This window comes from Klebsiella sp. K47, from assembly GCF_051858335.1.
GTDB lineage: Bacteria > Pseudomonadota > Gammaproteobacteria > Enterobacterales > Enterobacteriaceae > Klebsiella > Klebsiella pneumoniae.
In genome coordinates, this window is record NZ_JBPYUI010000029.1 from 1 (window position 1) to 56,946 (window position 56,946).

Below are 56,946 nucleotides of genomic sequence, written 5' to 3' on the forward strand. Positions count from 1 at the left end.
CATGAGAGAACGCATTCATCATTAAATGACATGACTCCGGCTGAATTCATCCGAAATCTCCGGAAAGACGAAGATCTCTGATTTAGCACTGCACTGATTTTGGGCCAGGGTCAGGTTCTATGTACCTAATTCATATTATTCTTATGCACAAAAAATAATAAATTCGGGCTCGAGAGAAGCAGCGATTTCTAATATTGCAGAGTTGCGTGAAAGCCTTGGAGCCAATCTACTCTCGAAAGAGGATGGAAGAACAAGGTGATAAAAAAATTTAATACTGGAGGTGATGTGAAGTATTATTATGTTTTAGCATTGTTACTTGGTTACAGCTCATGTGTACTGGCAGAAGAGTGTATGGATAACTCAAATATAGATTCTCTAAGAGAGGTTTTCAAAAAAAATAATAAGAAGTTGTTGATTGAAATGTCTTCAAAAGAAATGAGGCGTTATGTTGAAAGTGATTTACTTATCAAAAATAAATACAGTACACATTGTCAATGTATCTGAGGTTTACTATGGCTGGGGAGTGGACAAAAAATCAAAGTATCCTGTTAACACATCGGCAGTTTTCCCAAATGAAAAAGTGTGTGTATGGAATGTATCTTTTGCACTACCAGAGTCTATTAGAAAAAAATGTGATGATGATGGTGCTTATGGGTATTTTATTGAATTTAAGAAAGTTAATGGGAAAACAGTTCTATATAACTTTACCTCTTTGTTTGATTCTCTTCCCGACGGAACTTTAGCTTGCAAAGCTGCCAATAAATTTATGCTGCAAAAATAGCTTGTGAGTATTGATGTAAGCATCTCGCCCTAAATTAAGGGTGTTGTTGATTAATCATTATTCAGCGCTCTTGCTGCTTTTTAGGTTGTGTTGCATATTGTTTTGTAGCCAATAAACTCTATTTTTACTAAAAATCCAATCTTTTCTACAAAGTGGGAAGGTAATTCTGGTAAGCATTTACTGGTGATGAAAAAGGAAATCAACCAGAATAATACTGCAGAGTATTTATCTGTAAAACAGGTGACAAAGGGTAAGGATGATTGCATTTCAAATGATTATATTATTGACTGTGAAATGGATATTAATCTGAATGGGGGGGGTAAAAGAATCAGTTGAAATAAACAGTAGCTTTACCAATGACGAAGGCACTGTTTTATTTGCTTATAAATTGGATGTATTGGTGGGATAGACCCAGTTACTGTCAACTATTTCGCGTATAAAATGGATTGAAATATGCCCTACGAGGGGAAGAGAATATCATAGTTGAAAACGGTAGGTGGGGTGGGGAAAACCCTCCGATTCCTGATTGTAATTAAAAAAGACAAGTCTCTGTTAAATTACATGCTGAAAAAAATGGAAGGCCACTTCAACGACAAAAGTAAACTAGCACGTTGATTTCTGTTTTTTACCAAAAAGGATGGTCGTATGTTTAAGTGTGAGTTTGCTAATGAAAGAAATATAATGTGGTGAGTTTTTGTTTCGCCTGCATATCGAGCTAATTTAGCCATCCTGTAATATGAGGAAATTAATGCCATATACACTTAAACATTTGCCAGAACGCTACCCCAGACCTAAGCCTCTGAAATTTTCTCGTTGGCTTGTTGCTCTGGTTGTCATGCTTTCAGTCTGTATTATCATAATGCGTATATTTGGGCATTATGTTGAAAATCTGTACTTCTGGAGATTAGCTTTAGGTTTTCCTGTTGCTTTGTGGAGTGTCTTGCTTTCTTCTCGTCTGCTTGTTTGGTCTTTACAGGATAGCAAAGCAAACGCTTTTGACAAACAGCGAGAACAGTGGATTCTTCGAGAAACCCGTAAGGCACGGCGTGCATTACAAGTGCTGAGTGCAACATTTATTACCGGCCACTCATCAGTTGCTCAGAAAGATACCGCTATTGCTATGCAAAATAACGACAGCATTATTGTTTCACAGGTCGGCCGGGATGGTAATGAAAGCGCCAGAATGAGCCAAATTTCTTCCAGCCCGCAGGATTCTATGGAATTCGTGATAATGAATATTTTTTCGCAGATGATTGCAGACATTCCTTTTACACAAATCCCTGATAAATGCCCACTAGTAGTAGTTTTTGATGTAACAACATCGCTGCCTTTGGAGAACATTCGCCATTACTGGGATGAGGCATGGCAAAAGAACAATATCACTTTTCCTGTTGAACACGTTGAAGGGCGTGGTCTTAGTGTAATTGACCGCTGGTTAAATGAACGTATTAAAGATAAAGCAATGTTATTGATCGTTGGCCTCCAGATTGATCCGGTTGTTACAAACAATACTGCTGAAGCGGCTGTTGCTCTACTTCTTGGCAACCGCCTAACGCAAGTGGCGCTTGACCCCCTCGCATTACTACACCGGCCAGATGCTGCTCCCTCAGGTGAACTTAGCGAAGGGATGAGGATGGCCGCCTGGAACGTCCCGCTAAAAGAAAGTATGGTGAAAAATTTATGGCTCGCTGGAATGACAGGTGAGCAACGTGCAGAAGCGATTGGATGTCAGAATGCACATCCTGCGCAGTGCGTAAAAGATGAGGCTGTCATTTCACTCGATATATCCATGGGGAATGCTGGAGCCGCTGCACCCTGGCTGGCTATTGCTGCCGCCACTGAAATCGCCCGACAAACACAATCCCCGCAGATGATTATCTGCGGGGATACCACTCAGAAAGTGCTATGGAGCACGCTTATTACCCCGATAGCTTCAAGACAGGAGATGGATCTGTGAAGTTACTTTTAGCACCGAAAACTACGGAAGGTCGCTATCTTTCAGTCGTATTCATTCTCTTTTTACTCTTGGCTGCAATGACATTTATCGTCTGGAAACATCCTGACATGGCCGGACTTGAGGGCGATAGTCAGCAGCAGAATTACTGGCTTATTGGTGGGTGCTGCATTACCGGATGTATCTTTATCATGTTAGTTATGCTCCTGTGGACAGCTCGCAGTGCCGGTAAAAAGGAGTTTGAGGCGCTCCTGGATGTCACTCGTGGTGATGACAATAAGAGAAAAGATGAGAGTGAAAACATCTCTGTTTCTCCAGCAGTGGTGATGTGTGCCAGGATTCGTGACCATCTGCGAACCCGAATTGGAATTCACTGGCGGCGCAAAGTCCGCCTGCTTTTAGTCACCGGCGACGAGGCGGCAATCGAACAACTGGTGCCTGGCCTGCGTCAGCAGCACTGGCTTGAAGGCAACCGCACCGTGCTGATTTACGGCGGCAGCCTTGCATCGGAGCCTGACCGAGAAAAATACATCGCGCTGCGCAAGCTGCGCCGCGGTCGTCCTCTGGATGGGATTGTGCGGGTGATGCCGTCGTCTCTCACCCTGACGCCGCAGATAAGCGAGAGCGACCTGCGCGGGCTGGAAAAAATCAGCGAACTGCTGGGCTATGCCGCCCCGGTCTGGTTATGGAAACTGTGCGACAGTGAGTGGCCGCAGGCTGACCGCGCGGTGCAGGCGGTAGGGGTTAGCTTCCCGTTGCGCGCCACTGAGGAAGATGTCGCCCGTCAGCTTGCGCAGATGTTGCCGACGCTACGGGAGCAGGGGATGCACCAGATCGCAGCAGATACCCGCCACGACTTTCTGCTGCGTCTGGGGCAGCAGCTTATCGACGGGGGGATCGCGCAATGGCGCTGGCAGCTGGCGCCGTGGCTGACCGCCTCGCGGCAGCGGCTTGCGCTGCGAGGCCTGATGTTTAGCCTGCCAGAGCCTCGTACCGTAGATCCGTATCAGGAGGCGGATACCTCGCCTGCGGGCCAGCCTCATCTCCTGACGCTGCCCGCCACCTGGCTGGGGATCGTCGATGACTGCCGCCGTTTACGCGGGCATCACGTGGGAATGGCGTGGGAGCGGGGCCTGGCGTGCGGTCTGCTGGCCATCCTCGGCCTGTGGGCGGCGGGACTGCTGCTCTCCTTTGCCCTCAATTACAGTCAGATTGCTTCGGTAGCGGGAAAAGCCCGCGACCTGGTGGCCCACCCCTCCGTTTCTGACTATCAACTGACGGCCCTCCATGCCCTGCGCAATGAGGCCGGCCGTCTCGTGCACGATGGGCAGAAGGGAGCGCCCTGGTATCGGCGCTTTGGTCTGGACCATCATCAGCAACTATTAAACGCCGTCCTGCCCTGGTACGGTGTGGCAAATCATCGCCTGATACGTGACCCGGCCAATGCCGCGTTGCAGCAGGCGCTCAGCGCGCTGGTCAACTCCGCCCCCAATAGCGACCAACGAGCCAGGCTGGCGAAACCGGGCTATGACCAGCTGAAAGCCTGGCTGATGATGGCTCGTCCGGATAAAGCCGATGGCGCATTTTTCGCGCAGACCATGAAAACGGTCCAGCCGACGCGAATGGGGATCTCGACCGGTCTGTGGCAAAGTCTGGCGCCGGATTTGTGGGCCTTTTATCTCTCCCTGCTGCCCGAGCGGCCAGAGTGGAAGATCATCCCGGATGCGCAACGGGTGAGTCAGAGCCGTCAGGTTCTGTTGCAGCAGCTAGGTCGCCGCAATGCCGAAAGCACCTTATATGAGAACATGCTCAAATCCGTGCGTCGTAATTTTGCCGATGTATCGCTGGAAGACATGACCAGTGGCACCGACGCGCGCCGGCTGTTTACCACCAATGAAGTGGTCCCGGGGATGTTTACCCGCCAGGCATGGGAAGGCGGCATTCAGCAGGCCATTGATAAGGCAGCCAGCTCGCGCCGGGAGGAAATCGACTGGGTGCTGAGCGATTCGCGCAAAACGATGTCGACAGACCTGTCGCCGGAGGCGCTGAAAGCGCGTCTGACCCGACGCTACTTCACCGATTTCGCCGGCAGCTGGCTGAATTTTCTCAACAGTCTGCGACTCAACCCAGCGACCACCATTGCCGATGTTACCGACCAGCTCACGCTGATAAGCGATGTCCGCCAGTCGCCGCTGATTGCCCTGATGAATACCCTTGCCTGGCAGGGGCAGGCGGGGCAACAAAGGGAGGGGCTGTCGGACAGCCTTATTAAATCGGCCAAAGATCTGGTGGGTGGGAAAGACAAGCCGGTCATCGACCAGTCGGCAGCCGGCCCGCAGGGGCCTCTGGATGACACGTTCGGCCCACTGCTCCAGCTGATGGGGAAAAACACGGGCAGCAACGTCATGTCGGCCGATAGCACCCTGAGCCTGCAAACCTATCTGACCCGTATCACCCGCGTGCGCCTGCGCCTGCAGCAGGTTGCGAATGCCTCCGATCCGCAGGAAATGATGCAGGTCCTGGCGCAGACCGTCTTCCAGGGAAAAAGCGTCGACCTGACCGACACGCAACAGTACGGTAGCCTGATTTCGGCAAGCCTTGGCGAAGAGTGGAGTGGCTTCGGTAATACTCTGTTTGTGCAGCCGCTGACTCAGGCCTGGGAAACCGTGCTTCTGCCGTCGGCGGCCAGTCTGAATGATAAATGGCGCCGCTCGGTGGTCACCAACTGGCACACCGCCTTTGACGGACGCTTTCCGTTTGCCGCCAGCAAAAGCGATGCCTCCCTGCCGATGCTGGCTGAGTTTGTGCGCAAAGACAGCGGGCGAATCGAACGTTTTCTCACGACGGAGCTGAACGGTGTCCTGCATAAAGAAGGCAGCCAATGGGTGCCGGATAAGGTCAACAGTCACGGCCTGGTCTTTAATCCGGCCTTTCTGCGCGCGATCAACCAGCTAAGCCAGCTGTCCGACATTCTTTTCACCGACGGCAGCCAGGGGATCAGCTTTGAGTTACAGGCCAGGCCTGCCCCGGAGGTTGTCGAGACACAGCTGACGATAGACGGCCAAAAGCTGCGCTATTTCAATCAGATGGCCGACTGGCAGACTTTCCGCTGGCCGGGGGAGACGTATAAACCCGGCACTCTGCTGACCTGGACCACCGTCAATGCGGGCACGCGCCTGTTCGGTGACTACAGCGGTACCTGGGGTTTTATTCGCTGGCTGGAGCAGGGTAAACGCCATCCGCTGGATCGCAGCCAGTGGATGATGAGCTTCTCCGCTCCGGATGGCCGCACCCTGCAGTGGGTATTGCGCTCCCAGCTTGGGAGTGGCCCGCTGGCGCTTCTGGCGCTGCGCGGATTGACCCTGCCGGATCAGATTTTCACTGTCGATGCGGCTGAGAGCGCACAGGCCCTGACGACGGGGGTAGGGAATAGTGACATGGATGAGATGGAATTATGAGTATTTTACAAAATTTGGTTGCCGCCAGTCAGTTGGATGAAAGCGTACTGCGCCAGCAGGCCCGGTCACGTCAGGCGCAGTGGCAATCCTGGCTTGCGCCAGTCAGTGACGCCCAACCAACCGGGGACGATCCGGGCTATGACGATGATTTTCAGCGTATCCGCGAGGAGGTCAATAAGATCTCCGGTGTCGATACCGTACTGATTTGCCAGTTGGCTGGACAGTTACTGGCAACAACAAAAGATATCCGGATTGTTACCTATTACTGCTGGGCCCGTTTGCACCAGGACGGGGAAGCTGGCTTGGCCGATGGGCTGGAGCTGCTGGCAGGCTTGCTGCAACGATATGGTATGCAGCTTTATCCGCAGCGCGACCGTAGCCGCAAAGCAGCCCTCGAGTGGCTGGCGGGTACTCGTATCTTAGACAGTCTTTCACTTTTTCCAGAAGTTGTGCGGGAGGACGCAAGGCGTACCGTCGGCGCGCTGCTTCTCATTGATGATTGTCTGACGACAGAACCAGAAACATCACGGCCAGATCTGCAAGCACTCTGGGGTGCTCTGGAGTCTCGTTTGATAAAGGGCGGGGGAGTCGATGCGGTGGTGCCGCAGAACGTCGGAAACCGGGGGCTGGCTCAAACCGCTTCACGCATGGCTGAATACGAAGCGCCGGTTCTCAGTAACATCACCTCCGGTCAGGATCTGCTGGCCCAGGCGCGAACCCTGACAGCATATCTACGTGTTCAACCCGATGGCTGGCTTGCCGCACATCGGCTAATGAAAAGCCTTCGTCATGACACCTTGACAATCATCCCTGCGCCTGATGCTGAAGGAAAAACACGTATCGAGCCTCCCAGAGCAGATCAGCGTGCCATGCTCAAGCGGCTGTACCTGCAACAGAGCTGGTCGGAGATACTGGAACAGGCGGACAGTACCTTCTCACGTGGCGCTAACCACCTCTGGCTTGACCTGCAATGGTATATCCATCAGGCGCTGGTGAGGTCGGGTCAGGATGTGCTGGCCGATATTATAATTGCCGATCTGAAAGGATTGCTGCGCCGTCTCACCGGGCTTGAAACATTAGCTTTTAACGACGGCACACCCTTTGCCGATGAGGTCACGCTGAACTGGATAAATCAGAGTGTACTCGACGATATGTCCGTCTGGCAGGATGAGCCAGTATCGGCTGCCAGCGGCGCTGATAACGACATTCTGGCCCTTGAACCTGAAGCGCTCGAGAAGGCTGACACTGACGGTCTCGATGCTGCACTCCACTGGATTCAGACGCGCCCGGGCACTGAATCCACTAAAGAAAAATGGCTGTTGCGCCTGCTGATGGCCCGCGTGGCCGAACAAAAGGGGAAGAATGACCTCGCGCTCTATCTTCTGCGAGAACTCGACGATGCGGCGGGATCAATCACCCTCACGCAGTGGATCCCAGCCCTGTTGTTCGAGATTAAATCGCGACGGCTCAGGCTACTGCGCATGAAAGCCACGCGCAGCGAGAGTGAAAAGTTACGATTGCAACCGGAGATGGATCAATTGCTGGCAGGTCTGATTGCGCTCGATCCAGCCAGTAGCGCGGTGCTTTGCGGCTAACAGAACGGAAACTGACACTAAGGAGAACATATGGCAGCAAAAGGTTTTTATCTGGTACAGGGAGACAGAACGACCTGCGGCGGAAGAATCACTACAGGCGCAGAAGATCACACTCTGTTTGATAAACCTGTTGCCCGGGAGCAGGACAGCGTCACTTGCGGAAAGCACGCAGGGCTATACAAGATTGCCGGTGGCATCGACAACGATACCATTCATGGCCGGCGAATGGCCGGAACCCTCGACAGCTGTAGTACTTGCCCCTGTAAGGCGAAGTTTATTCCATCAATGATGAATGATACTTATGAGAAAGGAGGTGAATGCATAACTACTTTATTTTCACTCGATGGGCTTATGGCATCTTTACAGGAACCCTATAAGAATCTTCATCCAGAAAATAAGACTGAACGACAGTGTACTCACACAGATGGGGCGATTAAAGTTGCAGAATATATACTAAGTGAAATAAAGGCGAATGTCAGAAGCGATACGGCAGAAACAATACGATATTTAATCGACGAAGATTTTATAATAAAAAGACTTACTGAATGGAATAAACTTCCCTTTTATGCAAGGCTGGGGCCGCCCCCTAAAGCAGATTTACTTGCTGCAATGGCTATTTGGTATCAGACCGTGAAAACAGGTTCAATCTGGGATCATAAACCGAAGATCCGCGATTTTTTTTCATCCGTTGCAGTAGCACGACCACTTCCCAGGAAAGGAAAAACATCAAAGTCTTATTATCATAAGTTTAAACAGCATGATTATTTTTATGATGTTTGGTCAAACATACATTATGGTTATGTTGGACGTAGTGTCGGTTTTTCTGAAGCAATTCTCTTGAAAGGGTCCACTTGGGAACAAAACATGACGCCAGGTGCCATGGGGGATGATACCATGGATGACATTACTAGCATGAAAATAGGGTTTAATCTATTTTATGAACATGGGAAATTTGCTGAGACGTTGACGGCAGATAATATTCTTTGCGTTTTAGAAACAACACCTGGCGCGCACCTTCCTCACTCAAGAGAAAATCATTGGTGCTGGAATACAGATAACCCAGAAAAAAGTGACGAATCATTTTGAAAAAAACAAAAACGTTAACGGGTATTGCATTATTTATAGCGGTGTTAGTCCTTGTCGCTCATTTTATTCCGATAAGGACAGTCGTTGTTATTATAAATAACACTAACGAAACTATATTCGTATATGCAGGTGAGAGTATATATAATGTCGAACCTGAGCCTGACGAAGTCGCGCGTATAGTACGATCAAAGCCTGAAATTATAGCACCTGGAAAAAGAGTTAAGATTAAAGCTTCGTTTACATCTCTGATTAGGAAAGATGCAGCGCTCGACATTGGTTGGAGGGTAGGTGGTCAATACGAATATAACGCTGCAGGTAGCGGTGGTCAAAATTTTATTCTTTCTTCAAAAGAGGGCGTGTGCTACGCATCGATTTATATAAAAGATGATTTTTTTAAGGGCGCGATTAAAAATGGTTCAAGCAATAAATGTTTAAAAAAAATAAAGGCATTTAATTATAAGTATTAATTCAGGTGTTATAAAGGTTATTTTTTTAGTTGCCAGTTTCAAAATCTGATGATTGAAAGGAAATCAATATTAATTTATGGACGATTTAACCCTGCGTTATTACGACGCTGAAATGCGCTACCTGCTGGAAGCGGGTGAAGAGTTTGCCCGCGCTCATCCTGAGCAGGCGGCAATGCTCAATCTCGACAAAGCGGGCGCTCGCGACCCCTTTGTCGAGCGCCTGTTTGAAGGTTTTGCCTTCCTGATGGGCCGCATGCGCGAGAAACTCGATGACGATCTGCCTGAGCTGACCGAAGGCGTGGTCAGTCTGCTGTGGCCACATTATTTACGTACCATTCCCTCGATGTCGGTCGTGGAGTTCACCCCCGACTGGCCGGAAATGAAAGAGCCGATGACGATGGCCAAAGGCTTTGAAGTGCTTTCCCGGCCGATCGGTGAAAAGGGCACGCGCTGCCGGTACACCACCACCAAAGCGATCGCTCTGCAGCCGTTATCCCTGGAGCGCGTCCAGCTGGCCACCGATACGGATGGCCGGTCGGTGATCACGCTGCGCTTTACCTGCAGCCAGCTGACGGACTGGCGCCGGGTCGATCTCAGTCATATCCCGCTCTACTGCAACGCCGATGCGCCGCTGGCCTGCGCCATGCACGAGGCCTTTACCCTCAATGTGGCCCGGATGTGGCTGCACATGCCCGATGAGGTGGACAGAAGGCCGCTGGACGGGTATTTCAGCGCGCTGGGATTTGGCGAGGATGACGGCCTCTGGCCTGAAGATGGCCGCAGTTTTCGCGGTTACCAGCTGCTGCTGGAGTATTTTACCTTCCGCGAAAAGTTCATGTTCATCGATCTGCGCGGGCTGGAGACGGTGGCTTTTCCGGCCGGACTGGCGTGGTTTGAAATCGACGTCGTGCTGGCGGAACGCTGGGAACATGACTTCCGCTTCAGCGAAAAGCACCTGCGCCTGCACTGCGTGCCAGTGATCAACCTGTTTCCGCTGGAGTCCGATCCGCTGACCATCAATTCCCTGCAGACCGAATACCCGCTGCGCCCGATGCGCGTGCAGGACGGCCACACCGAAATTTACACCGTCGATTCCGTGATCTCCTCACACCAGCAGGTTTACGCGCCGTTCTCAAGTTTTCGCCACAAAGGCGGCATGATGCGTCATGACGCGGCGGACTATTACTATCATACCCGGGTGCGCTGTGGCCCCTCCGGGCTGTACAACACCTGGCTTATCGTCGGCGGAGAAGCCTTTGATAATCATACCGTACCGGAAGATGAAAGCCTGTCGCTGACCCTCACCGGAACCAACGGCCAGCTGCCGCGTCGCGCGCTGCAGAGCACCGTGCTCGATACGGTGATGAAAACCACTTCCGCCAGTATTGCAGTGCGTAACCTCTGCGCGCCGACGCTGCCGTGCTATCCCCCCGCCCAGGACCGTTTTCACTGGCGGGTGCTGAGCCATCTGGGCAGCAGTTTTCTTTCCCTGATGGATAACGCGGAGGTCCTGCGCGGCACCCTGGCGCTGTATGAATGGACCGACAGCGAGATGAATCGTCGGCGTCTGGAAGCCATCCTCGACGTGAAGCACCGCGCAACAGAGCGCTTTGCACAGGGCCATCTGGTGCGCGGCGTACAGATTGAAGTCACCCTCGACAGTCACGGCTTTGCCGGACGAGGCGATATATGCCTGTTTGGCGAGATGCTTAGCCGCTTCTTCGCGCTCTACACCGACATCTACTTGTTCAACCGCCTGATTATCATTCTGCAACCAACCGGAGAACGACTGGAATGGGAAGAGAAGCACAGCCGCCGCATTCCCGGCTGACCCCGCGGCTGGAGGCCGACCTGCCGCGGATCAATTTTTACCGCTTCTGCCAGCTTCTGGAAAAACGGCGTCCCGGCCAACCGCTGATGGGGGGAACCAGCCATCCGGCTGACGATCCGGTGCGTTTTTACCCGCATCCGGGAATGGGATTTCCCGCCAGCGAACTGAAAGCCGTGGAATACGATGAGGCCGATGACAGCAGGCCGCCGGTCATTCGCACCACCTTTATGGGGTTGTACGGTGTCGATTCGCCGCTCCCGACGGCATATCTCGATGATATCGCCCAGCACAGGGAAGGGCATGAAGCGCTGCAGGGCTTACTGGATATCTTCAGCCACCGGATCATGACGCAGTTTTACCGCATCTGGCGGAAATACTCCTGGCCCGCCACCTTTGAGCCCGGCGGCACCGATCGTCTCTCGCAGTCGCTACTGGGCCTGGCGGGGCTGGGCATCCCCGGCACGACGCAGCATATCGCCTCGCCGGCGTCGCGCTTTCTGGCGCTAACCGGCGTGCTGCGTCAGCCGGGCAAAACCCAGCAGGGGATCCAGGCGCTGGTCACCCTGCTGGCCCCGGAGACCACCGTCAGGGTGAGCCCGTACAGCCTGCGTCCGGTGGCGATCAGCCAGCCGCTGGGGTTTTACGGCGATGACGACTTCTTCCTGGACGGCAATACGCCGCTGGGTGACGAAGCGATGGATGCCAGCAGCCAGCTCCTCGTCGCCCTTACCACCGACAATCCCGCGGAGGCGCAGGGCTGGAAGCCTGACGGCCCGCTGTTTCGGGACTTTCTCATCCTGCTGCGGGTATACCTCGGCTGGCGATTCCGGGCCAACATCACCCTGACCGCGCCGACCCGACTGCTGGCTGTCCCGCCGCTGGGGGACGAGCCGTTCTGGCTCGGTATGAACGGCGTGCTGGGCGTGGGTGAGGGCGAGAGTGAGGACGATATTCCTCAGACCTTTACCACCGAGCTGGGTACCTATACGGGCCTGCAGCCTGCCACCTTTCTACAAGGAAACCGACGTGTTACGTATAAGTTTGACTAAAACCGCCTGTCTGCTGCCCCTGCTTGCGCTTTGCCTGAGCGGATGCGGACTCACCCAGCGCGTCTCGGAGGGAACAAAGTCTGCCTTCAACGCCGTTTTTTATAAGAAAATTAATACGCTGCATCTGGACTTTACCGCGCGCGAAGCGCTCAACACCGATGCCAGAGAGAATCACTCGCTCTCTGAACCGGTGGTGGTGCGCATCTATCAGCTTAAAGATCGCCAGACCTTTGACCGGCTGGTTTACCAGCAGCTGCTGGAGGAGGGGGATATTCTGCTCGCCGCCGATCTCCTCGCCAGTCGCGATGTGGTGATCGGTCCCGGAGGGGACGCCAGTCTGAATATGCCGCTGGAAGCGGAGGCGACGTTCGTGGCGGTTGTCGGCCTGTTCCGCCATCCGGACACACAAAGAAATACCTGGAAGCAGGTGCTGGCGCGTGAGGAATTGGATCCGGACAAGCCGCGCATTTTCACCGCCGAACACAACCAGCTACGGCTCAGGCCTGAAGCGGCGAAGTAACGTAAAAAAAACAAACACTTGCGGCGGGGCCATCGCGCCAGTTCGCCCTCAATCTTCGTAACCAGCGAACGGGCTATAACCATCTTCATCCAGCCCAACCGGTTTCATCACAGCACAGGGAGATAACGTGACAGCGAGGGAACGTTTTTTTAAGAAACTGCAGCAACAGCAAAATCCGCGGCGGACAGCGGCCCTCGACGGGTCGGCCGCCGCGGATATCGCCAGGTTTCGTCAGCAGATGGCGGAGCTGGCTCAGCAGATAAGTCAGTGGTTTGATGGAACCGGTATTGAGGTGGTGATTTCGACCCGCCATCTCCACGACCTGAGTACCCTTGGCTACAGCCTCAACAGCGGCATCTGCCGCTACGATATCCCGGCCATTCGTCTGCAAAACGGCGAGCGCAGCGTCAATATCGTGCCGCAGCAGCTGTTGGATGGCGTGGAAAAGGGGATCGTGACCCTGAGTCTTGAGGCGCCCGACGGCGCGGGATCCCGGGAGGTGTTTTATCTGAGCCTGGCCCCGGAGGAGGGCTGGATGATCCGCAAGGCGCACCAGTCCCCGGAAGCGCGGCTTATGCTTACCGAAGATCGCTTTTTTATGGCGGTCGATAGCCTGGCCTGATGATCCCTGACAGGCGATGACGTCCCCGCGGCGGCGGTGCAAAGCGCGCATCGCCGCCCTGAGGTATCAGGCGCCAAACGCTCCGTCGATGGTGTGCATGGCGCCAGTGACAAACGATGCCTCCGGACCGGCCAGCCACGCCACCATTCCCGCCACCTCTTCCGGACGGCCATGGCGCTTAATGGCCATAAAGTTGTGCATCAGCTCTTTCATCGGGCCGTTCTCCGGGTTGGCGTCGGTATCAATTGGGCCGGGCTGGACGACGTTGACCGTGATGCCGCGCGGGCCAAAATCCCGCGCCAGGCCGCGCGCCAGCCCCTGCAGGGCCGATTTACTGAGCGCATAGGCCGCCATTCCCGGCACTGGCATGCGATCGCCATTGACCGAGCCGATGACAATAATGCGCCCGCCTTCCGGCATGCGGCGCGCCGCTTCGACGGAGGCATGGTAGGGGGCGTGAATATTGATGCGGAACAGGCGATCGATGGCATCGCTGTCCTGCTCGAGAGCGTCACCGAAAAGCGCGATCCCGGCATTGACCACTAACACGTCCAGCGGGCCGCTGTCGCGGACCAGGCTTATCACCGCATCGCGATCGGCGCTGTCCGCCTGCACCGCCGTGCTGCCGGTCTCTGCCGCCAGCCGCTCGGCCGCTTCCGGCGAACCGGAATAGCTAAACACCACCGACGCGCCATCGGCGACAAAACGCCTGACGATCGCCGCGCCAATTCCCCGACTCCCGCCTAAAACCAGCACTGATTTGTTGTGAAACGCTGTCATATCCCACACCTCATGATATTGTAGTGATGATTACAATATGCTGCGGCTAAACAGGCTGTCAAGGATTAATATAGTGACCACTACAAAACCAGGGCGTACTCCGGGACGTCCCCGCCAGTTTGATGCGGAACAGGCCATTGAAACGGCGCAACGCCTCTTCCACGCGCGAGGCTACGACGCGGTGAGCGTGGCCGATCTGACCCAGGCTTTCGGCATCAACCCCCCGAGCTTTTATGCCGCTTTTGGCAGCAAGCTCGGGCTGTATACCCGCGTCCTGCAGCGCTACAGCCAGACCGGGGCCATTCCCATTGATGCCCTGCTGCGAGACGACCAGCCGGTGGCGGCGTCGCTCATCGCCGTACTGCAGGAGGCGGCTCGCCGCTATGTGGCCGATCCGGCCGCCGCCGGCTGCCTGGTGCTGGAGGGGGTACATTGTCAGGATGCTGATGCCCGGGTGGCGGCAGGCGAATGGCATGCTGCGGCAAGAGCCAAAATCCAGCAGTATATCGCCCGCCATCGCCCGCAGGACGCGCTGCGGGTGACTGACTATATGGATACGTTGATGCTTGGCCTGTCGGCGAAAGCGCGGGAAGGGGATAGTCTGCCGCGTCTTCTGGAGACCGTGCGGCTGGCAGGCCTGGCGCTGGAGCGCATCCTGCCAGCCTGAGTCGTCAGATGGTTTGTCCGCCCGACACCTCGATCCGCTGGGCGGTCACCCAGCGGTTATCGTCGCGTAGCAGGCTGGCGATCATCGGCCCAATATCCTCGGGAACGCCCACCCGTCCCAGCGCCGTCATGGCGGCAAACTGCGCGTTTACCTCTGCGTCGTCCCGCACCAGCCCACCGCCAAAATCGGTGGCGATAGCGCCGGGGGCGATGGTATTGACGGTTATGCCGCGCCCGCCCAGCTCGCGGGCCATGTACACGCTCAGCATCTCCACAGCCGCTTTGGCGGCGGCGTAGGCGGAGAAGCCAGGATAGGAGACGCGGGTCAGCCCGGAGGAAAAGTTAACGATCCGCCCGCCGTCTGCCAGCAGCGGCAGCAGGGTTTGTACGAGAAAAAATACCCCCTTAACGTGGACGTTAAACAGCCCGTCGAACTGCGCTTCGCGCGTTTCGGCCAGCGGGGCGAATTCGCCGTGCCCTGCGTTATTGATCAGGTGGTCGAAAGTGGCCCGCCCCCAGACGCTGGCCAGCGCGCTGCCGAGGCTGTCGGCGAAGGCCGGGAAGCTGGCGGTTTGCGCCATATCCAGCGGCAGGGCGATGGCCTTGCGGCCCAGGGCGCGGATGTCGGCGACCACCGCTTCCGCCTGTTCGAGATTGCCGCGGTAGGTGACGATGACATCCCCACCCTGGCGGGCGATATCCAGTGCGGTCTGACGGCCAAGGCCGCGGTTGGCGCCGGTAATAAGTGCAATTTTAGTCATGTTCGGTCCTCTCTGGTATGTGGAGTCCTTACAATAGGAGAGGCTCACCGGGCCGGGTTGCCCAATCCTTGTTATTTTTTGCCCATTTCTCTCCGTTCACTCCCTTTTGCCGGGAAATAGCGCATACTCAGGCTTTAAAACTTGCCTGAAAGGATCTTATGCGCGACGCTCTGTTCGATCTCTGCCGCCGGTTTGCCGATGCTCATGTCGATAGCAGCGGGGTGGCAGTTACCCCGGTTCCCGGTATTACTCTGGTGCGGGCCCTGCATCCTGGTGACCTGCAGGCGGCTATCGCCAGGCCGCTGGTGGCCATGCTGCTCCAGGGGCGTAAGAGCGTGACCACCGGCCTGGCAAGCTTTGACTATGGTCCGGGCGAGGCGATGGTGATTGCCGCGGATGTTCCCACTACCAGCCAGATCACCGAGGCCAGTCAGCGTTTTCCCTATTACGCGCTGGTGCTGGAGCTGGACCTGGCTATCCTGCGCGAGCTGCAGGAGGCCGGGCCGTCAGGGCCGGATGAGGCGCCCCGCGTTGGTATCGAACCGATGAACGCCGATGTGACGGATGCCGCTTACCGGCTGGCAAGGCTGTTTGATCAACCGGGGGCGCTGGCGGTGCTGGGGGAAGGTCTGCGGCGGGAGCTACATTACTGGCTGTTGCAGAGTGTCCATGGGCCGGCCATCCGGGCGCTGGGCGCCGTAGACAGCCATTCGGCGCGGATCCGTCGGGCGGTGGCGATGCTGCGCCGGGATTTTATGCAGCCAGTCAGCGTCGACGCGCTGGCCGACGCCGCCGGGATGAGCGTCTCTGTCTTTCACCGTCATTTCCGCGCCATGACCACGCTGTCGCCGCTGCAGTTTCAGAAGCAGTTGCGCCTGATCCACGCCCGCCGCCTGATGCTGGCGGAAGGGATGAGTATTGCGCAGGCTGCCGGGGAGGTGGGCTATATCAGCGTGTCGCAGTTCACCCGGGAATACGCTCGCCTGTATGGCGCGCCGCCGGGCCGCGATCGTCGACGGGAAAAAATGAGCGCCTGACCTGGCGCGCGGGCTGCCGGCAGCTCATCCCTGAGCCTGACGCCGGTGCTTTAGTCCGCGATTTTCGCCGTGATATGCACTTTGTTGCCCATTCGCGCTTCAGTGATGCGATAGGTAGTCGCGCCCTCGCGGGCGGCCTGCTGGCGGATTTTGCTCTCCGCATGGTCCAGGGTATCGCCGGTGGCGGTGATGGTTCTGGCATTTGCCGCCAGGGGCAGCAGACAACTCAATACGATCAGTGGAATTAACTTGTTCATCGTCATTCTGTCCTGTGAGAGAAAATCAGCGCGCGGTCTGCAGCCAGCCGGCAATGTCCTGGGTCGGCAGCTGGTGGCGGGCATTCCAGGTGTCGCCCATCGGCCACCACACGCCATCCCCCCGGGCGAAGGCGGCGCGATAGCGCAGCATGGCGTCATCCGGGTTTGTCCGCAGCTGCTCCAGCAGGGCGGGCAGGGTGTGGACGGCTTTGCTGAACGTCTGCTGCGTTACGCGCTCGACGGTATCCGCCAACTGCCGGTAAGAGGTCGTTTCGCCGGCAACAAACACCACCTCGTTGACGATCCGCGGCTGATGCAGATAAATCGCCGTGGTCAGGCGGCCAATATCCGCCGGTGAGGTGACGGTCACCTGGGTATCCCAGCTGCCAAGGGCGTGAAGGGTTCGGTTGGATAAATTCACTACATCGAAGTCTGGTTCGAAGAGAAAGCTGGTAAACATCCCGGTGGAGACAATGACCCACTCCGTGGCCCGCTGCGCGCGCAGCAGGGTCCGGACATCGTACTGCTCGTCCCAGACCGGCTGACCGCTGCCTTTGCCTACCACATCGTAATTGACGCCAAACTGCCAGGGAAAATAGCGGGGTACCCCGGCCGCCAGCACCGCGCGGGTAATTTTCAGCTGTGTCCCCGGACCGGCGACAAACCCCATGCAGTTAATCACGGTGGTGAATCCGCGAAACTGATCGGCCAGCGTCTCCATGGCGCTACCGGCGATGTCGACGGCGAGGAAGGTGGCTCCGGCGTCGGCCAGCGCCTGATGGTTTGACGACCGCAGCTGGCCGGCTTCATCCCAGGCCGCCGGCGAGACGATGACCGAGACCGTGCCCTGGCGCTCGATTACCGCAGGCACCAGCGCATCAAGAACGGCGGCGCCCAGTTGTCCCGCTCCCAGCACCAATACCTTTTCCGCATGATTAAAATTATCAGTTTTCATTTTAACTCCTTGCTCAGTTAAGCCTTGTGTTGACGGGCTACAGGCTCAGTGTAGGGGGACGGTCGTCATTCGATAAGTACAGCGTTTCGGGTTAGACTGTTCGTAATAATGGGATAATGAGCGCCGGGGGGGTAACGAAATGGACAAACTGGATGCCATGCAGGTCTATGTTGCGGTCGTGGATGCCCACAGCTTCGCCCGCGCGGCGGAGGTGCTCGGGCAGCCGCGCTCCACGGTATCGCGGGTGGTGAAGGAGCTGGAAGCCTGGCTCGGGGCGCAGCTTCTCCAGCGCACCACCCGCAAGCTCAGCGTGACGGCGGAGGGTCGCCGGTATTATGAGGAGTGTAAAAGGCTGCTGGCCGAGATGGCGGCGATGGAAGCCTCCTTTCCCGGGCGCTCGGCTCAGCCCGCCGGGCGGTTCAAGGTAGGGATGCCGCAATCCCTTGCCCGCCACTGCATTCTGCCGAGGATCGGCGAGTTTTTGCAGCAGTATCCCGACCTGGAGCTGATCCTCTGCTCAAGCGACAACGTGGAAGATATTATTCAGGAGGGATTCGACTGCGTGATCCGTACCGGGCGGATCGAAGATTCCACCACCCTGGTGGCGCGTCCTCTGGCCCGCTACCGCTGGATGGTCCTCGCCTCGCCGGCCTGGCTCGCGGCCCACGGCCGGCCGCAGAGCATCGACGAACTGCACCAGCATTGGGCGGTGGGCTACCTGAATCACCGTACCGGGCGGACCATCGACTGGCTTTTCTCCCTCGATGAAGGCGACTGCGCGATCCGCATGCGGGAGACGCTGGTGGTCGACGATACCGATGCCTACATTCAGGCTGGCATTCAGGGGCTGGGCCTGATCCGCGTCGCCAGCTATCTGGCGCAACCTTATCTGCAGAGCGGGGCGCTGGTCGCCTGTCTGGAGCAGGCCGCTTCTGATCTTCCCTTGTCGCTGGTCTATCCGCAAAACCGCTATCTGCCGCCGGCGGTGCGCGCGTTTTATGACTGGAGCAGGCGTGTGCTGCAACCCCCGCACAGCGAGGCCTGATGCCGGGGCATCGGCCCGGTTATTGGCCGCGCATGGCCTGTTTTAACTTCGTCACCAGCCAGTTCAGCGCCGGATCCTGCGCCCGCCGTTTGTGCCGCAAAATGCACAGCGTAAATTCCGGATACGCTACCGGCGGAGCGTCCGCGCGCAGCGCATACTGCGCCTGCCAGCGCTGCGCCAGCCCCTGCGGGACGGTGGCGAACAGCGGCAGGGTGGTCAGCAGCAGGGGAAAGGTGGAGAAATTCTGCGTGGCAAAGCGCACGCGCCGCGCGAGTCCCTGGCTGGCGAGCTGGCGGTCAATTTCACCGTGGCCGGTTTCGCGATAGGCCACCATCACGTGTTCCCAGGCGACAAAGTCGCTCACCGACAGCGGCCCGCGGCAGGGGATCTGCTGCGGCGACCACAGGGTGGTGACTCCCATGGTCATCACTGGCTCGCTGACCACCTCCCCGCGGCTCTGTTTGTTGACAGACACCGCGACATCAATGCGCTCCTCCTCCAGCAACTGGCGAACCTGGAAGGGGTCGGCGGCTATCGACTGCAGTGACACTCCGGGCGCCTCCTGCATCAGCCCGGGTAACAGCGGGGGCATCAGCCAGTGTTCGCTCCAGTCGCTGAGGCCGATGCGAAAAAGCTGCTGCGCGCGCGCCGGGACGAACTCTCCGGCGCCAAACATCGCCGAATGAAGGTTTTCCATCAGCGGCTGCAGGTCGGTCATCAGCGCTTGCGCCCGCGGCGTCGGCAGCATGCCTCTGGCGCTGCGGACGAACAGCGGGTCGTCAAACATCTCGCGCAGCCGTTTCAGCGCCCCGCTGATAGCCGGCTGGCCAAGATGCAGTACCTCTGCGGTGCGGGTGACGCTACCTTCGCGGTACAGCACCATCAAGACTGTCAACAGATTCAGATCGATACGACTAAAATCATTTTCAATGATTTTGTTCATTATGATAATCAATTTGAATGTGGGTTATCCCGGCAGCATAGTGAATATCACCCCGATAAATCAACCAGCGCAATGCGCGCGGAGGGAGTGATGCAAACTTACCAGACAGGCGATAGCCTGATTTTCAAAGTGCCGGAGCGCGAGATTTCCCTGCAGCCGGCAGCGCTCTATCCAGAGGCGTTCCCGGTAGCGGAGGCGGAGGCCGTTATTCAGCCGATTGCGCTGTCAATCCACAGCTGGGTGGTGCAGACCCCCCACGATCTGATTGTTATCGATACCGCCACCGGCAATGGTCGGGAGCGCGGCGGCAATCCGCTCTATCATCAACTTAACACGCCGTATCTGGAGAATCTCCGCGCCGCGGGGGTGAACCCGGAGGACGTGACCCTGGTGCTACTGACTCACCTGCATACCGACCATGTCGGATGGAATACCGTCTGGCAGGACGATCGCTGGGTGCCGCTGTTTCCCAACGCCCGCTATCTGTGCTCGGCAAAAGAGCTGTCGCGGGTGAAAAACAGCGAACGCTACCGGGCGCTGTGGCTTGACAGCCTGCTGCCGGTGATTGAGGCCGGCCAGCTGGAGACCGTCGATGTGGCGACCCGGCCGCGGGTCGGCGGACGGATCGACTTTATTCCCACCCCCGGCCACAGTCCGGACCATGCCGCGCTGGTCCTCGCCGCCGGAGATGACTACGCCTGTTTCTCCGGCGATCTTCTGCATTCCCCGATCCAGTTTGCCCATCCGCAGTGGAATTCAGCGTTCTGCGGCGATCCCCGGCAGGCGGAAGTCTCGCGACGGGAGATGATGGCGTGGGGGGCAAGCCATCATGCTCAATGGTTCACCGGGCATTTTGCCGGGCCTTCCTGCGGCTGGCTGGAGAAGGATAAGCAAGGTGACTATCGCTGGCGAGAGGCCGGGAAACAGGCTGCAGATAAGGGGAACAGTGATGAATAATGCGCAAACCGTGTTGGTTTTTGGCGCCACCGGTCAGCAGGGCGGCTCGGTGGCGCGGGCGCTGCTGCACCGCGGCTGGCGGGTTCGGGCGCTGGTCAGGGATCCTTTCTCCGCCGGGGCCGCTGCGCTGGCGGCGCGGGGAGCCGAGCTGGTCGTGGGTACCTTTGAAGACCGGGCGGCAATGCGGTCGGCGATGGCAGGGGTCGACGGCGTCTTCAGCGTCCAGCCCAGTTCGCCGGGAGGGACGGTGACCGATGAGCAGGAGGTACGCTACGGGATAACCATCGCCGATCTCGCCGTCGAGTGCGGGGTGAAGCATCTGGTGTACAGCTCCGGCAGCGCGACGGGGGAGACGCCGACCGGCGTAGCGCATTATGACACCAAAGCGGAAATTGAACGGCATATTCGCCGCCTGCCGCTGGCGGCGACCATCGTGCGGCCCGCCACCTTTATGGAGCTGCTGGTGATGCCTGGTTTTGGCCTTGATGAAGGTCGTTTTCAATTTTTTATGTTGCCGGAGGGGAGAATGCAGGTGCTGGCGGTGGAGGATATCGGCCATCTTGTCGCGGCGGTTTTTGCCGCGCCGGCGCGGTTTGCCGGCAAGACGTTCGAGATCGCCAGCGACAGCGTGACCGGTCGTCAGCTGGAGGTGTTATTCTCCGCGGCGGCGGGACGGCCGATCCCCTATTCGCGATTTTCCGACGAGGTGCTGGCCGCCAGTCCTTTTCTGCACAAGCTGACCGGGCTGGTGGACGACGGGCGGCTGGCCGGGCACGCCGACCTCGACGCCCTGCGCCAGCTGCACCCGCAGCTGCACACCTTCGCCGGCTGGCTGGCAGGCCCCGGCCGTCCCGCCTTCAAGCGGGCGCTGACCAGCGGGGCTCGCTGGGCGTTTGATCGTTAAAGGCTGGTGTTCTGGTTACCCGCCAGGCGCGCTGTCTCGTCGGTGACCGGCCGCCGCTAGCCGGCAGTCAGGATCGCGTCGGCCAGCACCGCTAAAATCCGCTCTGCGCGCGGGGCATGGGACGGTTGCTCCCGCAGCCAGGCAAGCGCGGCGATCAGATCGAACAGCTCCTCTCCGCTGAGATCTGGCCGTGCCAGCCCGGCCTGCTGCGCGCGGGTAAGCAGCGACGTACCGGCGGCGCGCAGGGCAACGCAGGCGCTGTGCAGGGCGGACTCAGGATCGTCGATGGCGCTCATCAGCGGGGCGATGATCCCGCGATGCTGATGGGTAAACGCCACGCTCTCGGCCAGCCACTCCAGCAGCGCCGCGGCAGGATCGGCGGCGAGCAGAAGCGACTCAGCCCGGGCGGTTAGCGCCGCAAAGCGGCTGCGGAGCAGGGCTTCCAGCAGGCTGTCGCGGTTGGGAAAGTGGCGATAGAGGGTTCCCATTCCGACGCCCGCCCGGCGGGCGATATCGCGCAGCGAGGCCTCAGCGCCTTGCTCCACAAAGACGTCCCGGGCCACCTCGATCAACAGGTCATAATTTTTTCTGGCATCAGCTCTCATTGGCGTTCCTTGACAATCGGAGCACTGCTCCATATATTCGGAACAGTGCTCCGTTAAATATAACGCATTTCCATATGAGGAGAAAGCGATGTCGACGCAGATGATGAAGGCTGTTCAACAGCACGCCTTTGGCGGGCCGGAAGTCCTGAGCTATGAGGATGCGCCCATGCCGGTCCTGCAGGCCGGTGAAGTACTGGTACAGGTGCACGCGGTGGGCGTGAACCCGCCGGACAGCTATCTGCGCGATGGCTATCAACAGCTGCCCCCGGAGTGGCGGCCCGAGGTCCGCTTTCCCTTGATCCTCGGGACCGATCTCTCCGGGGTGGTGGTGGCGCGGGCGGATGACGTCCGGGAGGTGGCGGTCGGCGACGAAGTGTATGCTATGGCGCGTTTTCCCGAAGGGGCGGCAGGGGGCAGTCGCGCTTACGCCGAGTACGTTAGCGTGCCGGTCAGCGACCTCGCTCGCAAACCCCTAACCCTGAGCCATCAGCAGGCTGCCGCGGTGCCGATGTCGCTCCTGACCGCCTGGCAGTTCATGATCGATCCCGGGCATGAGGTGGCGAATCCGCTGCAGCCGGGGCCGCATCGGCCGGTGCCGCTGGCGGGTAAACGCGTCCTGGTCAACGGCGCGGCAGGGGGAGTCGGTCATTTCGCCGTGCAGTTGGCGAAGTGGCAGGGCGCCGAGGTGATTGCCGTCGCCGCGGGCCGCCATGAAGCCTTTTTACGTCAGCTCGGCGCGGATAGCGTTATCGACTATACAACCACCGCAGTGGAAGAGACGGTGCGTGACCTGGACCTGGTCATTGATGCGCCGGGCGGGCCGGCCAGCGGCCGTTTTTTGCGTACCCTGCGACCCGGCGGCGCGCTGTACCCGATCTTTCCGCTCGGCTTTGCCGGGGCGGAAGAGGCGCGACAGCGCGGAGTGACGGTCTCCACCACCCAGGTACGCTCCAGCGGCGCGCAGCTCGCCCGGCTTGCCGACCTGCTGGACGCCGGGGTCATCCGGGTTGCAATTGACAGCGTTTTCCCCCTTGCGCAGGCGCAGATGGCGCATGAGCGAGCAGCGCAGGGGCATCTTGAGGGCAAAATCGTGCTGTCGGTGATGGACTCGTCAGCCGGGTAATCCCCGACGGCCAGGGTTGCGTTTTTGCTTCTCCCGGCGGCGGACTAAAACAGCGCCAGCCGGGCAAGACGGTCCAGCGCGTTGCTCAGCGCCTCGTCCCCTGCGGTCAGGCTGATGCGAATAAATCCTTCTCCCCCTGCGCCAAAACCCGTGCCCGGCGCCACCAGAATATGCGCTTCCTGCAGCAGCAGGCGGGCAAACTCCTGCGAACGGTAGCCGGGCGGCACGCCGAGCCAGAGGAAGAAAGTGCCTTGTGCGTCACGCGCCGGCCAGCGCAGCGCGGCTAGTCGACGCAGAACCCACTCCCGACGTTGATGATAGACCGCCGTCAGCTGCGCAATCCGTTCGGCCGGCAGGTTGAGCGCGGCGATCGCCGCATCCTGAATCGCGCCAAACACCGTGCTGTAGCTATGGGTGTGCAGCTTTTTAAACGCCCGGATAATCGAGGCGTTGCCGACCGCGAAGCCGAAGCGCCAGCCGGCCATATGAAAGGTCTTGGAAAAAGTATAGGTTTCCACTCCCCATGCTTTCGCGTCGGGCTGGGAGAAGAGGCTCAGCGGCGCATCGCTGGCCGCGCTGCCGATGGCCGCATAGGCAAAATCATGGAGGATCGGCACCTGGTGACGACGAGCAAACTGCAGCGCGCTGGCGAACAGCGCCGGCGTGGCGAGGGCGCCGGTTGGATTATGCGGATAGTTAAGCACCACCAGCCCGGCCTTGTCAGCGACTTCCCGGGGAAGATCGTTAAAATCCGGCAGGAAATGGTTCTCCGCCCTGAGCGGCAGGCCATAAAACGCCGCCTGGGACTGCAGCGCCGCCGAGCGGTAAATCGGATAGCAGGGATCGGTGGAGATGAGGTATTGCCCGGGGCTGAGCAGCGCCCGCGGGATGCCGCCTATACCGATATGCGACCCCTGAAACACGGCGATTTCGCTGTGCGGATCGAGTTCCACATCATACTGCCGGCGATAGAACCGGGCGATCGCCTCGCGGACCTGTGGTTTGCCCCAGAACGACGGGTAGCCATGGTTTTCACGACGATGAATAGCGCTCTGCAGCGAGTCGATTACTTCCGGCGGGGTGGGTTGATCCGGACTGCCGCTGGAAAGATCGATCAGCGGCAGCGCTTCGGTGTTGACCTCCGCGGCCAGTTTTTCCAGCAGGCTGAACAAATTCTCTTCCAGGGCGTCCACCAGCGGCGAAGCAGTAAAATCAGGCATAACATTCCCGGTTTAAATCATGAATAATTAACCATCTTTAAGGGATTTATAGCGGCTGGCTAAATAACAATATACGCAAAAGATTCTTGTTTTTAAGATATGTCGGTATAGCAAAAGTTAATGAGGAATTAGCAAAAGGAAATTCGGCGTTTTGGCTTACAACCCACAATCGGCTGTGATTTAATCGTTCAATATCGCCAACCCTCCAGGAAAATACCTTATGAACAAGTCAGTTGCGCGCGGGATCGCTCTCGCCCTGTTGTCGGCCACCTCTTTTTATGCCGCCGCCGACGCTCATCTTATCCGCGTCGGCTTTAACCCCGGGCCGTATAAAGAACAATTTGAGAAAGGCGTCGCGCCCTATTTATTGAGTAAAGGGTATAAAATCGAATATAAGGATTTCAGCGACGGTATTCAGGTGAATGACGCGGTAGCCCGCGGCGATATCGAAGCGAATATTATGCAGCATCCGGTATATCTGAAAGCAATTAATGAGCGGCTGGGGATCGATAACGTGGGCATTGTGCAGGTCCCCACGCCGCCGATGGGGCTGTATGGTGGGAAACTGACCACCCTGGGGACCCCGGCGGCGGGCACCGTCGTGTCGGTACCAAACCAGCCGTCAAATGAATATCGCGCGGTACTGGTGCTGGAGAGCCTTGGCTGGGTGAAAATTAAACCAGACAGCGATCCGGCCACTTTTTCGCAGCGTAACATCGTAGATAATCCTTACAAAATTGTCCTAAAAGAGATGGATAATGCCCAGCAGGTTCGCGCTCTGCCGGACGTCGACTATGGCCTGATTCAGGGTAATTTTGCCGTCTCCAGCGGTATGTCCCTGACCTCGGCATTAAAGCTGGAAGCAGCCACCAGCCATTTTATTAATGTCGTGACCGTCACCGGTAAAAATCAGAAGGCGCAGTTTGCCAAAGATATTATCGATGGCTACCACTCGGCCGAGTTCAAAAAATATATTCTCAGCCATCCGCAGTATGATGGTTACCTGCTGCCTGACTATTTAAAATGAATAACGCGATGATAGAATTTCGCCACGTCAGTAAAAGCTTTTCCAGGAAAGGACATCCGATTCTGGCCTTGCAGGATATTAATCTCAGCATTGAGCGAGGCGATATTTTTGGCATTATTGGCTACAGCGGGGCAGGAAAAAGCACCTTATTACGGCTGATTAATCGTCTGGAAACGCCTGGCGAGGGCGAGGTACTGTTAAACGGCGAGCCGCTACAGGACTGCAGCGGCCAGCGCCTGCAGGCCATCAAAAAAGATATCGGCATGATCTTTCAGAATTTTAATCTGCTGAATTCGAAAACCGTTTTTCATAACATCGCCATCCCGCTTATTTTACAGGGGCGCGACAAGGCCTTTATCCAGGCGCGGGTGGCGGAACTGCTGGCGTTCGTCGATCTGAGCGACAAAATCCACAGCTACCCTAATGAGCTGTCGGGCGGACAAAAGCAGCGTGTCGGTATTGCCCGGGCGCTGGCCACCAACCCGTCGGTCCTTCTGTGCGATGAAGCCACCTCGGCGCTCGACCCCCACACTACGGTGCAGATCTTAATGCTTTTGCAGGAGATTAATCGTCGGTATGGCATCACCATCGTACTGATCACCCATGAGATGTCGGTGATCCAGAAAATCTGTCACAAGGTGGCGGTGATGCAGGCGGGCCGTATCGTTGAACAGGGGGCGGTTTTTGATCTCTTTGCTCAGCCGCAGCATCCGGTCACTGCCAGTTTCGTGCAGTCGGTGGTGCACGACCGCCTGCCGCAGCGGGTGGCGTCGTTCCTGCAGCGCGATAACGGCGCCCGGGCTTTACGCCTCGAATTTGTCGGCGCGACGGCGCAGCAGCCGATTATTAACCACCTGATCCGCGAGTATGCTGTCGAGGTGAATATCCTGTTTGCCAGCATGTCTGAAGTTCAGGGTCGGATTCTGGGATTTATGATTGTGCAGCTTCTCGGCGAGCCTGACGAAACCGACCGCGCCATCACCCATCTGGTCGATGCAGGAGTGAAAATCACCCATGTTTGATCTTATTGATACCGCCATCACCGGGGATCAGTTTCTGCTGGCGCTGCATGACACGCTGATTATGGTCGCCGTCTCGCTGGGCTTTGGCGCGCTGATCGGCGTCCCACTGGGGATTGTGCTGGTGGTTTGCCGTCCCGGCGGCATCGTGGCCAACCCGGTGGTGCATCAGGCGCTGAATCCGCTGATTAACGTGCTGCGCTCGCTGCCGTTTATCATTTTGCTGATTGTGATCCTGCCCTTTACCAGACTGCTGGTGGGCACCACTATCGGCACCGCGGGAGCCATCGTGCCGCTGATCGTCTTTGTCGCCCCCTACATTGCCCGATTAGTGGAGAGCTCGTTGCTGGAGGTGGATGAGGGGATCCTCGAGGCCGCGGACGCCATGGGCGCAACCCCCCTGCAGACGGTCTGGCATTTTATGCTGCCGGAGGCGGCAGCGTCGCTGATTCTGGCCCTCACCACGGCGACCATCGGCCTGCTTGGTGCGACCGCCATGGCAGGAACGGTGGGCGGCGGCGGAATTGGCGACCTGGCGATCACCTACGGCTATCAGCGTTTCGACGCCTTTGCCACCCTCACCACCGCCCTGGTGCTGATTGTTATTGTCCAGCTTATTCAGACGCTGGGGACCCGCCTGGCTCGCCGGCTGCGCCGTGAATAACTGCCAATTCGCACCGGGATCCGCGCAATAAAGGTAAGACGATCTCCAACGCCCTCCAGAATGGCAGGGCGATATTAATGCGGCGTAAAGAAATTCTGAGAATATATATAATGGATTATATAATCACGATGTATGCTAATTGCTTATATCAATCTGAAAATAACTAAAGGAGAGGGGGGGGGCACGCTTTTTGATTGATCTTGCCAACGGCTTTGCTACTATCCGGGCGGCATTCGATTTTATTTAATAATGTCTGATAATGGAATAGCAAAATACATAATGGAGTATGAAATGAAGCATGTTCACAAGCTGGCCTGGATAGGCCTGTTCGTCAATATTATTATCTGTTTTGTCGCGCGAAATTTATTACTTGATGAAGGACAGCTGAACTTCCATAGTCGGGCGGACGGCGTATGGTCCTGGCTGGTGCTGGCCCTGTTTATTGCCGTGGTGGTTCAGGCGATCAGCATAATGCTGTCAGGCCGCTACCCTTATCTGGCCATCGTCCTGGCGTTTGTTGGCGGCATCGTGATGGTGCCCGCCAGCGTGATCTTTCTGGTGGGTAGTCTGTTCAGCTTGCAAACGCGGATTAACGCCGGATTTACGCCCTGGCGATCAACCACGGCAGTGGGCGAGGCTGATAACCAGCAGCTATTAACCTTTAATGCCTCAGGCTTTTATCCCCAAGGGGCGCTGGCGCTCATCGCCGGGATCATTATTTTAATGATTGGCATGGGGATAGGCGGAGTATTTATTGCCGCCGGTATTGTTGCGCTGTGCAATGGCTATCGTCTGCAAAATCGGGTGGTGATTGGCGTGAGCGGCGAGTCGATGATATTTACGCCGGGGCTTTATGCCGATACCTACGTTATTCCCTTGCGGGATGTTGCCGTAGTTGAACGCAGCAATAATGATGCGAAAGTCCGGCTGCTGATCCGTTCCAGCGGCAGAAGCTTCACGTTGCGTAAAAAACTGCTCGCCGGCGATAAGGTTAATGACGCCTTCGCCGCCATTCTGGCAAAACTGACTACCGTTTAATGCTGGCAGAATAGAGAAGCCGCCAGGCGGCGCGAGGCGTCCTGGCGGTGAAGGGTGGGGTTAGCCTGCGCGGCTACCGCACCAGCTTGTCTCTTACGAACAGCACTGCCTGTTAATCCACGTTAGTAAAATAATCGCGCGCGGCGGTCTCGACGCGTTTCGCATCCAGCCCGGTCTTCTCAGTGATCTGTTCGATAAACGATTTAAATTTTTCGCTCATCACGTTACCCCCTTCCCAGTGGGCGACGTAAAATTTGCACTGATAGCGATAAAAATGGAGAGTGGTATCTCCTAACGTGTAATACATGCGCTTCTCCTGTCCTGTAGTACGGTTGCCGCGTCCACAGCGTCAGCAACCTTTTTCTCATTACGATCGATCTGCATTCTATCCTCCTCCCAATTGGCTGAAATTTCCAGCGGTGCTTTGCGCCATGTAGCAGGATAAAGCAATGTTAATCTGCGGATAGATAGTGATTTTTTCTAATGTGGAGCAAAAGTAGCGGTTACCTGCGGGCCGCGCAGGTAACCGGAGAATAGGGCGGATTAGCGCAGCGTGTTGCGCTCGTCGTCGGACAGGTCCAGGGTCTGCACCATACCACTTTCAGCAGAGCGCACCGCCGCTTCCAGAACGGCCATCACCGCCAGCGCTTCCACCGGCGGCACCGGATTGGCGATCTGGCCCTTCAGCGCATCGCGGATCAGCATATAGTACTGGCGCTGATCGCCCTGCGGGGTAGCCTGCGCGTGGGCCTGCAGCGAGGCATCATAGATAACCAGCGGGTCGTCATCCTGGCCCCAGCCGGCGCTGCCCGGTACCACGCCCGCCAGCAGCTGGCTCTCCTGTTGGTCGGCCCGCGCTTTGATAACGCTACCTTTATCGCCGTGCACGGTGAAGCGCGACGAGCCGCCCGCGACCAGCATGCTGCAGTGCAGGATCACTTTATGCGCCGGGTAGTTTAATACCACATGCGCCCAGTCGTTGATCTCCGCCCCGTCGCGCAGGGTGGCTATGTTACCTTGCACCGACTGCGGCAAACCAAATAGCTGCAGCGCCTGGTCGATCAGGTGCGGCCCCAGGTCGAACCACAAGCCGCTGCCCGGGACGTTCTGCTCGCGCCAGCGGACGCGGACTTCCGGGCGGAAGCGGTCGAAATGCGACTCGAAATGTTTCACCGCGCCGAGGGTGCCTTGCTCAATCACCTGACGGATCCCGAGATAGTCGCTGTCCCAGCGGCGGTTATGGAAGACGGAGAGCAGACGCTGTTTCTCCTCCGCCAGGGCGATCAGCTCCCGGGCCTCCTGCATATCGAGGGTAAAGGGCTTATCCACCACCACATGTTTGCCGGCGTTCAGCGCCAGACGTGCCAGCGGGGCGTGCGTGGCGTTAGGAGAGGCGATGACCACCAGGTCAACGTCCGGATGCTGGACCGCAGCTTCCGGGGAGGCGATCACCGTGACGTCCGGCAGGTCGCGTTTGACCTTCTCTTCATCGCGGGAAGCGACGAACGCCAGGTTCAGCCCCGGCACCGAACGGATAAGCGGCGCGTGGAAGGTCTTACCGACGAATCCGTAGCCAATCAGGGCGATATTTATCGTGTTGTTACTCATCAGGTTCTCCACGTTGTTAAGCGTCAGCAATATGTACAGAGAGGGCGGGGTCATCCCCCAGCTCAGCCCAGGGACGATCAAGAAAAAGATGGTGAATGTCGCTGAGTCCGGCCACCCGCCACGGTTCGCAGCGGTTGAGTTTGGTATGGTCCGCCACCAGCCAGTGCTCGGCGCTGGCGGCCAGCATGGCGCGTTTAACGTCGGCATCAGCTTCCTGGCTGGCGCTCAGCCCCAGCCCGGCATGGAGCGCGCAGGCGCCGAGAATGGCGATATCGGCCCGGTAGCGGGTGACCAGCGCCAGGGTGGCGCTGCCGGCGAACAGCCGTTGTTTACTATCCCACTGGCCGCCAAGCAGGATCAGCTGGATATCGGCACGGTCGCTGAACAGCTGAGCGATATCCAGAGATGCCGTGATCACGGTCAACGGCCCTTTCAGCTGGGCTGCCACCGCCAACAGCGTGCTTCCGGCGTCGAGAAACAGCGTCGAGCCAGAGGGAATGCGCGCGGCGACCTGCTGACCCAGGCGCTGCTTGGTCTGGGTGAGAAGAGCGTTTCTGCCCTGGCGCGTCATGGCCGGGACGTTAAGGGCGATGGCCCCGCCGTGGCTTTTCTGCAGCACGCCCTGTTGTTCCAGGTCGCTCAGATCGCGGCGAATGGTATCGGCCGACACCTGCAGCTCTGCAACCAGTTCGCTAATGCTCAGCTGACCGGTTTCGCTAAGCCTGTCGAGAATATGTTTTTGCCTGGCGAGCTTATGCATGGCCATTGACTCCGCAAATTAACGCAATAAACAGCATAATACAGCAAGAAGTTGCAAAATAAACGGCAAAACGTCGCTCTGTATGTGTTGAATCGTGAAGAACTTGATTTCACTAAGTTTTAACGTTAAATGAGGGGAGCGCCGCGACCGGGGCGAAAGCGCTTTTCAATGAAGCGACTAGGCCTGTATTTCCGGGTCATTAAAAGCAAGAATGCGCGCTTTCGCGTACCTTATAGAGAAGGCGCGTAATTTAGCAGATATGGATTAACGGAGGTTGAGTGGACGCGATTAAAGGCTCGGAGTTGCAGATACCGGACGCGATCTTCGCGTGGGTGCTCGACGGGCAGGGGGGCGTTAAGCCGCTCGCCGATGACGATATTATCGACAAAGACAAGCCTTGCTGGCTGCATCTCAACTATACCCATAGCGACAGCGCCGACTGGCTGGCGGCCACCCCGTTGCTGCCCAATAACGTACGCGATGCCCTGGCGGGGGAGAGCACCCGGCCGCGGGTGACGCGGATCGGTGACGGGGCGCTGATCACCCTGCGCTGTATCAACGGCAGTACCGATGAGCGGCCCGACCAGCTGGTGGCGATGCGCCTGTATATGGATGAGCGGCTGATCGTCTCCACTCGTCAGCGCAAAGTGCTGGCGCTGGACGATGTGCTGGGCGACCTGAAGGAAGGTAATGGCCCGACGGACGGCGGCAGCTGGCTGGTGGAGGTCTGCGATGCGTTGACCGATCATGCCAGCGAGTTTATCGAACAACTGCACGATCGCATTATCGACCTGGAAGACGACCTGCTCGATCAGCAGGTGCCGCCGCGCGGATTTCTCGCGCTGCTGCGTAAGCAGCTGATTGTGATGCGCCGCTATATGGCGCCGCAGCGCGACGTTTATGCCCGGCTGGCCAGCGAGCGGCTGCCGTGGATGAGTGACGATCAGCGGCGGCGAATGCAGGATATCGCCGAGCGGCTGGGGCGCGGTCTGGATGAGATCGACAGCTGTATCGCGCGGACGGCGATCATGAGCGACGAGATCGCCCAGATTATGCAGGAGTCGCTGGCGCGGCGGACCTATACCATGTCATTGATGGCGATGGTGTTTCTACCCAGCACCTTTTTAACCGGCCTGTTCGGCGTCAACCTCGGCGGGATCCCTGGCAACAGCTGGCATCTGGGGTTTAGCCTTTTCTGCTTGATGTTAGTCATTGTCATCGGTGGTGTTGCGTGGTGGTTACATCGCAGTAAATGGCTGTAAAGAATCGCCTTTTAGCGGCTGTAGTGCCGGGAAAACCCGGCAATGTTTGAGCGAAATCAATAAACCATCTACCCATTCAGGGCAATATCTCTCTCGCAGGTGAATGCAACGTCAAGCGATGGGCGTTGCGCTCCATATTGTCTTACTTCCTTTTTTGAATTACTGCATAGCACAATTGATTCGTACGACGCCGGCTTTGTTGAGTCGGCTTTTTTTTTGCGCTCTCCGGACCAGCTTCTACCCTTACTAAGACACCCGACGGTTTCTGGCCGTTGACGCCTGCGGGTACGCCCGTATCACTCTCCGGGAGGCCTCTATGTATTACGCTTCAGAGCTGACAGCCCAGTCTATCCCTATCTCGCCCGAGCCGAACGATCCGGCTCCTTTACCCGATCCACGACCGCGTCCGCAGCCCCAGCCCGATCCGCCGCCTGACGAAGAGCCGATTAAATTGTCGCATCAGGCGCGGAGATCTGCGAGGATACGCGCCTGCAGATTGTCTGCCTTTTAATACGAGAATACATTGTGACCGCTTTTTCTACCCTGACTGTTTTACCTGCCGCCCAATTAGCCAACCTTAACGAGCTGGGTTATCTGTCGATGACCCCGGTTCAGGCCGCCGCCCTGCCGGCGATCCTCGCGGGGAAAGATGTGCGCGTGCAGGCAAAAACCGGCAGCGGAAAAACGGCCGCATTTGGGCTGGGTCTGCTGCAGCATATCGATCCGGCGCGCTTCGAGACCCAGTCGCTGGTGTTATGCCCGACCCGCGAGCTGGCCGATCAGGTCGCCGGCGAGCTGCGCCGCCTGGCGCGCTGCCTGCCGAACATCAAGATTCTGATGCTCTGCGGCGGGCAGCCCTTTGGTGCCCAGCGAGATTCCCTGCAGCATGCCCCGCATATTATCGTCGCCACCCCGGGCCGTCTGCTCGATCATCTGCAGAAGGGAACGGTCTCCCTTGACGCGCTGCAGACCCTGGTGATGGACGAAGCGGACCGCATGCTCGATATGGGCTTTAGCGATGCCATTGATGAGGTGATCCGCTTCGCACCGGCTGACCGGCAGACGCTGCTGTTTTCTGCTACCTGGCCGGCGGCAATCGCGGCGATCAGCGGCCGGGTGCAGCGCAATCCGCAGACAATTGAGATCGACACTGTCGATGCGCTCCCGGCGATTGAGCAGCAGTTCTTTGAAGTTTCCCGCCACGGTAAGATTGCCCTGCTGCAGCGCCTGCTCAGCCAGCATCAGCCCGCATCCTGCGTGGTGTTCTGCAATACCAAACGCGATTGCCAGGCGGTCTGCGATGCGCTCAACGCCGCCGGGCAGAGCGCCTTGTCGCTGCATGGTGACCTTGAGCAGCGCGATCGCGATCAGACGCTGGTGCGCTTCGCTAACGGCAGCGTCCGGGTTCTGGTGGCGACCGACGTCGCTGCCCGCGGTCTGGACATCAAATCCCTGGCGCTGGTGGTGAATTTCGAGCTGGCCTGGGATCCGGAGGTGCATGTTCACCGCATCGGCCGTACCGCCCGCGCCGGTGAACAAGGGCTGGCCATCAGCTTCTGTGCGCCGGAAGAGGCGCAGCGCGCCACTATTCTGGCCGACATGCTGCAGCTTTCCCTGAACTGGCTGCCGGCGCCGACGGGCAACACCATCGCGCCGCTGACGGCGGAGATGGCGACGCTGTGTATCGACGGCGGGAAAAAGGCGAAAATGCGCCCGGGAGATGTGCTGGGAGCCCTGACCGGGGATATGGGCTTTGATGGTGCCGATATCGGCAAAATTACCGTCCACCCGGCCCACGTCTATGTGGCGATCCGCCAGAATATGGCGCAGAAGGCGTATAAGCAGTTACAAAATGGCAAGATCAAAGGTAAATCCTGCCGCGTACGACTGCTGAAGTAAGGGCAGGAGAGTGCGTCTCAGGCGGCTGCCTGAGACGCGTGAGGGTTATTTTACTTCCACCACGTTCAGACGCAGCTCATCGAGACGGGCGTCTTCTTCTTCCGGCTGCCAGCCGGCGGGCTGCAGGGGAATATCTTCCCGGTCAAACGCCAGATCGCCACCATCCACCACCTCTGAGCCGTGGGTGATGCCTTTAAAATCAAACAGATTGACGTCGCTCAGGTGCGAAGGCACCACGTTCTGCAGCGCGCTGAACATGGTTTCAATGCGCCCAGGATAACGCTTGTCCCAGTCGCGGAGCATATCGGCGATCACCTGGCGCTGCAGGTTTGGCTGCGAACCGCACAGGTTGCACGGAATAATCGGGAAGCCTTTGGCCTGGGAGAAGCGCTCGATGTCCTTTTCGCGGCAGTAGGCCAGCGGGCGGATGACGATGTGTTTGCCGTCGTCGCTCATCAGCTTCGGCGGCATCCCTTTCATTTTGCCGCCGTAGAACATATTCAAAAACAGCGTCTGCAGGATATCGTCGCGATGATGGCCGAGGGCGATCTTGGTCGCCCCGAGCTCGGTGGCGGTACGATAGAGGATGCCGCGACGCAGGCGAGAGCACAGCGAGCAGGTGGTTTTTCCTTCCGGGATCTTCTCTTTGACGATGCCGTAGGTGTTCTCTTCGACAATCTTGTATTCAACCCCCAGCTGCTCCAGATACGCCGGCAGAATATGCTCCGGGAACCCTGGCTGCTTCTGATCGAGGTTCACCGCCACCAGCGAGAAGGAGATGGGCGCGCTTTTCTGCAGATTGCGCAGGATCTCCAGCATGGTATAGCTGTCCTTGCCGCCTGAAAGACAAACCATAATGCGGTCGCCCTCTTCAATCATATTGAAGTCGGCAATCGCCTCACCGACGTTGCGGCGCAGACGTTTCTGCAGCTTATCGATGTTGTACTTTTCTTTTTTACTGATTTCTTGGTTTTGCAGCATGTAATAGTGGCTCAATTCATAGTGTGGCATCAGAAGAGCACGCATTCTGCCAGCCGCTGAACAACGTGGCGCTGGCGCGTAGCAATTATTGAGGTTTGACAGGCAACCGTGGCGTGTATGGTACGGATTCAGGGGCGGAATGTCAGCATCTTTCCGGCACTTTCGGCAGCGAGCAGCCAGGCGGGGGCGGCTGATGCGGAAATAAAAAGCCCGCCGGGCGGCGGGCTGCGGCGTTAGCGGACCACCAGTACCGAGCACTCGGCGTGACGAACCACCGCGGCGGCGTTGGAGCCCAGCAGATAAGTTGTGATATCCGGTCGGTGCGAAGCGATGATCACCAGGTCGGCTGGCAGCGACTTAGCCAGCGCAAGGATTTTATCTTTTGGCGATCCTTCCGCGACGTGAAAATGCATCCGGTCTTCCGGGATGGAGAACTGCTTCGCGATCTCTTTCAATTGCGTTTCAGAACCCTCACGCAGCTCATCCATGCCGGGAAGCTCAGCGGTATAGGCCATTCCCAGTGAGGCATAATAGGGCAGAGAAGGGATCACGGTGAGGAAATGCACCTCGGCGTCGTCAATCCGCGCTTCCGATTCAACGTGACTGATAATGCGTTCAGTAAATTCTTTATCAGAGATATCGATAGGGACAAGAATCATTCTGCTCATAAAACCTCCTGTTTAAGTATCCCTTCATATTGTACGGTATTAGGGCACGTTTTGTATCATGACCGCAGTCACACTTTGACATTAACGTAGCTTGCGTTCGGGAAATTTTCCTTTGATCACCCCGTCATAATACCGGCCTTTTGACACCACCTGTAAAAAATCATGAAAAATACGCGGTGGGACCCCGGTATATTGTAATGGCGGCTGGTGATAGAAATAGATTTCCAGTGTGGCGGAGGCGTCATCGTAGGCGACGGAGATAATTCGGGAAGATTTAACCGGATGGTGGTGCATGATGGACGTCCTCGGGCAAGCACTGACTGGCCATGACTATATCATTAAACGGACGGCTATTTTAGTCCGCGAGATATAGCGTTTTGTTTTATCTGCAGCGAGGCGGGTGGGGGAAAGCCCGCCGGAACCGGCGGGCAGGCGCATCAGAACTGGTAAACCAGGCCCAGGGCGACGATGTTATCGGTAGAGATACCGTTGTCTTCGTAGAATTTGTCGTTACCATCCAGCAGGTTGATTTTGTAATCAACATAGGTGGACATATTACGGTTGAAGTAATAGGTCGCGCCAACGTCCATATATTTGACCAGATCTTTATCGGCATAGCGGCCGTTATTGTACAGATCTTTGCCTTTGGACTGCAGGTAGGAGATGGCCGGACGCAGGCCGAAGTCGAACTGATACTGCGCGGTGACTTCGAAGTTTTGCGTTTTATTGGCCACGCCGTCATTGCCGTACGGGGTCATATTGCGGGTTTCAGAGTACATGGTCGCCAGGTAGATATCGTTGGCGTCGTACTTCAGGCCGGCGGTCCAGGCTTCCGCTTTATCGCCGCGCGCGTTGGTCTGGGTCATCTGATCGTTAGTACGGTCAGACGAGGTGTAAGCTGCCGCCGCGCTGATGCCCATGCCGAAGTCGTAGGAAGTGGAGAGGCCGAAACCATCGCCATTGTCGAAGCGAACATCGCTGTCGCTGCTGCGGTTATTGGTGCCGACGTTGATATCCTGCGCGTTCTGGCCTTCGTTTTTGCCCTGATACTGCAGGGCGAAGTTCAGACCCTCCACCAGACCGAAGAAATCGCTGTTACGGTAGGTTGCGACGCCGTTGGCGCGGCCTGCCATAAAGTTATCCGCATAGGTGTAGGAGTCGCCGCCGAACTCCGGCAGCATATCGGTCCAGCCTTCAACGTCGTACAGCACGCCGTAGTTACGACCGTAGTCGAAGGAGCCATAATCGCCCACTTTGATACCGGCGAATGCCAGACGGGTCCACGCCTGATCGCTGGAGGTCTCGGTGTTGTTGGCCTGAACGTTATATTCCCACTGGCCATAGCCGGTAAGCATATCGTTGATCTGGGTTTCGCCTTTAAAGCCAAAACGTAAATAAGTTTGATCGCCGTCTTTTTTCGAGTCGCTGGAGAAATAATGCAGACCATCTACCTTGCCATAGAGATCTAATTTATTCCCGTCTTTATTATAAATTTCCGCCGCATGCGCGGCACCGGCGGCTAATAAAGCCGGAATAACGAGGGCCAGTACTTTTCTTTTCATGAAGAAATTCCTTTAACTGTTTTTATGTTTTAACTTCCGGGTGGGAAGTGAACTCATGCTAAAGGAGCGGTCTGAGATCCGGTAAGACTCAATTGTTACGATATAAGTAAAATCTAAAATAAATAATACCAATGAAATGGTGATAATTATGCTGAATGCATTTATAGATAATATACAAAATAAAAATTATACATGCCCGGGCTAATCACGTATTATTTGCGCGTTATATGCCTTTATTGTCATGCCAATAATTTATTGTTGCCGTCTCATTCTGCGGAATGATGTTGTTTATCGGTAAAACGACAAGCCCGAACGTTGTGTTCGGGCTTTTTTTATGGACAAAGGTGACGGGGCGGTTAACCTTCGCTTGGCGATTTCTCCGCTTTGCCAGCCAGCTGGGCGAGGAAGTCATAGCGCTTCTGCAGATCGGCGGCGGCGTCTTTCCATAGCTGCTCCGCCACTTCAGGCTGCTGGGCGTTCAGGCGGCGGAAACGTTGCTCATTAAGCAGCGTCTCGGCCAGCGCGTCTGATGGCGGACGGGAATCTAGCGCCAGCGGGATCTTGCCTTCGTCTGCCCGACGCGGGTCGAAGCGGTAGAGCGGCCAGAAGCCGGTGGCGGTCAGCTGACGCATCTGGTCGTGGCTGAGCGCCAGATCGTAGCCATGCTCTTCGCAAGGGCTATAGGCGATGATCAGCGATGGCCCCGGATAGGCTTCCGCTTCCTGAATCGCTTTTACCGTCTGGTTCAGCTGCGCGCCCAGCGAAATTTGCGCCACATAAACATGACCGTACATCATCATGCTGACGCCCAGATCTTTACGCGCCTTGCGTTTGCCGTGCTCGCCAAACTTAGTCACTGCTCCCAGCGGGGTGGCTTTTGACGCCTGCCCGCCGGTGTTGGAGTAACACTGGGTGTCCAGCACCAGAATATTGACGTTTTCCGTCAGGCTCAGTACATGGTCCAGGCCGCCGAAGCCGATATCGTAAGCCCAGCCGTCGCCGCCGATCAGCCAGACGGATTTCTCCACCAGCGCGTCGGCATCGGTCAGCAGCTCTTCAGCTCCCGCCACGCCGGCCAGCGCCTGACGCAGGGCTGCCACCTGTTCGCGGCGAACTTCCGGCGTCGCCTCGGCGTGCAGCGCCGCGTTCAGCTCTGCCGGCAGCTTGTCGGCGAATTCGCTCAGCAGGCGCATCACGCGCTGGCGATGCTGGTCGACGGTCAAGCGGAAGCCGAGCCCGAATTCGGCGTTATCCTCAAACAGCGAGTTGGCCCACGCCGGGCCGCGGCCGTTGGCGTCGGTAGTGTACGGTGTCGAGGGCAGGTTGCCGCCGTAAATGGAGGAGCAGCCGGTGGCATTGGCAATCAGCATTCGGTCGCCGTAGAGCTGGGTCAGCAGTTTGATATACGGCGTTTCGCCACAGCCCGAGCAGGCGCCGGAGTATTCAAACAGCGGGCTAATCAGCTGCGAGGTGCGAATATCAATGCGCTCAAGTTTGCTGCGGTCGATTTCCGGCAGGTTGAGGAAGTACTCGTAATTGACCTTCTCCTCTTCCACATGCTCCAGGCGGGACATCATATTGATGGCCTTGATCTCCGGGTTCTGGCGGTCTTTTGCCGGGCACACTTCGACGCACAGGTTGCAGCCGGTGCAGTCTTCCGGGGCGACCTGCAGAACGTATTTCTGCCCGCGCATATCGCGGGATTTCACATCCAGCGAATGCAGGCTGGCAGGGGCGTTCTCCATCTCTTCCGGGGCGACCACTTTGGCGCGGATCGCCGAGTGCGGGCAGGCGGCGACGCAGTGGTTGCACTGAGTACACAGCGCTTCCTTCCAGATGGGGATCTTTTCGGCGATGTTGCGTTTCTCCCAGCGGGTGGTGCCCATGGGCCAGGTGCCGTCCGGCGGCAGGGCAGAGACCGGCAGCGCATCGCCGAGCCCGGCCAGCATCGCGGCGGTGACCGTTTTGACGAAATCCGGCGCGGCGTCGGAGACCACCGGCGGGCGGTTCGGACTGCTGGCGTTCACTGGCTGGAGCGGTACTTCTGCCAGTGATTCACGGGCCAGGGCCAGCGCCTGCCAGTTGCGCTCCACCAGCTCCTGACCTTTGCTGCTGTAGCTTTTGGCGATGGCTGCCTGCAGTTCCGCCAGCGCGCTATCACCCGGCAGGATCTGGGTTAAATGGAAAAAGGCCATCTGCATCACGGTATTAATGCGCGCCCCGAGGCTGCATTCGCGGGCGATCTTTGCCGCGTTGACCACGTAAAAACGCGCTTTTTTCTGATTCAGGGTGGCCTGGACTTCCTGGGGCAGGCGGGACCAGACCTCATCGGCGCTGTACGGCGTGTTGAGCAGGAAAATGCCGCCGGGCTTCAGCCGCTCGGCCATCTGGTATTTATCGATAAACTGCAGCTGGTGGCAGCCGACGAAATCAGCCTGCGAAATCAGATACGATGAACGAATCGGTTTTTCGCTGACCCGCAGATGCGAGACGGTGAGGCCGCCCGCTTTCTTCGAGTCATAGACAAAATAGCCCTGGGAGAACCATGGGGTCGAGTTGCCGATGATTTTGATGTTGTTTTTGGTAGCTGACACGCTGCCGTCGCTGCCGAGGCCGTAGAACAGGGCCTCGAGCTTGGCCTCTGCCGGCAGGGTATTTTCGCCCAGCGGCAGCGACAGGTTGGTCACGTCATCATAGATCCCGACGGTAAAGCGCGGCTTCGGCTGGGCGGCCTGCAATTCACTGAATATCGCCAGCACGCATTCCGGACCAAACTCCTTGGAGGAGAGACCGTAGCGGCCGCCGATAGTGCGCGGTAGCGTCTCGCGCTCGCCGCGGTTAAAGGCTTCCGCCAGGGCGGTCATCACGTCGAGGTAAAGCGGTTCGGCAAGCGCGCCGGGTTCTTTGGTGCGATCCAGTACGGCAACCGCGCGGGCGCTTTCCGGCAGCGCCGCCAGCAGGTGGGCGGCGGAGAACGGGCGATAGAGGCGGACTTTTAGCACGCCGACTTTCTCGCCGCGACTCAGCAACTCATCGACCACCTCTTCGCAGGTGCCGATGGCTGAGCCCATAATGACGATCACGCGCTCTGCCTGCGGGTGGCCGTAAAACTCAAACGGTTTGTACTGACGGCCGGTGGCGGCAGCGAAATCGTCCATCGCTTTCTCGACATGGTCATACACCGCGTCGTACCACGGATTGGTGGCCTCCCGGGACTGGAAATAAGTGTCGGGGTTGGCCGAGGTTCCGCGGATCACCGGGTGTTCCGGGTTGAGCGCGCGCTGGCGATGCTCAGCGATCTTATCCTGCGGCAGCAGGGCGCGAATGGTGTCATCCGCCAGCGGGGCGATTTTGTTGATTTCGTGCGAAGTACGGAAACCATCAAAGAAATGAATAAACGGCACCCGGCTTTGCAGGGTGGCGATATGCGAGATCAGCGCGAAATCCTGCGCTTCCTGGACGCTGCTGGCGCACAGCATGGCGCACCCGGTCTGGCGGACGGCCATGACATCGGAATGGTCGCCGAAGATCGACAACGCATGGGTAGCGACAGTGCGGGCGGCGACGTGCAGCACAAACGGCATCAGCTGGCCGGCCAGTTTGTACAGGGTGGGGATCATCAGCAGCAGGCCCTGCGATGAGGTAAAGGAGGTGGAGAGGGCGCCGGTCTGCAGCGCGCCATGTACGGCGCCAATGGCGCCCGCCTCCGACTGCATTTCGACCACGCGGGGAACATCGCCCCAGACGTTTTTCAGCCCATTGCCGGCCCAGGCGTCAGCCTGTTCCGCCATCGTTGAACTGGGCGTGATCGGGTAGATGGCGATAACTTCACTGGTGCGAAACGCGACGGAAGCGACCGCGCCATTACCATCAATCGTAATCATATGAAGACACCCTTACATTGCGCAAAAGAATGGACGCGTGAAACCGCGACGCGCCCTGTAATTATATAAGGGGTAGTTTAGCAAACCGCTGACCCCGCCATTTTTGCATTTGTGTCCTCAATGCGCCGGGTACCCGTGACCAGATCAATATTTTGCGTGGTTCGCGGAGAAAATGGCTGCCTGCCGGGAGATGAACCACCTGCGCCGGGCGACATGGCCGAGGCAGATCAAGCTTTAGGCGAAAATTTGCTAGAAAATGTTAATGAGGCGCATAAATACGTACTTCCCCTCTCGACGCCGCCCGCCACGCTGCCTATTATTCTGGGGTTTGCTTTTTTAAGACGTTTCCGAGGGGAGAGAGAATGCGAGCTGCGATGTTAGTAGGATGTGCGGCGCTGTTGCTGTCCGCGTGCAGTAGTGAACCCGTTCAGCAGGCCACGGCGGCGCACGTCACGCCGGGAATGCGGGCGGCGATGAGCGACGCCGGTCAGGCCAACTGCGCCATGATAGGCGGCTCGTTATCGGTGGCTCGTCAGCTCGATGGTTCGGCGATTGGCATGTGCGCGCTGCCGAACGGCAAACGCTGCAGCGAGCAGGCGCTGGCGGGTGGCAGCTGCGGCTACTAACAGCGGCCCCGTCGCGGGGCAGCGTCAGCGGCACCTCAACGCCGGCTAGTGCATCAGGTCGGCGAGCTTATAGACCAGCGTCTGGTCGGCGGTCGCCAGCGTCAACTGGTTTTCCGTCAGATCGACCTGCGCACCCTCGCGCAGCATCTTGTCGATCGTCGCATCCAGGGTATTGAGCTGGGCGTCGTGGCACAGCATCCGGGTCATCGCCAGCGATTTGACCTTCAGCTCGCCGTCCGACACTTTACCTTCCCCGCTAAAGCCGTTGCACATATTGCCGGATACATACATCTTGCCGGTAATAGCCATCTTCTCACCGAAGCTCAGCTCCAGCGGCCGGTCGCTGGCGTTGACCGCCTGGCCGTTGACGCTGGTCAGCACGAAACGATGATGCTGCAGCTGTTCCGCACCGGTGGACACCTTACTGTTATAGACACAGCCGGACAGCAGCATACCTGCCGCCAGAAGCGCCGCAAATTTGTTCATTTTCACTCCAAAACAATCATATAACTAATAAAACCAAGCCAGTGTAACGGTATCGCAGCAGGGATCTGTGGGGATTATCTGAATGTGCTCCCCCCGGGAGAGGAGCACAAAAGGGAAAGGCGTCAGACGATGGCGTTCGGACAGGTTTCGCCGTTGGCGACCTGCTGCAGGTTACCCAGAGTGGTCTCCGAAATGCTGATCAGCGCCTCGGCGGTGAGGAACGCCTGGTGGCCGGTAAACAGCACGTTATGGCAGGCGGAGAGGCGGCGGAAGACATCGTCCTGGATCACGTCGTTGGATTTGTCTTCAAAGAACAGATCGCGTTCGTTCTCATAAACGTCCAGCCCCAGCGCGCCAATTTTCTGGTGCTTCAGGGCGTCGATGGCCGCCTGAGAGTCGATCAGGGCGCCGCGGCTGGTGTTGATCACCATCACCCCGTCTTTCATCTGATCGAAAGCTTCGCGATTGAGCAGGTGGTAGTTTTCGTCGGTCAGCGGACAGTGCAGGGAGATCACGTCCGATTCCTTGTACAGCGTGGCGAGGTCAACATATTCCACCCCCAGCTCCAGCGCGGCGGCGCTTGGGTACGGGTCGAACGCCAGCAGGCGCATGCCGAAGCCTTTGAGGATCCGCAACATCGCTACGCCAATTTTCCCGGTGCCGATCACCCCGGCGGTTTTGCCGTACATGGTGAAGCCGGTGAGGCCTTCGAGGGAGAAATTGGCATCGCGGGTACGCTGGTAAGCGCGGTGGATGCGGCGGTTAAGCGACATCATCATACCGATCGCATGCTCAGCGACCGCTTCCGGAGAGTAAGCTGGAACGCGCACGACGCGCAGGCCAAGCTCCTTTGCCGCCTCAAGGTCGACGTTGTTAAACCCGGCGCAGCGCAGGGCGATATATTTCACCCCGTGGGCCTTCAGCTCTTCCAGCACCGGGCGGCTGCCGTCGTCATTGACGAAGATACATACCGCTTCGCAACCGTTGGCGGTTTTGGCAGTCTTCGCTGTCAGCAGGAAATCGAAGAATTCCAGTTCAAAGCCGTATGCATCATTAACGTGCTGCAGGTACTTTTTATCGTACTGCTTCGTACTATAAACCGCGATTTTCATAAGACTTTTCTCCAGTGATTATACCGTCACGGTAGCATATTTAAAATAATCGTACAATTATTAAAAAATAGTTTAATGAGAGGGTGCTAATCCTAATTCTAGAGCATATCGCGGACTTGCGGAATCTCTTTGAAAGACAAAGTTTTTTCACCACAAACTGAGGCTGAAAGCGCCGGGGGCGAGCAGCAGAAGCGGCCACAGCAGACCGGAGCTGACGTTAGCCAGCTGAAACGACCACAGCGGCAGACTGCTGGCGCCGCTAACGAAGGGCAGCGTAGCCCTCAGGGGAGAGAGAAAGCGGCTGAAAAAGATAGCCCACGGGCCATAGCGCTGAAAGAAGAGGCGGCTGCGGGCCAGACGCTCGGCGGTCAGCCAGCGTAGATGGGTGAGGCGATGACGGTAGCGAATGCCCAGCCGCCACGATAGCCAGAATCCGCCGATGGCGCCGAGGCTGGCGCTGGACCACATTAACAGGAAATGTCCGAGGCTGGCGGAAGCGAATGTCCCCAGCAGCAGCAGGCCGGAGGTGCCGGGGATTGCCAGCGAGACCAATGCGCAGGATTTAGTGAAGGTAAGCAGAAAAACAATCAGCAATACCCATGGATAGTGGTCCTGTGCGCTCTCTATGAGCGAGATAATTAACGACACCGCCTCTCCCGCAAGCTATTCCCGTCTGGCTGGAGTGTGGCAGGGGCGACTTAAACAACAGTTAAATGATAATGGCCGAACGTCGCGCCGCGAGTCCGGCTGGCAACTATGCTTTAACAGGCCGTAAACTTTCACTCACTGGTCGAACGTGTCACAATGGACGCCTTTCGGCTTTTACTTATGTTGAATCAGGATATTAACTGCCCATGAAGGGTAAATATAAAGCCGCCATCGCGCTGGTGTTAGTTCTGGTGTTATTGCCGCTAACCCTGCTGTTGACGCTAACCCACTGGGTGCCGACGCTGGCGGGCATCTGGCTGCCCGTGGGCACGCGTATCTCTTTGCAGGAGAGCCCGCGCCTGACGCGGTCGGCCCTGCTGATCCCCGATCTGCGTTATCTGGTGGGCGACTGTGAAATCGCCCGGGTGACCGATGCCCGTCTCTCGCGTCCCAGCCGCTGGCGGCTGCATATTGGCCAGCTGGAGATCAACAGCGCCTGCCTGAGCAAACTGCCGGCCAGCGATCCCTCTCCCGGTTCACCGCGCACGCTTGCCGAATGGCAATCGATGTTGCCCTATAGCTGGTTAACCATTGACAATCTGCGGCTGTCGCCGTGGGAGAAATGGCAGGGGCGGCTGGTAATGTCATTAACGCCTGCGCAGCAGGATATCGGCTTTGCCGGGAAGGAACTGAGTCTGCAGGCGCGCCTGCGCGGCCAGGCACTCACCGTCAGCCAGTTCAGCGCCCGGCTGACTGACGATCAGCCGCCGGTGAAGCTGGTGGGGACCTTCCATCTGCCGCTGGTGCCGGATGGTCTGCCGGTCGACGGTCAGATGCAGGGCACCTTCGAATTCCCGCAGACTGCGGAATGGATCGATGCTGAGCTCGAGTGGCAGCACAATCGCGGCCAACTGCTGGTCACCCCGCGGGGTGAGGTAGAGCCTATTCTGGACCTGCCGTGGGAGATCACCCCGGAGCGGATCACTATCAGCGACGGCCGCTGGCGCACCCGTTACGAGGCGTATCCGCTGCGCGGGCGGGTGGCGCTGTCGGTGGGTAACTGGCAGCAGGGCACCGAACAGATGATCGTCAGCGGTCGCCTGAATGTTCTCACCGAGGGGCATGCCGGGAAGGGCAATGCGGTACTGAATATTGGTCCGGGCAAGCTGAGCATGGATAACAGCGATCTGCCGCTGCGGCTCACCGGCGAGGCCAAGCTGGGGGAGATGATACTATACGCGGCGCTGCCGGCTCAGCTCAGCGGGCCGCTGATCAGCCCGCAGCTGGCTTTTCACCCCGGTGCGTTGCTGCGCTCGCGCGGGCGGGTGATCGACGCGCTGAATATTGACGAAATCCGCTGGCCGCTGGCCGGGGTTAAGGTCACTCAGCAGGGCGTCGATGGCCGCCTGCAGGCGATCCTTCGCGCCCATGAGCAGCAGATGGGCGACTTTACGCTGCATCTGGACGGTCAGGCGAGCGATTTTCTGCCCGACAGCGGCCGCTGGCAGTGGCGCTACTGGGGCGAGGGACATTTTACCCCGATGCAGGCGCGCTGGGATGTGAAGGGCAGCGGGGAGTGGCGCGACAATGCTATTACCCTGAGCAGCCTCTCCACCGGCTTCGATAAGCTTGAGTACGGCACAATGCGGGTCAGCACCCCGCGTTTGACCCTCGAGCAGCCGATCCGCTGGCTGCGCGATGCTGAGCATCCGCGCTTGACCGGCGCGCTGTCGCTGGACGCCGCCAAAACCACCTTCTCCGGCGGCAGCTATCTCCCGGCCTCAACGCTGAAATTCGCCCTCGACGGTCGGGACCCGACGTGGTTCCAGTTCACCGGCGCCCTGCATGCCGAGGCTATCGGTCCGGTGCGTCTGTCCGGGCGCTGGGATGGCGAACGGCTGCGCGGCCAGGCGTGGTGGCCAAAACAGTCGCTAACGGTGTTCCAGCCGCTGGTGCCGCCGGACTGGAAGATGAACCTGCGTGAAGGCAGTCTCTACGCGCAGGTGGCCTTCTCGGCGGCAGCCGGGCAGGGATTTGAGGCGGGCGGCCATGGCGTCCTGAAGGGCGGCAGCGCCTGGATGCCGGATAACCAGATCAACGGCGTCGATTTCGTCCTGCCGTTCCGCTTCAGCGACGGTCACTGGCAGCTGGGCATCCGCCGCCCGGTCTCCCTGCGCATTGGCGAAATCGTCAACCAGGTCACCGCGCGTAATCTGACGGCGGACCTGCAGGGCACCTGGCCGTGGAGCGAGGCCAATCCGCTGCAGCTCAGCGACGTCAGCGTCGATCTGTTAGGCGGGAAACTGACGCTGCTGCAGCTGCGTATGCCGCAGCGCGACCCGGCGTTGATCCGCCTGCAGCATATCTCCAGCAGCGAACTGACCAGCGCCGTCAAGGTGAAACAGTTCGCCATGTCCGGCGCGGTGAGCGGCGCGCTGCCGCTGTGGCTGGAGAATAATCAATGGATCATCCACGACGGCTGGCTGCGCAATGACGGACCGATGACCCTACGGCTGGATAAAGACACCGCCGATGCGCTGGTGGCGGATAATGTCTCCGCCGGGGCGGCGATTAACTGGCTGCGCTATATGGAAATCTCCCGCTCGTGGACGCAGATTAACCTCGATAATCTGGGCGTGTTGACGCTTAAGGCCAGCATCAACGGCACCAGCCGGGTGGAAGGGAAAAACAGTACCGTGCATTTAAACTACGCTCATGAAGAGAATATTTTCGACCTGTGGCGCAGTTTGCGCTTCGGCGACAATTTACAGGCGTGGCTCGAGCAGAATGCTACGCTGCCCGTACGGCGCTGTACGGACGGTAAGACATGTAAGGAACCTAAATGAAGAAGCTGTTACTGGCCATGGCGGCGTCGATGCTGCTCGCCGGCTGTACGCCGCGCATCGAAATCGCGGCGTCGAAAGAGCCCATCACCATCAATATGAATGTCAAAATTGAGCATGAGATCCATATCAAGGTCGATAAGGATGTGGAAAACCTGCTCAAATCCCGCAGCGATTTGTTCTGAGGCGACGATGAGAAAACGACTGTTAACCGCGGCGCTGACACTGGCTTTACTCAGCGCGCCCGCGCTGGCGTTGACCCTGAGCGAAGCGCGCCAGCAGGGACGAGTGGGGGAGACGCTGAACGGCTATCTCGCGCCGCTGCGTCAGGATAAAGAGACGCTGGCGCTGGTAAAGCAGATTAACGCCGCGCGCAGCGAAAGCTACCAGCAGCTGGCGGATGACAACAATCTGCCGGTGGATGAAGTGGCGAAAATGGCCGGGCAGAAGCTGGTGGCCCGCGCGCAGCCCGGGGAGTACGTCCAGGGATTGAACGGCCAGTGGCTGCGCAAATAATTAGCGACAGCGCTTGCGGTATTCCCCCGGGGTGACGCCAAAGCGCTGCTTAAAGGCGGTGGAGAAATGGCTGTGGTCGCTGAAGCCCCAGCGGTAGCCGATCCCCGCCAGCTTTTCATCGTCATGGACGTTCTGTAACGCCTGGGCACACAGATCCAACCGCCGGTTCTTAATATACTGCGCCACCACCAGCCCCTGGTCGGCAAACAGCCGGTACAGGCTGCGTACCGACATGCCCGTCTCGCTGGCCAGCCACTCCGGGCGCAGATGCTCCGACTGAATGGACGCATCGATTAACGCAATAATCTTCTGAAACTGCTTTTCCCGCCGGGAAGGGGCAGGATCGCGCTGATGCAGCACCGGGCGCAACAGGCAGGCGATCGCCTCCAGCGCGGCTTCGCTCTCGCTGGCGGAGAGCGTCGTGCCGCCCATGCTTTCCAGCAGCAGTCGCTGGCTGAGCTGGACCATTGGCAGAGATTTGTCCAGCCGGCAGGCGGTAGTGATGTCCCCTGTGGGCGCCACCCGCTGGCGCGGCAGCAGCAGCGAGGCCTGACGCGAGGTCTGCTGCCAGACGATGGAGCATGGGCGGGCGGCGTCGATTAACGTGATATCGCCTGCCGCCAGCGTCACCTGGCGATCGTCCTGTTCGAGGATGGCTTCGCCGGCGAGCTGAAACACGGTATAGAACCAGGCGTCGTTATCGCGTTTTATCTCATTGCGCGTGCGGTAGAGATTGACGCCGGCGGCGGTGACGGTACTGACCTTGAGGCTGCCGGCGTAGCGGGCGTCAATCTCGCCGTGGAAACTCTCCTCCAACGGCCGGGCGGCGAAATGGCCGCAGACCTGATTGATCGTCGCCAGCCAGCGCTGATACGCCAGCCCTCCCTCTGCCGTGGTCATCATTCGCCCTTCTCCTCTAATAACAATGTTTCCGCATTGTTGCATTTGTGTCGCCTCAGGCAAGGGCGCGATGGCGGGTATATGAAAGAACTATTACCCGCGGCACATTTCTGCGAGGGCAGACGACGGAATTGCGGCGACTGTCACAGCGGCGCAAACGAATGTCACAGAGAAAAAAGCGCCAACCGCCAACCAGACATAGACTGAAAGCACTATCCGCGATGAATAAGGAAAGGGTATGTCCACCTCACAGATAGCGCTGCTTGCCAGCGTCCAGCAGTTTTTAGACCGTCAGCATGGCCTGTATATCGACGGCGCCCCCTGCGCCGCGCAGAGCGAAAACCGGTTAACCGTCTGGGATCCGGCCACCGGGCAGGCGATTGCCACCACCGCCGACGCCAGCCCGGCGGATGTCGACCGGGCGGTGATGTCCGCCTGGCGCGCTTTTGTCGATCGCCGCTGGGCCGGGCGCACCCCGGCTGACCGTGAACGCATCCTGCTGCGTTTTGCCGATCTGGTGGAGCAGCACGGCGAAGAGCTGGCGCAACTGGAAACCCTCGAGCAGGGGAAATCCATTGCCATCTCCCGCGCCTTTGAGGTCGGCTGCACCCTGAACTGGATGCGCTACACCGCGGGGCTGACCACCAAGATCAGCGGCCGGACGCTGGACGTTTCGATCCCGTTCCCGCAAGGGGCGCGTTACCAGGCGTGGACCAAAAAAGAGCCGGTCGGGGTGGTGGCGGGCATCGTTCCGTGGAATTTCCCGCTGATGATCGGCATGTGGAAGGTCATGCCGGCCCTGGCGGCGGGCTGTTCGATCGTCATCAAACCCTCGGAAACCACCCCGCTGACCCTGCTGCGGGTGGCGGAGCTGGCGACCCAGGCGGGCATTCCTGACGGGGTGTTCAACGTGGTCACCGGCAGCGGCGCCGGCTGCGGCGCGGCGCTGACCGCCCATCCGCAGGTGGCGAAGGTTAGCTTTACCGGCTCGACGGCGACCGGGAAACAGATTGCCCGCGTGGCTGCCGACCGCCTGACCCGCGTGACGCTGGAGCTGGGTGGCAAGAATCCGGCGATTGTGCTCAAAGACGCCGACCCCCAGTGGGTTATTGAGGGGCTGATGACCGGAAGCTTCCTCAATCAGGGGCAGGTCTGCGCCGCCAGCTCGCGGATCTACATCGAAGCGCCGCTGTTTGACACCCTGGTCAGCGGCTTCGAGCAGGCGGTGAAATCGCTGCAGGTGGGGCCGGGGATGCAGGAGACGGCGCAGATCAACCCGGTGGTCTCCCGGGCCCACTGCGACAAGGTGGCGGCCTACCTCGAAGAGGCTCGCCAGCAGAAGGCAGAACTCATCAGCGGCAGCGCCGGACCAGATGCGGGAGGGTACTATATTCCGCCAACGCTGGTGGTAAACCCCGACGCCGGACTGCGTCTCAGCCGTGAGGAGGTTTTTGGCCCGGTGGTGAACCTGGTGCGAGTGGCCGATGGCGAGGAGGCGCTGCGCCTGGCCAACGACAGCGATTTTGGTCTGACCGCCAGCGTCTGGACCCGCGATCTGACCCAGGCCCTGAACTACACCGACCGTCTGCAGGCGGGAACGGTATGGGTCAACAGCCATACCCTGATTGACGCCAACCTGCCTTTCGGCGGCATGAAGCAGTCTGGTACCGGCCGCGATTTCGGCCCTGACTGGCTCGACGGCTGGTGCGAAACCAAATCCGTCTGCGTGCGCTACTAGCCCTCCGTCGGGGAAGGCGAAAGGCTTTTCCCGACGCGCCCCTTGCCGACTTCCGGTCTTTCTCGCTACTGTGGAGGGCAATCTTTGCCTAATCTGGGCGGTGAATCATCAGGAGGTCTTCGGCATGACAGCATTTCCTAAGGTTGCGCTAATTGGTCCCGGCGCCATCGGCACCACGATTGCCGCCGCCCTGTTTGAGAGGGGGAGGGCGCCGATGGTCTGCGGGCGTACCGCCCATTCGGCGCTGGTGCTGCGCACTGACGAGGGTGAGATCGTGGTGCCCGGCCCGGTGCACACCGACCCGATGGCGATAGCCGCCCCCTTCGACCTGGTCTTTGTCGCGGTGAAAACTACCCAGACGGAGGCCATCGCCCCCTGGCTGACGGCCCTGTGTTCCCCCTGACACCGTGGTGTGCGTGCTGCAAAACGGCGTTGAGCAGCGCCAGCAGTTTGCCCCCTTGACCGGCGGCGCGACGGTGCTGCCGTCGGTGGTCTGGTTCCCGGCGCAGCGCGATGCCGGTGCCTCTGTCTGGTTGCGCGCCACGCCGCGCCTGACGCTGCCGGATCTGCCGGGGGCAGAGCGGGTGCAGCAGGCGCTGGCGGGAACCCGCTGCGCGGTGGACCTGGCGGCTGATTTTACCACCGTGGCCTGGCGCAAACTGTTGCAGAACGCGGTTGCCGGTCTGATGGTGCTGACCGGACGCCGCGCCGGGATGTTCGCCCGGGAGGACATCACTGCCCTCGGACTGGCTTATCTGCGCGAATGCCTACAGGTGGCGCGGGCGGAAGGGGCCGCCCTGAGCGACAACGTGCCGGAGGAGATTATCGCCGGCTTTCACCGGGCGCCTGCCGACTTAAGCACCTCGATTATGATCGATCGCCTGAATGGCCGACCGCTGGAGTGGGATATTCGTAACGGCGTGGTGCAGCGTCGCGGACGTCAGCACGGCATTCCGACGCCGCTCAGCGATATCATCGTGCCGCTGCTGGCGGCGGCCAGCGACGGCCCGGGCTGACCCGGGCTGGCGCGGGGTTAGTCCACCAGCGAGGGATCGAGGTCGATCATCAACTGCTTCATCTCGGCAAAGTGCTGCCTGGAGAAATCGGCAATCTTCTCCCAGTCCTGGGCGGTTTTTTCCGCCACCGCGTCTGACAGCACCTTCAGCGGCTGGCCGGTTGACCAGGCGGTGATCAGGATCTGACAGGCGCGCTCCAGGGTCCAGATATCGTCGAACGCTTCGCCGATGTTCGGGGCGGTCACCAGCACCCCATGGTTGCCCATCAGCAGACGGCGTTTATCTGCCAGCAGCCCCGCCAGCCGGGCGCCTTCTGCCGCGGTGTCCGCCATCCCGCCGTACAGGGTATCGACGGCGACCCGGTTAAAATAGCGGGCCGTGTTCTGGTCGATGGGCAGGATCTGCGGCGTCGCCAGACAGGCGAGGCTGGTGGTGTACACCGGGTGCAGATGCAGCACCACCCGCACGTCGGGCAGTCGCTGATGGATCTGCCCGTGGATGGCCCACGCGGTGGCATCGACGTCAGGGCGCGCGGCGCAACGTTCATCATCGGCGTTCAGCACCAGCAGATCGCTGGCGCGGATGCGCGAAAAGTGTTTCCACTTCGGGTTGAGTAAAAACGTTTTCCCGTCAGCGGAGAGCGCGGCGCTGAAATGGTTGGCCACCGCCTCATGCATGCCGAGATGGGCAATGATGCGAAAGGTGGCCGCCAGGTCGATGCGGATCTGCTCTTCATCGGAATCGCGCATGGGCATTACTCCGCTTTCGGCATCAGGGTCTGCAGATCCTCTTCCGTCGGCGCCTGGAAGTGATATTTCTTCAGCAGGGCGGCATATTCCGGCGTCGCGCTGTATTTTTTCAGCGCCTCTTCGAGGGCGTTTTTCACCTCCATGTTGCCTTTTTTAACGCCAAAGCCGTTCAGCACCGGATAGATCAGCGTGTCAGAGGAGATAACCACCCGGTTGCCCAGCTTTTCCACCACCCCGCGCGCCACGGCGGCGTCGGTGATCTGCGCATCCACTGCGCGCGACAGCAGCGCCTGAGTGGTCTGCGGGTCGGTGGTATAGACGCTCAACGCAATTGGCTTCAGCCCTTTCTTCACGCAGTAGTCGGCGGAAAGCTTCTGCAACTGCGCCAGCCACGAGGTGGCGCCCATCGAGCCGATTTTATGCCCGCAGAAGTCTTCCGGCGTCTTAGGCTGGTAGTCGCTCCCTTTGCGGGCGAGGATCGCCTCCCCGCTTTTCAGGTACGGCACCATGTCGATCACCTTCAGGCGCTCGGCGGTAATGTACATCGACGAGTTGGTGATATCGAAGCGCCCGCCCTGCAGCCCGGGGATCAGGTTGGGGAAGCGGGTATCGATATTCACTGCTTCACGGCCCATGCTCTTCGCCAGGCCGTTGAGCAGTTCAATATCAAACCCCGCCGGCTTATTGTTCTCCATGTACTCGTAAGGGAAAAAGGTCATGTCCGAACCAGCGGTGATCTTACCGCTTTGCTGGAAGGCCAGCGCGTTCAGGGATGTCAGAGCCCCCACTGCGCAGAGCAGCAGAGCCAGCGGGCGTGGTGCGAAAAAGCGTGTCATAAAACCTCCGGAGTGTGGGCGAATTACATGCTGGCGCGATCGGTACCGGCCTGCTGAACAAAAAACGAAGCGCCGCGCGGCTTCTGCGGCAGGCGAAGCTGGTTATCGGTGCTGCGCACCAGACCGCTCTCTTCCCCGGCCACCAGCTGGCCGGCATGGCGGCTCGGCAGCGGGTTTTCGCCGAAGGGCAGCGCATCCTCGGCGGCGTAGACGCTGATGAACAGGGTGCGCGGCAGGGCGGTCTCGTTGGGGCTGGAGGCGTGCAGCAGGCGGGTATGCATAAAGCAGACCGAGCCCGCCGGGCCAAAACAGGCCTGCGGCTGCTGGCAGTGCGTCGCCACCACCTCATCATCCACCGCCCCCGTGAAGCGCCCCTCCTGCCAGTGGGTCCACAGCGGCCCCTGATGGCTGCCCGGCACCACGTTGAGCGGGCCATTCTCCGGCGTCACCTCGCTGACCATCAGCAGAGCGGTGATGATGTCGTCATTGCTGTGTGGGGTGAAGAGGAAATCCTGATGCCATTTCACCTCGGTGGCGGTGTGCGGCAGCTTGGAGTTAATTTTGCTGTGATGAAAGCGGGTGCCGCTGCCGCCGATCAACTGCGCGGCGATGGTAGCCATCCGCGAATTCAGCGCAGTATGGCGATAGGCCTCGGAGATCTCCGTCGGGGAGGCGACCCGGCGCAGCGACGGATGGTCGGGAGCATGGTCGCGTTCGATATCGAAACGTGGCCGCCCGTCGAGGGTTTCTCCCCACGCCGTCGCGTGGCGGCGGCTCTCCTCGACCCAGCCGTCGAAATCGCTCTGCAGGGCGGCGATGTCAGCGCTGGAAAGCACTTCTTCGACCACTAGAAAACCCTGCTGATGAAACTGATCAATTTGCCACTGCGCAATCATAGTTTTTCCTCTTCACGTTCCGATAGTTAAGCCAGAGAAACATCTTTCAGAAAGGCCTCGACCCGCGGGTGATGCCCGCTACGCATCGCCTGCGGCGTGTCATCGCACACCACCCGGCCTTTCTCCATAAACACGATCCGGTCAGACACTTTGAAGGCGAAGTTCATCTCGTGGGTGACGATGACCATCGTGATGCCTTCGTGGGCCAGGGATTCGATAACCTGCAGCACTTCATTCACTTTTTCCGGATCCAGCGCCGAGGTGGGCTCATCGAACAGCATGATCTGCGGACGCATCATCAGGGCGCGGGCGATCGCCACCCGCTGCTGCTGTCCGCCGGAGAGCTGGTGTGGATACTTCCAGGCGTGCTCCAGCATGCCCACTTTGTGCAGCAGTTCGCAGGCGTGCTGGCGCAGCTCCGCGTCACTTGCCAGATGGTGATAGCGCGGGGCCAGCAGCAGATTGCCGAACACGGTCAGATGCGGGAACAGGTTAAAGCTCTGGAACACCATGCCGATGTTCAGGCGATGTTCGGCATTCTCCATAAAGCGCGGCTTCTGCTGCCCCTGGCGGTCGAGGTGAATAAAGGGTTGGCCGTTAATCTGAATTTCGCCGTTATCGATCTGCTCAAGACCGTTCAGCAGGCGAATGAGGGTGGTTTTCCCCGAGCCTGACGGACCGATGACCGAGACCACCTCGCCGGGCTGGATCTGCAGGCTCACCGCCCCCAGCACTTCGACGTTGTTGTAGGCCTTATGCAGCTTAGAGGCCTGCAGTGCCGGCTCATGACTCTGGGTGACGCTGCGCGCCATCGCCGGGCGGCGGGCGCTGGCCAGCCGCTGCATCTCGGCATCTACCGGACGAGCGGTATTGCGCTGGGTTACGTCAAGGTAGTTCTCCAGCCGTTTCAGCAGAAAATCGAACACCGTGACGATAAAGATGTAATAAAACGCCACGGCCGTCATCGTCTCCATGACCAGAAAGTTCTGCGAGTAGAGCTGCTGGCCGACCATCAATATTTCGGTCAGGGAGATCACCGACACCAGTGAACTGAGCTTCACGATGGCGATATATTCATTGGCCAGCGCCGGCAGGGCGACGCGCAGCGCCTGGGGGATGATCACCCGCCACTGGATCCCGGCGTAGCGCAACCCCAGGGCCCGCGCGGCTTCGCTCTGCCCTCGAGGGATGGAGATCAATCCGCCGCGGTGGATCTCGGCGATATAAGCCGCTTCGCTGAGAACCATCGCCAGCAGGCCGGCCCAGAAGGGATCGTTCAGCACCGGGGCGAAGGAGGGCAGCGCCTGCGGCATGTTGTAGACAAAAATCAGCAGGACCAGCAGCGGCATACTGCGAAATAACCAGATATACAGCCGGGCTGGGGTGGATAACCAGCCGCGCGGCGACTGTTTGGCCAGCGCCAGAATAAATCCGAGCACAATACTGCAGCCCCAGGTCAGCAGACTTAATTTAATGACGGTCCAGGTGGCCCACCAAAAATCGGCATCGCTGAGCAGGCTTAACATGTAGTTCCAGTTAAACGTCATGGGCTATTTCACTCGTCATAATTATCAAAAATTAAAGTGGCTCGGCTGTGCCGTAATGGGGAGCCACCGGTATTCATCGTGCGAATACACTATGCTGGCAGGATGCTTTCAGAGGCAATTAGTAAATTTTTGGCCTTTAAGTTTAAAAAAACTATACAACGATATTAACGATATGGAATTTAAAGTGATTGCTGAGATACTTTGTGTAAACAATTTAAAAACAATGACAGTAATTCAATAACGCCATTTTGTGGGGGAAGGGTATTTTGCGCGAAACTGGGGCAGCTGCTGCCTGTCTGGCGTGCAGCGTGGCGCATGATGGTGCAACGGCGGAAATAAACCACGCGGGCGTAGAGCAATAATAAATATTGCCGCCCCTTGTCGGGCAACGCGCCGCTCTTTTCCGGGGGTGGCACGCGGATTGCTTGGGACTTAGAGGAAAACTATTCCCCACGTGCGCCGGACCATATTTTATCAATGGTGATGCTATGAACCGATTTACCCTGAAGCAGCTCAAATATTTCGTCACCGTGGTGGAGACGGAGAGTATCGCCGAGGCCTCCCGCCAGCTGCACATTGCGCAGCCGTCGATTTCGATTGCCATCAAGAATCTGGAGAGCACCTTCGACCAGCAGCTGTTTATTCGCCACCACGCGCAGGGCGTTTCGCTCACCTCCAGCGGTCGGCGGATCTACGATAAAGCGAAAGAGCTGCTGCGCCTGTCCTGGGAGTTCGAACAGAATTCGCGAGCGGATAAAGAGCTGGTTTCTGGCATGATCTCCATCGGTTGCTTTGAATCGGTGGCCCCGCTGTATATGCCGAAGCTGGTGGCCGGGTTTAAGAAATGCTATCCGGAAATCACCCTGCATCTGTACGACGGCGAACAGCATGAGCTGATGCATGGCCTGCACCGCGGCCGCTTCGACCTGGCGCTGGTCTACGATCTGGAGCTCGGCCATTCGATCAATAAAGAACGGCTCAATGCCCCGCATAAACCCTACGCGCTGCTGCCCGCCGCGCATCCGCTGGCGCAGAAGGCGCAGGTGACGCTGCAGGAGCTGAGCCGTGAGCCGATGATCCTCCTCGATGCGGTCCCCAGTAAAAATTATTTTATCTCCATCTTTAAGGAAAAGGGTTATCACCCGGAAGTGGCTTACAGTTCCCCCTCCATTGAAATGGTGCGCTGTATGGTGGGTCAGGGGTTGGGTTTTTCGGTACTGGTCACCCGGCCCTGCTGCGACATGACCTACGATGGTGAAAGAGTGGTGCAGCGGGATATTGCCGACGAGATGCCCGCCTCGACCTTAATTATGGCGCATCTCGCGAATAATGAGCCCACGCGGCCGACGCAACTGTTTATGGATTATTGTCGCAGCATCGAATTAACCCCAACTCACGCCTGAAATAACGCCTGTCGATCCGGCAGGCATTATTTTTTGTCGTCACTCAGCCTCGCAAAATTCTATTCAGTCGATCGTTTTATAATATTTTACCAATTCGTCACAGTTAAATAACCTGAAAGCCGTCAATTCCGGCGACGTCGTCGGCAACTGTGCTTGAAGGATAGCGAAATGACTGAACAGATTACCGAGATCGATACCCTGGTGGTGGGCGCGGGGCAGGCGGGCGTCGCCATGAGCGAGCATCTGACCCGGCTGGATATCCCCCACCTGGTGCTGGAAAAGCAGGGTATTGCCCAGGCCTGGCGCAGCGGACGCTGGGATTCGCTGGTCGCCAACGGCCCGGCCTGGCACGATCGGTTCCCGGGGATGGTGTTCCCGGACTGCCCGGCAGACAGCTTTGTCGGCAAAGAGCAGGTGGCAGACTATTTTGCCGCCTATGCCCGCAGCTTCAATGCGCCGATCCGTACCGGGGTGGAGGTTTTCAGCGCCGAACGCCTCGTCGGACGGCCGGGCTTTCGTATTGACACCTCGCAGGGGGGGATTGAAGCGCAGCGGATCGTAGCGGCCACCGGGCCGTTTCAGCGGCCAGTGATCCCGGCCATCGCCCCACAGAGTCAGGCTATTCAGCAGCTCCACTCCGCG

At 58.3% G+C, this 56,946-nt stretch carries 53 protein-coding genes and 1 pseudogene (1 of these 54 only partly in view); 31 read left to right on the forward strand and 23 right to left on the reverse strand.

The annotated features are described in order from the left end of the window. Window positions 1–445 precede the first annotated feature (445 nt). The 10 genes from RRF55_RS22595 (at window position 446) to RRF55_RS22640 (ending at window position 13,363) form a co-directional block, all read left to right on the forward strand. On the forward strand, window positions 446–781 hold the full coding sequence (locus RRF55_RS22595) for a maltose transporter permease (RefSeq protein ID WP_149796418.1): 336 nt from the start codon (window positions 446–448) through the stop codon (window positions 779–781). Between the two features lie 748 nt (window positions 782–1,529). Further along, entirely contained in the window at window positions 1,530–2,738 is a 1,209-nt protein-coding gene (locus tag RRF55_RS22600) for a hypothetical protein (RefSeq protein WP_020316460.1), read from the forward strand. Beyond that, on the forward strand, window positions 2,735–6,193 hold the full coding sequence (locus RRF55_RS22605) for an ImcF-related family protein (protein WP_077260486.1): 3,459 nt from the start codon (window positions 2,735–2,737) through the stop codon (window positions 6,191–6,193). Before RRF55_RS22600 ends, RRF55_RS22605 begins: the two co-directional genes overlap by 4 nt. Continuing rightward, window positions 6,190–7,788: a type VI secretion system protein TssA gene (gene tssA, locus RRF55_RS22610; RefSeq protein ID WP_009486336.1), complete on the forward strand. Its 1,599-nt coding sequence runs from the start codon at window positions 6,190–6,192 to the stop codon at window positions 7,786–7,788. The genes RRF55_RS22605 and tssA overlap by 4 nt, the downstream gene beginning before the upstream one ends. A 30-nt stretch (window positions 7,789–7,818) precedes the next feature. After that, window positions 7,819–8,874 carry a polymorphic toxin type 44 domain-containing protein gene (locus RRF55_RS22615; RefSeq protein WP_130974925.1) on the forward strand — a complete coding sequence of 352 codons (1,056 nt, stop codon included), beginning with the start codon at window positions 7,819–7,821 and terminating at the stop codon, window positions 8,872–8,874. Beyond that, window positions 8,871–9,341, forward strand: a complete 471-nt coding sequence (locus RRF55_RS22620) for a hypothetical protein (protein WP_130974926.1) — start codon at window positions 8,871–8,873, stop codon at window positions 9,339–9,341. The genes RRF55_RS22615 and RRF55_RS22620 overlap by 4 nt, the downstream gene beginning before the upstream one ends. Window positions 9,342–9,417: 76 nt before the next feature. Further along, window positions 9,418–11,172, forward strand: coding sequence for a type VI secretion system baseplate subunit TssF (gene tssF / locus RRF55_RS22625; RefSeq protein WP_130974927.1), 1,755 nt, complete (start codon window positions 9,418–9,420; stop codon window positions 11,170–11,172). Next, on the forward strand, window positions 11,136–12,221 hold the full coding sequence (gene tssG / locus RRF55_RS22630) for a type VI secretion system baseplate subunit TssG (RefSeq protein ID WP_004176418.1): 1,086 nt from the start codon (window positions 11,136–11,138) through the stop codon (window positions 12,219–12,221). Before tssF ends, tssG begins: the two co-directional genes overlap by 37 nt. Continuing rightward, window positions 12,199–12,741, forward strand: coding sequence for a type VI secretion system lipoprotein TssJ (gene tssJ / locus RRF55_RS22635; protein ID WP_004176417.1), 543 nt, complete (start codon window positions 12,199–12,201; stop codon window positions 12,739–12,741). Before tssG ends, tssJ begins: the two co-directional genes overlap by 23 nt. A gap of 127 nt (window positions 12,742–12,868) precedes the next feature. Further along, window positions 12,869–13,363 carry a hypothetical protein gene (locus RRF55_RS22640; RefSeq protein ID WP_004176416.1) on the forward strand — a complete coding sequence of 165 codons (495 nt, stop codon included), beginning with the start codon at window positions 12,869–12,871 and terminating at the stop codon, window positions 13,361–13,363. 66 nt (window positions 13,364–13,429) lie between these two features. Here RRF55_RS22640 and bdcA read toward each other — a convergent pair whose 3' ends face one another. After that, window positions 13,430–14,143 carry an SDR family oxidoreductase gene (gene bdcA, locus RRF55_RS22645; protein WP_009486343.1) on the reverse strand — a complete coding sequence of 238 codons (714 nt, stop codon included), beginning with the start codon at window positions 14,141–14,143 and terminating at the stop codon, window positions 13,430–13,432. Between the two features lie 73 nt (window positions 14,144–14,216). Here bdcA and RRF55_RS22650 point away from each other — a divergent pair, with 73 nt between their 5' ends. Next, window positions 14,217–14,810 carry a TetR/AcrR family transcriptional regulator gene (locus tag RRF55_RS22650; protein ID WP_015958263.1) on the forward strand — a complete coding sequence of 198 codons (594 nt, stop codon included), beginning with the start codon at window positions 14,217–14,219 and terminating at the stop codon, window positions 14,808–14,810. A 4-nt stretch (window positions 14,811–14,814) separates the two neighbouring features. On the opposite strand, the gene RRF55_RS22655 is transcribed toward RRF55_RS22650, so the two are convergent. Then, window positions 14,815–15,570 carry an SDR family NAD(P)-dependent oxidoreductase gene (locus RRF55_RS22655; RefSeq protein ID WP_009486345.1) on the reverse strand — a complete coding sequence of 252 codons (756 nt, stop codon included), beginning with the start codon at window positions 15,568–15,570 and terminating at the stop codon, window positions 14,815–14,817. Window positions 15,571–15,728: 158 nt separating this feature from the next. Between RRF55_RS22655 and RRF55_RS22660 the strand changes: the two genes are divergently transcribed. Further along, window positions 15,729–16,607 (forward strand): AraC family transcriptional regulator, encoded by an 879-nt coding sequence (locus RRF55_RS22660; RefSeq protein WP_004151595.1) that lies wholly within the window; start codon window positions 15,729–15,731, stop codon window positions 16,605–16,607. Window positions 16,608–16,657: 50 nt separating this feature from the next. Here RRF55_RS22660 and RRF55_RS22665 read toward each other — a convergent pair whose 3' ends face one another. Beyond that, window positions 16,658–16,864 carry a DUF1471 domain-containing protein gene (locus tag RRF55_RS22665; RefSeq protein ID WP_004179576.1) on the reverse strand — a complete coding sequence of 69 codons (207 nt, stop codon included), beginning with the start codon at window positions 16,862–16,864 and terminating at the stop codon, window positions 16,658–16,660. A gap of 25 nt (window positions 16,865–16,889) precedes the next feature. Beyond that, window positions 16,890–17,819 carry an aromatic alcohol reductase gene (locus RRF55_RS22670; RefSeq protein ID WP_004212332.1) on the reverse strand — a complete coding sequence of 310 codons (930 nt, stop codon included), beginning with the start codon at window positions 17,817–17,819 and terminating at the stop codon, window positions 16,890–16,892. A gap of 139 nt (window positions 17,820–17,958) precedes the next feature. On the opposite strand from RRF55_RS22670, the gene RRF55_RS22675 reads away from it, so the two are divergent. After that, window positions 17,959–18,864 (forward strand): LysR family transcriptional regulator, encoded by a 906-nt coding sequence (locus tag RRF55_RS22675; protein ID WP_048332765.1) that lies wholly within the window; start codon window positions 17,959–17,961, stop codon window positions 18,862–18,864. A 19-nt stretch (window positions 18,865–18,883) separates the two neighbouring features. On the opposite strand, the gene RRF55_RS22680 is transcribed toward RRF55_RS22675, so the two are convergent. After that, window positions 18,884–19,807: a LysR family transcriptional regulator gene (locus tag RRF55_RS22680; protein WP_015958264.1), complete on the reverse strand. Its 924-nt coding sequence runs from the start codon at window positions 19,805–19,807 to the stop codon at window positions 18,884–18,886. 87 nt (window positions 19,808–19,894) lie between these two features. On the opposite strand from RRF55_RS22680, the gene RRF55_RS22685 reads away from it, so the two are divergent. Together RRF55_RS22685 and RRF55_RS22690 are read left to right on the forward strand one after the other, a co-directional pair. Continuing rightward, complete coding sequence (locus RRF55_RS22685) at window positions 19,895–20,764, forward strand: MBL fold metallo-hydrolase (protein ID WP_020324664.1); 870 nt, start codon at window positions 19,895–19,897, stop codon at window positions 20,762–20,764. Beyond that, a complete protein-coding gene (locus RRF55_RS22690) occupies window positions 20,757–21,668 on the forward strand; it encodes an NmrA/HSCARG family protein (RefSeq protein ID WP_015958266.1) in 912 nt (303 codons plus the stop codon). Before RRF55_RS22685 ends, RRF55_RS22690 begins: the two co-directional genes overlap by 8 nt. A gap of 56 nt (window positions 21,669–21,724) precedes the next feature. On the opposite strand, the gene RRF55_RS22695 is transcribed toward RRF55_RS22690, so the two are convergent. Then, window positions 21,725–22,273, reverse strand: a complete 549-nt coding sequence (locus RRF55_RS22695) for a TetR/AcrR family transcriptional regulator (protein WP_004179582.1) — start codon at window positions 22,271–22,273, stop codon at window positions 21,725–21,727. An 88-nt stretch (window positions 22,274–22,361) separates the two neighbouring features. Between RRF55_RS22695 and RRF55_RS22700 the strand changes: the two genes are divergently transcribed. Then, window positions 22,362–23,396, forward strand: coding sequence for an NADP-dependent oxidoreductase (locus RRF55_RS22700; protein ID WP_004176407.1), 1,035 nt, complete (start codon window positions 22,362–22,364; stop codon window positions 23,394–23,396). A 44-nt stretch (window positions 23,397–23,440) separates the two neighbouring features. Here the strand turns inward: RRF55_RS22700 and RRF55_RS22705 are convergent, their stop codons facing one another. Continuing rightward, window positions 23,441–24,616, reverse strand: a complete 1,176-nt coding sequence (locus RRF55_RS22705; RefSeq protein WP_064153540.1) for an aminotransferase class I/II-fold pyridoxal phosphate-dependent enzyme — start codon at window positions 24,614–24,616, stop codon at window positions 23,441–23,443. 220 nt (window positions 24,617–24,836) lie between these two features. Here RRF55_RS22705 and RRF55_RS22710 point away from each other — a divergent pair, with 220 nt between their 5' ends. From RRF55_RS22710 to RRF55_RS22725, 4 genes are all read left to right on the forward strand, one after another. Next, entirely contained in the window at window positions 24,837–25,643 is an 807-nt protein-coding gene (locus RRF55_RS22710) for a MetQ/NlpA family ABC transporter substrate-binding protein (RefSeq protein WP_048299416.1), read from the forward strand. Window positions 25,644–25,651: 8 nt separating this feature from the next. Then, on the forward strand, window positions 25,652–26,665 hold the full coding sequence (locus RRF55_RS22715) for a methionine ABC transporter ATP-binding protein (protein WP_048332769.1): 1,014 nt from the start codon (window positions 25,652–25,654) through the stop codon (window positions 26,663–26,665). Continuing rightward, entirely contained in the window at window positions 26,658–27,326 is a 669-nt protein-coding gene (locus RRF55_RS22720) for a methionine ABC transporter permease (RefSeq protein WP_004892563.1), read from the forward strand. The genes RRF55_RS22715 and RRF55_RS22720 overlap by 8 nt, the downstream gene beginning before the upstream one ends. Before the next feature lie 291 nt (window positions 27,327–27,617). Beyond that, a complete protein-coding gene (locus RRF55_RS22725; protein ID WP_002902411.1) occupies window positions 27,618–28,364 on the forward strand; it encodes a hypothetical protein in 747 nt (248 codons plus the stop codon). A 112-nt stretch (window positions 28,365–28,476) separates the two neighbouring features. On the opposite strand, the gene RRF55_RS22730 is transcribed toward RRF55_RS22725, so the two are convergent. The 3 genes from RRF55_RS22730 to RRF55_RS22740 form a co-directional block, all read right to left on the reverse strand. After that, the gene (locus RRF55_RS22730; protein ID WP_004176404.1) at window positions 28,477–28,671 is read right to left on the reverse strand and encodes a hypothetical protein; all 195 of its coding nucleotides are present in this window, start codon (window positions 28,669–28,671) and stop codon (window positions 28,477–28,479) included. A 236-nt stretch (window positions 28,672–28,907) separates the two neighbouring features. Continuing rightward, the gene (locus tag RRF55_RS22735; RefSeq protein WP_020324627.1) at window positions 28,908–30,026 is read right to left on the reverse strand and encodes an oxidoreductase; all 1,119 of its coding nucleotides are present in this window, start codon (window positions 30,024–30,026) and stop codon (window positions 28,908–28,910) included. Beyond that, a complete protein-coding gene (locus RRF55_RS22740; RefSeq protein ID WP_004213984.1) occupies window positions 29,989–30,732 on the reverse strand; it encodes a DeoR/GlpR family DNA-binding transcription regulator in 744 nt (247 codons plus the stop codon). The genes RRF55_RS22735 and RRF55_RS22740 overlap by 38 nt, the downstream gene beginning before the upstream one ends. Before the next feature lie 278 nt (window positions 30,733–31,010). Here RRF55_RS22740 and zntB point away from each other — a divergent pair, with 278 nt between their 5' ends. The 3 genes from zntB (at window position 31,011) to dbpA (ending at window position 33,893) form a co-directional block, all read left to right on the forward strand. Continuing rightward, window positions 31,011–31,994: a zinc transporter ZntB gene (zntB, locus tag RRF55_RS22745; RefSeq protein ID WP_048299420.1), complete on the forward strand. Its 984-nt coding sequence runs from the start codon at window positions 31,011–31,013 to the stop codon at window positions 31,992–31,994. Window positions 31,995–32,310: 316 nt separating this feature from the next. Beyond that, window positions 32,311–32,505 (forward strand): proline-rich small protein YnaL, encoded by a 195-nt coding sequence (ynaL, locus tag RRF55_RS22750; protein WP_049245346.1) that lies wholly within the window; start codon window positions 32,311–32,313, stop codon window positions 32,503–32,505. A 14-nt stretch (window positions 32,506–32,519) separates the two neighbouring features. Then, the gene (gene dbpA, locus RRF55_RS22755) at window positions 32,520–33,893 is read left to right on the forward strand and encodes an ATP-dependent RNA helicase DbpA (protein WP_004151591.1); all 1,374 of its coding nucleotides are present in this window, start codon (window positions 32,520–32,522) and stop codon (window positions 33,891–33,893) included. A 45-nt stretch (window positions 33,894–33,938) separates the two neighbouring features. Here dbpA and ttcA read toward each other — a convergent pair whose 3' ends face one another. The 5 genes from ttcA to nifJ form a co-directional block, all read right to left on the reverse strand. Beyond that, window positions 33,939–34,874 (reverse strand): tRNA 2-thiocytidine(32) synthetase TtcA, encoded by a 936-nt coding sequence (ttcA, locus tag RRF55_RS22760; protein ID WP_050885497.1) that lies wholly within the window; start codon window positions 34,872–34,874, stop codon window positions 33,939–33,941. 233 nt (window positions 34,875–35,107) lie between these two features. Next, a complete protein-coding gene (gene uspF / locus RRF55_RS22765) occupies window positions 35,108–35,542 on the reverse strand; it encodes a universal stress protein UspF (protein WP_004140161.1) in 435 nt (144 codons plus the stop codon). Between the two features lie 81 nt (window positions 35,543–35,623). Next, window positions 35,624–35,836 carry a KTSC domain-containing protein gene (locus tag RRF55_RS22770; RefSeq protein ID WP_002902432.1) on the reverse strand — a complete coding sequence of 71 codons (213 nt, stop codon included), beginning with the start codon at window positions 35,834–35,836 and terminating at the stop codon, window positions 35,624–35,626. 143 nt (window positions 35,837–35,979) lie between these two features. Next, complete coding sequence (ompK37, locus tag RRF55_RS22775; protein ID WP_004176397.1) at window positions 35,980–37,104, reverse strand: porin OmpK37; 1,125 nt, start codon at window positions 37,102–37,104, stop codon at window positions 35,980–35,982. A gap of 356 nt (window positions 37,105–37,460) precedes the next feature. After that, window positions 37,461–40,988: a pyruvate:ferredoxin (flavodoxin) oxidoreductase gene (gene nifJ, locus RRF55_RS22780; protein WP_064153543.1), complete on the reverse strand. Its 3,528-nt coding sequence runs from the start codon at window positions 40,986–40,988 to the stop codon at window positions 37,461–37,463. 362 nt (window positions 40,989–41,350) lie between these two features. Here nifJ and RRF55_RS22785 point away from each other — a divergent pair, with 362 nt between their 5' ends. Beyond that, the gene (locus RRF55_RS22785) at window positions 41,351–41,614 is read left to right on the forward strand and encodes a putative hemolysin (RefSeq protein ID WP_004140155.1); all 264 of its coding nucleotides are present in this window, start codon (window positions 41,351–41,353) and stop codon (window positions 41,612–41,614) included. 45 nt (window positions 41,615–41,659) lie between these two features. On the opposite strand, the gene hslJ is transcribed toward RRF55_RS22785, so the two are convergent. The 3 genes from hslJ to RRF55_RS22800 all read right to left on the reverse strand — a co-directional run bounded on the left by hslJ (window position 41,660) and on the right by RRF55_RS22800 (window position 43,860). Then, a complete protein-coding gene (gene hslJ, locus RRF55_RS22790) occupies window positions 41,660–42,100 on the reverse strand; it encodes a heat shock protein HslJ (RefSeq protein WP_002902513.1) in 441 nt (146 codons plus the stop codon). Between the two features lie 122 nt (window positions 42,101–42,222). Further along, complete coding sequence (locus RRF55_RS22795; RefSeq protein ID WP_002902515.1) at window positions 42,223–43,212, reverse strand: 2-hydroxyacid dehydrogenase; 990 nt, start codon at window positions 43,210–43,212, stop codon at window positions 42,223–42,225. Between the two features lie 147 nt (window positions 43,213–43,359). Continuing rightward, window positions 43,360–43,860 carry a DedA family protein gene (locus tag RRF55_RS22800; RefSeq protein WP_002902516.1) on the reverse strand — a complete coding sequence of 167 codons (501 nt, stop codon included), beginning with the start codon at window positions 43,858–43,860 and terminating at the stop codon, window positions 43,360–43,362. Between the two features lie 206 nt (window positions 43,861–44,066). Here RRF55_RS22800 and RRF55_RS22805 point away from each other — a divergent pair, with 206 nt between their 5' ends. From RRF55_RS22805 to RRF55_RS22815, 3 genes are read left to right on the forward strand one after another with little or no spacing between them, the layout of a single operon-like run. Beyond that, window positions 44,067–46,706: a YdbH family protein gene (locus RRF55_RS22805; RefSeq protein WP_032414842.1), complete on the forward strand. Its 2,640-nt coding sequence runs from the start codon at window positions 44,067–44,069 to the stop codon at window positions 46,704–46,706. Beyond that, window positions 46,703–46,888, forward strand: coding sequence for a YnbE family lipoprotein (locus RRF55_RS22810; protein ID WP_002902519.1), 186 nt, complete (start codon window positions 46,703–46,705; stop codon window positions 46,886–46,888). Before RRF55_RS22805 ends, RRF55_RS22810 begins: the two co-directional genes overlap by 4 nt. A gap of 7 nt (window positions 46,889–46,895) precedes the next feature. Further along, complete coding sequence (locus RRF55_RS22815) at window positions 46,896–47,219, forward strand: YdbL family protein (RefSeq protein ID WP_002902522.1); 324 nt, start codon at window positions 46,896–46,898, stop codon at window positions 47,217–47,219. Here the strand turns inward: RRF55_RS22815 and feaR are convergent, their stop codons facing one another. Continuing rightward, window positions 47,220–48,122: a transcriptional regulator FeaR gene (gene feaR, locus RRF55_RS22820; protein ID WP_004151588.1), complete on the reverse strand. Its 903-nt coding sequence runs from the start codon at window positions 48,120–48,122 to the stop codon at window positions 47,220–47,222. It lies immediately after the preceding gene. 235 nt (window positions 48,123–48,357) lie between these two features. Between feaR and RRF55_RS22825 the strand changes: the two genes are divergently transcribed. Then, the gene (locus tag RRF55_RS22825; RefSeq protein WP_004140136.1) at window positions 48,358–49,857 is read left to right on the forward strand and encodes an aldehyde dehydrogenase family protein; all 1,500 of its coding nucleotides are present in this window, start codon (window positions 48,358–48,360) and stop codon (window positions 49,855–49,857) included. Between the two features lie 124 nt (window positions 49,858–49,981). Further along, window positions 49,982–50,873 (forward strand): annotated as a pseudogene (locus RRF55_RS22830) (oxidoreductase). 17 nt (window positions 50,874–50,890) lie between these two features. On the opposite strand, the gene RRF55_RS22835 reads toward RRF55_RS22830, so the two are convergent. Genes RRF55_RS22835 through RRF55_RS22850 form a run of 4 tightly spaced genes read right to left on the reverse strand, consistent with a single transcriptional unit; the run spans window position 50,891 to window position 54,901 of the window. Further along, window positions 50,891–51,622: a class II aldolase and adducin N-terminal domain-containing protein gene (locus tag RRF55_RS22835; RefSeq protein WP_016947239.1), complete on the reverse strand. Its 732-nt coding sequence runs from the start codon at window positions 51,620–51,622 to the stop codon at window positions 50,891–50,893. A gap of 5 nt (window positions 51,623–51,627) precedes the next feature. Then, window positions 51,628–52,458 carry an ABC transporter substrate-binding protein gene (locus tag RRF55_RS22840; protein ID WP_016947240.1) on the reverse strand — a complete coding sequence of 277 codons (831 nt, stop codon included), beginning with the start codon at window positions 52,456–52,458 and terminating at the stop codon, window positions 51,628–51,630. A 23-nt stretch (window positions 52,459–52,481) separates the two neighbouring features. After that, a complete protein-coding gene (locus RRF55_RS22845; RefSeq protein WP_016947241.1) occupies window positions 52,482–53,354 on the reverse strand; it encodes a phytanoyl-CoA dioxygenase family protein in 873 nt (290 codons plus the stop codon). A gap of 26 nt (window positions 53,355–53,380) precedes the next feature. Further along, on the reverse strand, window positions 53,381–54,901 hold the full coding sequence (locus RRF55_RS22850; RefSeq protein ID WP_087830518.1) for an amino acid ABC transporter permease/ATP-binding protein: 1,521 nt from the start codon (window positions 54,899–54,901) through the stop codon (window positions 53,381–53,383). A gap of 488 nt (window positions 54,902–55,389) precedes the next feature. Here RRF55_RS22850 and RRF55_RS22855 point away from each other — a divergent pair, with 488 nt between their 5' ends. Both RRF55_RS22855 and RRF55_RS22860 read left to right on the forward strand, forming a co-directional pair. Then, window positions 55,390–56,304 carry a LysR substrate-binding domain-containing protein gene (locus tag RRF55_RS22855; RefSeq protein WP_004190428.1) on the forward strand — a complete coding sequence of 305 codons (915 nt, stop codon included), beginning with the start codon at window positions 55,390–55,392 and terminating at the stop codon, window positions 56,302–56,304. Between the two features lie 168 nt (window positions 56,305–56,472). After that, window positions 56,473–56,946: the start of a flavin-containing monooxygenase gene (locus RRF55_RS22860; protein WP_032414844.1), read on the forward strand. 786 nt of this gene lie beyond the right edge of the window; the window shows 474 of its 1,260 coding nt (coding positions 1–474); the start codon lies at window positions 56,473–56,475; its stop codon lies beyond the right edge, outside the window.

Bases quoted from the DNA above. Each gene is read 5' to 3' on its own strand.
- RRF55_RS22595 (WP_149796418.1), top strand. From the start codon at position 446: ATGTTGAAAGTGATTTACTTATCAAAAATAAATACAGTACACATTGTC.
- RRF55_RS22600 (WP_020316460.1), top strand. From the start codon at position 1,530: ATGCCATATACACTTAAACATTTGCCAGAACGCTACCCCAGACCTAAG.
- tssA (WP_009486336.1), top strand. From the start codon at position 6,190: ATGAGTATTTTACAAAATTTGGTTGCCGCCAGTCAGTTGGATGAAAGC.
- RRF55_RS22615 (WP_130974925.1), top strand. From the start codon at position 7,819: ATGGCAGCAAAAGGTTTTTATCTGGTACAGGGAGACAGAACGACCTGC.
- tssF (WP_130974927.1), top strand. From the start codon at position 9,418: ATGGACGATTTAACCCTGCGTTATTACGACGCTGAAATGCGCTACCTG.
- tssG (WP_004176418.1), top strand. From the start codon at position 11,136: ATGGGAAGAGAAGCACAGCCGCCGCATTCCCGGCTGACCCCGCGGCTG.
- bdcA (WP_009486343.1), bottom strand. From the start codon at position 14,143: ATGACAGCGTTTCACAACAAATCAGTGCTGGTTTTAGGCGGGAGTCGG.
- RRF55_RS22655 (WP_009486345.1), bottom strand. From the start codon at position 15,570: ATGACTAAAATTGCACTTATTACCGGCGCCAACCGCGGCCTTGGCCGT.
- RRF55_RS22660 (WP_004151595.1), top strand. From the start codon at position 15,729: ATGCGCGACGCTCTGTTCGATCTCTGCCGCCGGTTTGCCGATGCTCAT.
- RRF55_RS22665 (WP_004179576.1), bottom strand. From the start codon at position 16,864: ATGAACAAGTTAATTCCACTGATCGTATTGAGTTGTCTGCTGCCCCTG.
- RRF55_RS22670 (WP_004212332.1), bottom strand. From the start codon at position 17,819: ATGAAAACTGATAATTTTAATCATGCGGAAAAGGTATTGGTGCTGGGA.
- RRF55_RS22675 (WP_048332765.1), top strand. From the start codon at position 17,959: ATGGACAAACTGGATGCCATGCAGGTCTATGTTGCGGTCGTGGATGCC.
- RRF55_RS22680 (WP_015958264.1), bottom strand. From the start codon at position 19,807: ATGAACAAAATCATTGAAAATGATTTTAGTCGTATCGATCTGAATCTG.
- RRF55_RS22690 (WP_015958266.1), top strand. From the start codon at position 20,757: ATGAATAATGCGCAAACCGTGTTGGTTTTTGGCGCCACCGGTCAGCAG.
- RRF55_RS22695 (WP_004179582.1), bottom strand. From the start codon at position 22,273: ATGAGAGCTGATGCCAGAAAAAATTATGACCTGTTGATCGAGGTGGCC.
- RRF55_RS22700 (WP_004176407.1), top strand. From the start codon at position 22,362: ATGTCGACGCAGATGATGAAGGCTGTTCAACAGCACGCCTTTGGCGGG.
- RRF55_RS22705 (WP_064153540.1), bottom strand. From the start codon at position 24,616: ATGCCTGATTTTACTGCTTCGCCGCTGGTGGACGCCCTGGAAGAGAAT.
- RRF55_RS22710 (WP_048299416.1), top strand. From the start codon at position 24,837: ATGAACAAGTCAGTTGCGCGCGGGATCGCTCTCGCCCTGTTGTCGGCC.
- RRF55_RS22715 (WP_048332769.1), top strand. From the start codon at position 25,652: ATGATAGAATTTCGCCACGTCAGTAAAAGCTTTTCCAGGAAAGGACAT.
- RRF55_RS22720 (WP_004892563.1), top strand. From the start codon at position 26,658: ATGTTTGATCTTATTGATACCGCCATCACCGGGGATCAGTTTCTGCTG.
- RRF55_RS22725 (WP_002902411.1), top strand. From the start codon at position 27,618: ATGAAGCATGTTCACAAGCTGGCCTGGATAGGCCTGTTCGTCAATATT.
- RRF55_RS22730 (WP_004176404.1), bottom strand. From the start codon at position 28,671: ATGTATTACACGTTAGGAGATACCACTCTCCATTTTTATCGCTATCAG.
- RRF55_RS22735 (WP_020324627.1), bottom strand. From the start codon at position 30,026: ATGACCCCGCCCTCTCTGTACATATTGCTGACGCTTAACAACGTGGAG.
- RRF55_RS22740 (WP_004213984.1), bottom strand. From the start codon at position 30,732: ATGCATAAGCTCGCCAGGCAAAAACATATTCTCGACAGGCTTAGCGAA.
- ynaL (WP_049245346.1), top strand. From the start codon at position 32,311: ATGTATTACGCTTCAGAGCTGACAGCCCAGTCTATCCCTATCTCGCCC.
- ttcA (WP_050885497.1), bottom strand. From the start codon at position 34,874: ATGCTGCAAAACCAAGAAATCAGTAAAAAAGAAAAGTACAACATCGAT.
- uspF (WP_004140161.1), bottom strand. From the start codon at position 35,542: ATGAGCAGAATGATTCTTGTCCCTATCGATATCTCTGATAAAGAATTT.
- RRF55_RS22770 (WP_002902432.1), bottom strand. From the start codon at position 35,836: ATGCACCACCATCCGGTTAAATCTTCCCGAATTATCTCCGTCGCCTAC.
- ompK37 (WP_004176397.1), bottom strand. From the start codon at position 37,104: ATGAAAAGAAAAGTACTGGCCCTCGTTATTCCGGCTTTATTAGCCGCC.
- nifJ (WP_064153543.1), bottom strand. From the start codon at position 40,988: ATGATTACGATTGATGGTAATGGCGCGGTCGCTTCCGTCGCGTTTCGC.
- RRF55_RS22785 (WP_004140155.1), top strand. From the start codon at position 41,351: ATGCGAGCTGCGATGTTAGTAGGATGTGCGGCGCTGTTGCTGTCCGCG.
- hslJ (WP_002902513.1), bottom strand. From the start codon at position 42,100: ATGAACAAATTTGCGGCGCTTCTGGCGGCAGGTATGCTGCTGTCCGGC.
- RRF55_RS22795 (WP_002902515.1), bottom strand. From the start codon at position 43,212: ATGAAAATCGCGGTTTATAGTACGAAGCAGTACGATAAAAAGTACCTG.
- RRF55_RS22805 (WP_032414842.1), top strand. From the start codon at position 44,067: ATGAAGGGTAAATATAAAGCCGCCATCGCGCTGGTGTTAGTTCTGGTG.
- RRF55_RS22810 (WP_002902519.1), top strand. From the start codon at position 46,703: ATGAAGAAGCTGTTACTGGCCATGGCGGCGTCGATGCTGCTCGCCGGC.
- RRF55_RS22815 (WP_002902522.1), top strand. From the start codon at position 46,896: ATGAGAAAACGACTGTTAACCGCGGCGCTGACACTGGCTTTACTCAGC.
- feaR (WP_004151588.1), bottom strand. From the start codon at position 48,122: ATGATGACCACGGCAGAGGGAGGGCTGGCGTATCAGCGCTGGCTGGCG.
- RRF55_RS22825 (WP_004140136.1), top strand. From the start codon at position 48,358: ATGTCCACCTCACAGATAGCGCTGCTTGCCAGCGTCCAGCAGTTTTTA.
- RRF55_RS22835 (WP_016947239.1), bottom strand. From the start codon at position 51,622: ATGCGCGATTCCGATGAAGAGCAGATCCGCATCGACCTGGCGGCCACC.
- RRF55_RS22840 (WP_016947240.1), bottom strand. From the start codon at position 52,458: ATGACACGCTTTTTCGCACCACGCCCGCTGGCTCTGCTGCTCTGCGCA.
- RRF55_RS22845 (WP_016947241.1), bottom strand. From the start codon at position 53,354: ATGATTGCGCAGTGGCAAATTGATCAGTTTCATCAGCAGGGTTTTCTA.
- RRF55_RS22850 (WP_087830518.1), bottom strand. From the start codon at position 54,901: ATGACGTTTAACTGGAACTACATGTTAAGCCTGCTCAGCGATGCCGAT.
- RRF55_RS22855 (WP_004190428.1), top strand. From the start codon at position 55,390: ATGAACCGATTTACCCTGAAGCAGCTCAAATATTTCGTCACCGTGGTG.